Origin of the sequence: Klebsiella sp. C283 (assembly GCF_048822555.1) — a bacterium.
Taxonomy (GTDB): Bacteria; Pseudomonadota; Gammaproteobacteria; order Enterobacterales; family Enterobacteriaceae; genus Klebsiella; species Klebsiella quasipneumoniae.
Window position 1 is genome coordinate 111,083 of the sequence record NZ_JBMEZS010000004.1, and the last position, 55,950, is coordinate 167,032.

Here is a 55,950-nt window from a genome sequence, read left to right on the forward strand (position 1 = left end):
GAAAGATCTTTACAACTACTCTCGCTATAGCGACAAGGATCTGGTCAAGTATGTCGACATCGGCATGACCTACTACTTCAATAAGAATATGTCCACCTATGTGGATTACAAAATCAACCTGCTGGATGAAGACGACCGCTTCTACCGCAACAACGGTATCTCGACCGATGATATCGTGGCCCTCGGTCTCGTTTACCAGTTCTGATCCCCATCAAAGCCCGCGCTCAGCGGGCTTTTTCTTGTTCCCGCTCCGTTGAGATCACTCTTTTCAACATTGCCGCTTTCCAGGCGTACCTTCCCTCTTTATGATGCGTTTAAGCTCGTTCGGGCAAATTGCGGCGGTAAGACCACAAAAGGACAAGGCGCACTACCGCGTCTTTACGCTGAAACCAGGACGATGATGATGGCGATACCCCAGCGCAGGCGTTATACCTGAAGCTAACGGTGTTATTGAAGGGGAATGGTCAGAGAAAGAATAGTTGGCGGAGAGAGGGGGATTTGAACCCCCGGTAGAGTTGCCCCTACTCCGGTTTTCGAGACCGGTCCGTTCAGCCGCTCCGGCATCTCTCCGCTGTTGTGGTTGCTATAATGCCAGGATCTTTGGCATTTTAATAGCTCCCGTTTCGGTAATCGTGTTCAAGTGACGACTTTGCGAGCAATATGATGTTTAAATGGCCCTGGAAAGCAGATGATGAGTCCGGCAACGCAGAGATGCCCTGGGAGCAAGCGCTTGCCATTCCGGTTTTAGCCCACCTTTCGCCCGCTGAGCAACACAAGCTGACGCAGATGGCTGCCCGTTTCTTACAGCAAAAACGTCTGGTGGCGCTTCAGGGGCTGGAGCTGACTCCGTTGCACCAGGCGCGGATAGCTATGCTCTTTTGCCTGCCGGTACTTGAGCTGGGGATTGAGTGGCTGGACGGTTTTCATGAAGTGCTGATCTACCCTGCCCCCTTTGTCGTGGATGATGAATGGGAGGATGATATTGGTCTGGTCCACAACCAGCGGGTGGTGCAGTCGGGGCAAAGCTGGCAGCAGGGTCCCGTAGTGCTGAACTGGCTGGATATTCAGGACTCCTTTGATGCGTCAGGCTTTAACCTTGTGGTGCATGAGGTGGCGCATAAGCTTGATGCGCGGAATGGCGATCGGGCCAGCGGGGTGCCGCTGATCCCACTGCGCGAAGTCGCCGGCTGGGAGCACGATCTCCACGCGGCGATGAACAACATTCAGGATGAGATTGATCTGGTGGGGGAAAGCGCCGCCAGCATTGACGCCTATGCCGCCACCGATCCCGCGGAGTGCTTCGCCGTCCTTTCGGAATATTTTTTCAGCGCGCCTGAACTGTTCGCGCCCCGCTTCCCGGCCCTGTGGCAGCGTTTTTGCCATTTTTACCGCCAGGATCCGCTGGCGCGCAGACGTGAAAATGGCCTGCAGGACGAAGACGAGCGGCGCATTGTTCACTAAAACAACGTGTTGAGCTAAATTTAGCCATTTGAATCAGCAGGTTAATTTTAGTGTTGACACAAAAATGCCGGGCCAGTAGTATGCGCCTCGTTCACACGATTCCTCTGTAGTTCAGTCGGTAGAACGGCGGACTGTTAATCCGTATGTCACTGGTTCGAGTCCAGTCAGAGGAGCCAAATTTAAAAAGCCCGCTCAGGGAAGCCTGAGCGGGCTTTTTGCTTTCCGTGAGCCCCACGCCAGCGGGTATAAGCAGCATCGTACCGTTGGTACCGTCCAACGTTCCGTATGCGATCCCCGCAGGTGAAAAGCAGCGCCGCTGCTCCCAACCTTATGGCTACAGACTTTCGATCCGACGGTAACCACTGGGTCTACTGCTGGGTAGCAGACGATCCCGATTCGGCAGTTACCGCTGCAGACAGCGCGGACTGCCCAACTGGCGGAAAGACCCGTAACGCTTAGGGTAGCCTGGCAATAACCTTAATCTCGAACTTAAATCCATAAAGCCACGTCACGCCGATCCCGGTCAGCGTAGGGTAAGGCGCTTCTCCCCAATATTCTGGCAGGATACTCCAGATAGCGTCGAGATTTGACTCAGGATCGACGACAAAGAGGGTAACGTCAACCACGTCCCTAAACGTGCAGCCCGCCGCTGCGAGCACAGCATTAAGATTTTTGAACGCCAGCCTGACCTGTGCTTCCAGATCGTGCTCAGGCGAACCATCCTCGTGGCTACCCACCTGCCCCGAAACAAACAAGAAACCATTGGATTTGATGGCCGGTGAATAACGATTGCGCTCATAGAGCGCCTGCCGACCGAGGGGAAAAACGGCTACGCGTGCTGTCATGTTTGTACCTTTATGCTGGGGCGAATTCAGCCCGGTTAATGTAAAGGCACTGTACAACGGCAAGATCGGGCGGATAAACAAGCGACTTTGTCCCTCATTGTTTGTAATATCCAAACAATCGATTAAATACAGGATAAGAAATGGATCGTTTCGATGCGATGCGCGCCTTTGCTCGGGTGGTGGAGGCAGGGAGCTTCACGAAGGCTGCCCAAACGCTTCATATGAGCAAAACCACGGTGACGCAACTTATTCAGCAACTGGAAGCGCGACTGCGCGTCAAATTGCTCCATCGCACCACCCGCAAGCTTGGGGTGACTCCCGATGGCGCGGTCTACTACGAGCGCGTCATCCGCCTGCTGGCGGACATGGAGGATGCTGAAAACAGCCTGTCCAGTGCGGCGATGACGCCCAGGGGACGGCTACGGGTGGATGTGCCCAGTCCGCTAGCCCGCCTCATCCTGGTGCCGGCGCTACCGGCTTTCCACGCCCGCTACCCTGATATCCAGTTCGACATGGGCGTGAGCGACCGGAAGGTAGATCTGATCGGCGACAACGTGGATTGCGTCCTGCGCGGTGGCGAAATCACCGACCAGTCCCTAATCGCACGCCATGTCGGCGATTTGCCAATCGGCGTCTACGTCGCCCCCCGTTATGTGGAACGCCTTGGCGCTCCCGCACACCCGCGAGAGCTGCAAAATACTGACCATTGCATAGTGGGATTCTTGTCCTCACGCACCAGTAAGATTGATCCTTTGGTACTGCGCAGTGAGAATGAACGTATTGAAATCACGGGCAACTACGTCCTTGCCGTGGATGATGGCAATGCTTACCTCGAAGCTGGGTTAGCTGGCTTAGGCGTGATTGCGCTGCCCAACTATATGGCGGCAGCGCATCAGGCCGGTGGCGCTTTGATTCCATTATTTACACAATGGCGGATTAGCCCAATGCCTCTGTACCTGGCGTTTCCACCGAACCGCCATGTCAACGCCAAGCTGCGCGTTTTTATTGACTGGATCGTTGAAGTGATGCAGCAGCATGTCCCGATTGCCAACAATAAATAACGACATCCCAGCCCCCTGATTCGCTTATCAACGACGATGGGGGTCAGTAGTAGTGACTGTGGTCAGGCGTGTTTTGACAATAGGGATTCTGCAGCACTCATCAGTATTATATTCTGGATATTGGCTATCATAACGGGGACATTCGCTTTCATGGACAATGGCAGCCAAAAAAAAGATCCTCAGTAACAATATTAAGTCCATAGATATATTTGCAGACTTTATCATCTCCGCCTGAGCCTCTCCTGGCGCCCTCATTAACACGCCATCACCGCCACTGTTGATAAGTTAAGGATCGGTTTCCCGATCCTTATCCCCAACAACGTTGAATGCATCGACAGCACAAGAGTCTTCTTTCAATAGCCGTTAATCAGACTAAACGACCCGCTACAAACTCCCCTGCGCCGCTGTGGCGCTGATATTCACCGGCATGCCGGAGCGGCGCTGCAGGGTTTGCTCGGCCTGCGAAGGACTCACTCCCGGCCCCTGAGTAAATTCGCGCAGCGCCGAGGTCATCGGCAAGGGGACTTTTCTGTCGGATTCAAACTCCGCCCGGTTGCGCGACAGCGGCTCGTGCACCTCCAGCCAGTGGCTGCCATCCGGTTCCACGGTGTACTTCACCGGCTGATCGATCAGCTGGACGCGCGTCCCCACCGGTACATTATCAAACAGGAATCTAATGTCGTCATTGCGCAGGCGGATGCATCCCTGGCTGACGCGCAGCCCGATGCCAAAGTTGGCATTGGTGCCGTGGATGGCGTACAGCCTGCCGATATAGATCGCATACAGCCCCATCGGATTATCGGGGCCGGGCGGCACCATCGCCGGCAGGGTTTTGCCCTCTTTCGCATATTCACGGCGGGTATTGGCGGTCGGTACCCAGGTGGGCCCTTCCTGCTTGCGCTCTACCGCCGTCACCCAGTTACGCGGCGTTTCGCGTCCCGCCTGGCCAATGCCGATTGGCAGGACTTCCACGCTATTGCCCAGCGGCGGGTAATAATAGAGGCGCATCTCGGCGACGTTGATAACGATCCCCTCACGCACGGTGTCAGGCAAGATCAGCTGCTGCGGAATAGTCAGCGTCGAACCGGAGTGCGGCAAATAAACATCGACGCCGGGGTTCGCCTCCAGCATATTGCTCAACCCCTGGCCGTACTGGGCGGCAAAGCTTTCCAGTGGTTGAGTGTTGTTCTCCGGCACGGCAATGGTAAAAGCGCTGCCCACTAGACGGCTCCCCTCCGGCGGCAGCGGATAGCTGACGGCCAGCGCGCTGTGGCTGGCGAACAGCATCAGCGCCGAACAGAGTAATGTCACACGCCGCATCGTCATTTTCCCTTCCTCAGTCGCGACTCTCGTGTGTGAATTATAGCGGCATTTCCTCTCCCCGATCCGCTGGCCAGCATTTCCTTAAATCTGATAGTCGATAGCGGCCTCTTCCGGCTCCATCGCCTGGCGCTTGATCTCATCCAGCGACAGTCCGGCATTGCACAATTCGATAAAGCGCCAGACGTAATTACGCTGCAGCTGACCCCGCTTCAGTCCCAGCCATACGGTATTGGCATCAAACAGATGGCGGGTATCGAGCCGCGTAAAGGTGTCCGCTTCCCGGGCATCCCCGGACTGCTCGGCAACCAGCCCGACGCCCAGCCCCAGCTCGACGTAGGTCTTGATCACATCGGAATCCTGGGCGCTCAGCACAATATCCGGCATCAGCCCTTTGCGGTTGAAGGCCTCATCGATCCGCGAACGGCCGGTGATCCCCTGGCGATAGGTGATTAACGGCCAGCGGGCAATCGCCTCCAGCGTCAGAGGAGACACCTGGGTCAGGGGATGGTCTTTGGGTACCAGCAGGCTGTGATGCCAGCGGAACCAGGGGAAAGCCGCCAGCGTCGGGTCGTTGCTCAGACGCTCGCTGGCGATGCCGATATCCGCCCCGCCGTTATGCAGCAGCGCTTCGATTTCCTGCGGGGTGCCCTGCACCAGCTCGACGCGAACGTCGGAGAACAGCTCGCGGAAAGCTTTAATCACCGGGGGCAGGCTGTAGCGCGCCTGGGTATGGGTGGTGGCGATGGTTAAGACGCCGGAGGCATCGTTAGTGAAGAGATCCGCCAGCCGCCGGACGTTGCTGGCTTCATTGAGGATCCGCTCAGCAATGGATAACAGCGCTTTACCCGGCTCAGTCATGCCTAACAGGCGTTTGCCGCGACGGATAAAGATCTCAATCCCCAGCTCCTCTTCCAGTTCCCGGATATGGCGGCTGACGCCTGACTGCGAGGTATAGAGCATATTCGCGACTTCCGTCAGGTTGTAATCCTGACGGGCCGCCTCACGGATAATTTTCAGTTGCTGGAAGTTCACCCTTTCCTCCGGGCCAATGGACTTAACGTATCTGCTATTGTTAAAGTCTGTTGTCCCGGGTAACAAATAATAAAAACCAGCAACTTATTCCTTAAGAGAATATAGCCTAACTAACCAGCTGCAGTTCGCGGTTCTCCAGCGACGGACGGCTCACCAGAGACAGCAGGATCTCCTTCACCGCCTGCGCCTGCGGCGACAAACCGCCGCGCGCCGACATGTTCAGCGACAGCGACAGGCTCATTGACGGCGTGCTAATCCGCGCCATCCAGCCGTTCGCCGCGCCGCACAGGGAGCGGGCAGCGGATTCCGGCAGGACCGTCGCCCCCATGCCGCTGGCGATGGCCGCGGTCAGGGTGGTAATGGATTCGATCTCGCCGATAATTTTCGCCGACAGACGACGCAGGGTGAACGCCTCAGTGACCCGCGCCCGTACCGCGCTGTAATCCCGCGGCAGGAACAGGTTCATCTCCGCCACCGCCGTGAGGTCCACGCTCTGCCCCGGGCAGTCGCGGGTGCCGACCAGGTAGAGGTCTTCTTTCAGCAGCGGCTGGCTGACGATGCCGGCCACCGGCGAACGCTCATACAGCACTGCCATATCCAGCTGGCCCGCCAGCAGCTTGTCATTCAGCGCAGTGCCGCTGCTTTCCTGCAGATAGACCATCACCTCGGGCAGCTCATTACGCACCGTCTGCAGCAACGGCATGGTAATGGCGGAGGCCGCTGTGCCCGGCGCCAGGCCGATCGAGACCTGGCCACGCAGCGTCTGGCCGACGTTATTGACCGCCAGCTGCGCCTGCTCACACTGGCGCAGGATGGTCCGCGCATGGGTATAAAGGATTTTACCGGCTTCCGTTGGCGTGACCCCTCGCTTGGTGCGTATCAGCAGCTGCTGGTCCATTTCACCTTCCAGGGTCGCGACCTGCTGGCTGAGGGCCGGTTGGGCGATGTGCAAGACTTCAGCGGCCTGGGTCAGACTGCCGATATCGACGATTTTCACAAAATATTTCAGTCGTCTTAAGTTCATTTTGCCTCCTGTAAGGAACGCCAGCGTCAACGCTGGAAGTATGATGAAACTGGTTTTGCAATTTGCTTGCCAGCTTTTCATTTCCGCTGCCGTTGCCCGCCACAGGCGGTGTTATAAGGGATAGTGATAGCAATCCGGTTTTTATTTGCCCGGTAAGCAGATTGTGGTATGCCCCATTAGGGGTACATTCGCACTACAACGGTGCAATCTGTTGAAAAAAACAGCGCATGGGCGGGGGTTGCTGAAATTGTCAGCAGTCGAACGCAATTCTTTGAATCAGGCTTTGACAAGGCCGGGTGGCATCGTTAATATGCGCCCCGTTCACACGATTCCTCTGTAGTTCAGTCGGTAGAACGGCGGACTGTTAATCCGTATGTCACTGGTTCGAGTCCAGTCAGAGGAGCCAAATTTAAAAAGCCTGCTTTCGAGCAGGCTTTTTGCTTTTCCGCGCCAGCTGCGCTGCCGGAAGGCGAAGGATCCCCCCTCCGGCGATGGCGCCCCTAGCGCAAGCTCTCTTCCTTCAGGTCTATCTCTCGCAGCACCTCATAAAAGGTGATATCGCTAATGTTGTGGGCGCGACGCAGCCGGAACAGCTCCTGACGCTGGGCGATAATGACCTCTCTTTGCATATATTTCTCCAGCCTGGCGCGCTTAGCCAGCTCCAGCCCGACGTCCTGCCCTTCGTCATTGTCGTTATAGTGCAGTCGTCGCTGGTAGGTTTCCAGCAGCATATTGCCGGCATCAGCCCTCAGGGCCTGCTCAGTCGGATCCTCCACCGGCTCGTCGAGTAGCGCATTCAGCCGGTTGATAGCCACTTCGGTCATGACGGCGCCAATATCGTCTTTGCCGGTATCATGGGGTAAATCATCGGCAAGATAGCGGGTCATGAACGGCAGGCCGATAGCCGCCACCACCAGCGACATCAGGATCACCGCCATTGAGAGAAAGATCAGCAGTTCGCGGCCCGGGAATGGTGAACCATCCGCCAGCACCGCCGGCAGCGTCAGAATACCGGCGAGCGTCACGGAGCCTTTGACCCCCGCCAGCGCCATGACGGCGAGGATGCTGAATCGCGGACGGACGGTGATGGCTTTGCCCCGGCGTTTGCGGCGAAAAATGGTCAGCGTCATCGACAGCCATACCCAGGCGAAACGCATCAGACCGAGCGCGAGGGTGATGGCCACGGCGTACAGCAGCAGATACCAGGGCGAAGGGACGCCGGCCTGGCTGGCTACCGCCGGCAACGTCCTGAGCATGCGGGGCAACTGTTCGCCCAGCATCAGGAAGATCATCCCGTTGAGGGTAGTCTGCAGCATGGACCACACCGCGCTGCTTTTCATGCGCGTCGCGGGTAGCCGGGGCCCCGACAGCTGTTCATAGTGCATCGCAATGCCGGCGGCGACGGCGGCAAGAATGCCTGAGACATGGAACGCCTCGGCCAGCAGGTAGGCGGCGAAGGGGATAAGCAGGCTGATCAGGATCTGGATGGCCGGCTCCTCGCGGGTGCGCCGTACCAGAAAGTTATTACATTTGCCTGTGACCCACACCACCACGAGCCCACTGAGGATGCCCCCGAACGCCATCAGGAAAAACTTCATCACCGCCTCTCCCGGGGAGAAGCTGCCGGTCAGCACCGCGGCGATGGCGAAATTAAAAGCGACGAGGCCCGAAGCATCGTTTAACAGCGATTCCCCTTCGAGGATATGCGCCATCCGGGAAGGCAGCGGCGAGCTGGCGGTCATTGCCGATACCGCCACCGGATCGGTGGGTGACAGAATCGCCGCCAGGGCAAACCCCGCCGCCACGGTGATCGCCGGAATAAGCCAGTGAATAAACAGGCCAATGCCGAGGATAGTGACCATCACCAGGCCTATCGCCAGCGATAGAATCGGCTTCATATCGCGGAAAAACGCGTCTTTCGGGATCCGCCAGCCATCGAGGAAAAGCAGCGGCGGGATAAACAACAGCAAAAAGATGTGCGGATCGAAATCGACCTGAAAACCACCGGCGGCCAGCGCGGCGCCCGCGGCGATCTGGATCAGCGGCAGCGGCACTTTAACGGGCAGAAGATGGGAAATGAACACCGTCACCACGATGGCCATCATAAAGACCAGCACAATTGCGATTAGCGACATTCATCCCCTCCTTTGACGGCAATATTCATTCTGTACATCAGGCTGTTATTCCTTTTTCGCAAGTGTGGTTTCGGCGGCGGGTTATTTATCCAGACGCCGATAATAAAGGACAGGCTTTCCTGTCTTGCGGGGTTATTATTTAAACTGAGGTGGCAACCGGCGCCCCTTCAGGGGGGACAATGTGTTTTATCATGCCGGAGTTGTCAATCCGCCAGAGTCTGCAAATCATCGCCAGCCCGGCAATATAATCGCTACCATTCATCCTTATCATTCCGTGGCGGCCAGAGAGATATATGGTCAGCGGAATAGTCTCAGCGGATTGATATTCTCTGCAGCAGCCGCGCGGAGAACCACGCATTAATAATTAATGATAATCCGCGTCGCCTTCATAAGCCGACTGCCTCGAAATCCCGCCCTTCTCTGCCATACATAGCTTGCCCCCCACCGGGATTGAGGGTACCCTGACAAACAATTAAACCATACGGTCTAAATGATGAATCCCGCTACCTCCGCCAACCAGAAGCCCCGCCGCGGCCGACCGCCCAAGGCCGATCGCCAGTTTGTCGACACGCGACAGGCGCTGATTCGCTCGGGCCTGGAGGTGCTGACCGAAACGGGCTATCTCGCGGCGGGTATTGATGCGGTGATCAAGAACATCGCCGTGCCGAAGGGGTCGTTTTACCACTGTTTCAAAAGCAAGGAGGCCTTTGGCCTCGCCGTGCTTGCCGCCTATGGCGACTACTTTGCGCATAAATTAGATAAATTCCTGCTGGACGACGCCGTGCCGCCGCTGGAACGGATGGCGGCCTTCGTGCGTGATGCCGGTCAGGGAATGGAGAAATACCAGTTTCGTCGCGGCTGCCTGGTAGGCAACCTGCTACAGGAAGCTCCCCTGTTGCCCGAGGCATTTCCCCAGCGGTTGCAGACCATCCTGGCGGCATGGGAGGCGCGCGTGGCCCGCTGCCTGCACGAGGCGCGGGCTGCCGGGACGATCGCCAGCGACACCTCGCCAGAGGCGCTGGCCCAGGTGTTCTGGATCGGCTGGGAAGGCGCGGTGATGCGCGCCAGGCTGGTCCAGTCCGCCGCTCCCCTTAACCAGTACTGGGATTTCTTTGCGCACACTATGATGACAATAACACCTGCACAGGACGGCGATAGCGCCGATAACTCCCTTCAGACGAGGAATACTCAGTCATGAAAGCATTAGTTCTGGACCAGATTGACAACCGCACCGTGGCCGACGTCAAAGCGATTGACCTGCCCGCCCTTACCGAAGGCGACGTGCGGGTCGCCATCGACTGGTCGAGTCTCAACTATAAAGATGCCCTGGCGATCACCGGCAAAGGCAAAATCATCCGCCAGTTCCCGATGGTGCCGGGGATTGATTTTGCCGGCCGGGTAAGTGAAAGCCGCGACCCGCGCTTTGTTCCCGGCCAGGACGTGATCCTCACTGGCTGGGGCGTGGGCGAAAACCACTGGGGCGGTCTGGCCACCGAGGCCTGTGTCAAAGGCGACTGGCTGGTTGCCCTGCCGGAGACGCTCAGCGCGCGCCAGGCGATGATCATCGGCACCGCCGGCTTCACCGCGATGCTGTGCGTCGATGCCCTCGTCAGCGCGGGCATCACCCCGGAAAGCGGTGATATCCTGGTCACCGGCGCCAGCGGCGGGGTCGGCAGCACCGCGGTGGTACTGCTGAAAGCGCTCGGCTACCGGGTGACGGCCGTATCGGGCCGCGAGTCGACGCACGACTACCTTCGCCAGCTCGGGGCCGACGCCATCCTGCCGCGCAGCGACTTTGCAGAGACCCGCCCGCTGGAGAAACAGCTGTGGGCGGGCGCGGTGGATACCGTTGGCGGCACGATGCTGGCCAAAGTGCTGGCGCAAACGCACTATCGCGGCTGCGTCGCCGCCTGCGGTCTGGCCGGGGGCTTCGATCTGCCAACCACCGTGATGCCGTTTATTCTGCGCAATGTGCGTCTGCAGGGGGTGGATTCGGTGATGGTGCCCACCGCAGAACGCGACGCGGTGTGGCAGCGTCTGGCCCAGCTGCTGCCGGAAAGCTACTACCAACAGGCAGCCACCGAAATCACGCTGGAGCAGGCGCCAGCGTATGCCGCAGATTTCCTCAGCAACAATATTCATGGCCGCACGCTGGTCAACATCGGCCAGTAATCCTCTCCTCCCGGCGCCCCACGGCGCCGGTCCCCGGGGCGATCCTGACATATCATTTCCTTCCCCACGGGATTATGATGACGCGAACGAATGGCTTTGCGAGTGGTAAAGAACGTAAATGGATGTCATAAGCATCATTATGGCGGCGGGCAAATCGTCCGTTGACGTCGCGCTGTATACGCTGTTGCCGATCATGGTGATCATGCTGATTATCATGAAATATCTGGAGGTCCGCGGCATCCTCGATGTGATTGTGCGCTGGGTTGCGCCATTGCTGAAGCCCTTCGGCTTAACCGGGATGAGCGCCTTCGCCCTGATCCAGATTAACTTTGTCAGCTTCGCCGCCCCGCTGGCCACGCTGTCGATTATGGACAAACGCGGTGTTTCTGACCGGCAAATGGCCGCCACCCTGGCCATGGTCTTCGCCATGGGGCAAGGCAATGTCTTTTATCCCCTCACCCCTTTCGGCCTGCACTGGCTGGCCTCGATCGTTATCTCCGTGGTCGGCGGCCTGTGCGCGGCGGCGGTCGCCTGGCACGTCACCGGACGGCGCTTATCGGTCGCCGAGAACCCTCGCGCGGAAGCGCTGCCCAACGCCGAGCAGAACAGTCAGGGCATTCTGGCGGTGATCAACAGCGCCGGCTCCGACGCCATCCGCCTGGCGCTCGGCGCGGTGCCGATGCTGATCCTGTCGTTAACCATCGTCGGACTGCTGCAGGGCGCTGGCGTCATCGACCTGCTGCAGCAGCTGCTGAAACCGGTGCTCGGCTGGCTGCATATTCCGCAGAACTTTGTGCTGCCGGCGCTGGTGAAGTGCGTCGCCGGGGGTACTGCTTATTTTGGCGTCATTTCCGAGCTGATCCAGCAGGGCAAAGTCACCGTCAGCCAGGTCAACGCCTCGGCAGGCCTGCTGATCCAAACCTTCGATCTGCCCGGAATCGGTATTTTCCTCGGCATCAGCTCACGGTTTGTCCGCCTGTTTCGCTTCGTGGCTCCCGCGGCGATCGTCGGCATTCTGCTGCGCACCGTCCTGCACCTGATCCTCTTTTAACGCCTCCGCGCTGGCCTGCGCCTTCAGGCAGGCCACCACTGCCGCCTGCTCGCCGCAGGCGATATGCTCATCGACGCGCGCCAGCATCCACGGAAAGAAAGGATTGGAGGTGACGCGCATTAACGTCTCCAGCCCCACGCTCAGCGTCCCGGTCTCTCCGCGCAGTGAAATGGTGCCCAGGCTAATGCCGTAGCGGTTCTTCTCGTCCGGCTCGCGACCATACAGCGAGTCGCTCAGGGGAAACGGCACTGCCACATGCGACAGGGAGTACATATCCGCCGGCCAGGCAAGGTGTAAGGGATAACGATGCTCTTCGCGTTCCTGCGCCAGCGTGGTACGGGCGATGGTCTGCAGCGTGTGCGCCGTCGCGTTGGTCACCACCGTCGTGGTATAGGCCCGCGGCGCCGGCGGCAACAGCGTATTCACCGCCGCATAGAGCGCGGGACGGAACAGGACCCGGAGATCCGCCGCCTGATTTATGTCGAACACCACCAGCTCGCTGCCGTTGTCCGGCAGGTAGCGATACAGGGACTCTACCACCGCCCGGGTGCTGACGGTGGAATCCATTACCGACTGAAAGGTGAGGACCGGCGGCAGCGCTTTCAGCGCCCCCTGACGGGACGCGCGAATGATCTGCTGCTGCAGCGCCTGGCTCAACAGCCAGGACTGTCTCGCCGCTTTTACCGGAAACGAGTTGTACTTGAACGGATTAAACTCAGGCGCCACGTTCAGCCAGGCCGCGCGGGCAAACGCCGGGAAGATGGACGGCAGCCCGGCGAGACCGGCAAAACGGGCAAACGCCGTCACGCCGATCATCGGCGACAGCAGGATAATCTGCTGCGGCTGGCGCAAGTGGCTGTCCTCCAGGCTATCGAGGGCATACTTCAGCGCCAGCGCGCCGCCGTTAGAGTAGCCGACCAGATGCAGCGGCACGTCCGCCCCGGCCAGGCGCGTCGCTTCCCGCACCGCCAGACGCGTTGCCGCCAGCCAGGTCTCCCAGTCAACGGCGGTTAACGCCCCCGGCGCGGTGCCGTGGCCCGGCAAACGCGGCGCCACCGCCACATAGCCCCGCTGCCGCCAGAGTTGCGCCAGATAGCGCACGCTGTAGGGCGAATCGGTCAGGCCATGGAGCAGCACCACGCTGCCGCGCGGCTTGCCCTGCGGCAACAGTATAAAAGAACGGTTCCAGTCCTGCGTAAACTGTCCCGGCCAGACGCGGCTGTGGCGATAAAAACGGTTGACGGGGGTTTTATCTTCCTCCGGTAAAGCATCCGTCACCTCGCGCTGGAGATCGGCGAAAATGGTCTTCTCCCGCGCCAGATATTGGGCAAAGGTCGCCTGGTCGATCTCTTTGGCCGCCATCTCATTGCCGCGCCAGGTATGCCAGCGATGCAGCGCCGGGCCGCGCTGCGACTCATAGATCCGTCCGGCGAGAAACACCACCAGCAGCGCCAGCACCGCAATGCTCCCTTTTTTCAGCAGTGAGCCGATAACGGCGCCCGACGTTCGCCAGTGTCGTAATAGATGCTTCATAACGCTCTCTCTGATATTTATCGCGTAGCCGAACGCGTTCTGCCCTATTCCTGACAGGCGCTTCTCACGGTCTGCTTTTCAGCATAGACATCGCTTCCGGCAAATTAAACCCGGCAGATCATTCCCTGCTGGCGAAAAAAAACCTACCGCTGAGATCAACGTTTGGTCGCCTGTTATTAAACACTGCATAAACCAGCGGGATAATCTTATTGTCAGATTTTTAAGAAACATGAATTATCGGCGGATGTGTCACCAGGAGAGGAAAAAAACAGATGGAGTGGTGGGTAAAAAAAGTCCAGGATAATTCTCCGTCCAGCCCCTGCCGCGTCGTGCTCCAGAGCGGCGCACTGGAGATGATCGCTGAGATTGAAGCCAGTCGCCTCCGCCTGCGGGAAGGGGATAAACTCACACCGCTGGCCGATGCGCGCTATTGTCTGAATAATAATCCGGCGCAGACATTGAAGATCCGCAACGCCAGCCATTATAGCAGCGCGCTCTGGGCAAACGCCGGCAAATAAATCGAGTCCGGCCCCTGTGCCGGTATTGAGCTGAGTATCTTCGCAACTGACAGACAATTTCCCCTTCGCCCTTTTCCCGCTGTGACATACTATCGGGAATGTCAGCAGACCTGAAACAAGGAGCGAATCATGAATAACAAGGCCGCCAGTCTGACCCCGGAACAAGCGCTTGCCGAGCTGGAAGCGCGTTATGAAGCCTCGGTCACGGCGTTGCGCAAAGCCATCGGCGACTATATTGACCATCATACGCTCCCTGATACCGAAGCCCGCGCGGAAGGCCTTTTTGTCTATCCGCAGCTGTCGGTCTCCTGGGACGGCGCCGATCATAAAGCCCTTAAAACGCGCGCCTGGGGACGTTTCACCCATGCCGGGTGCTATACCACTACCATCACCAACCCGAAACTGTTCCGCCACTATTTGCTCGAACAGCTGACCCTGCTGTATCATGACTATGGCGCCCATATTAGCGTCGAGCTGTCGCAGCATGAAATCCCCTACCCTTACGTGATAGACGGTTCCACCCTGACCCTTGACCGTTCGATGAGCGCCGGTCTGACGCGCTATTTCCCCACCACCGAGCTGTCGCAGATTGGCGATGAGACCGCGGACGGCCTGTTCCATCCTACCGAGTTCTATCCGCTGTCGCACTTTGACGCCCGCCGCGTCGATTTTTCGCTGGCGCGTCTGCGGCACTATACCGGCACCCCGGCGGAACACTTCCAGCCCTATGTGCTGTTCACCAACTATACCCGCTACGTGGATGAGTTTGTCAGCTGGGGCTGCAGCCAGATCCTCGATCCTGACAGCCCCTATATCGCCCTCTCCTGCGCCGGCGGGATCTGGATCACCGCCGAAACCGAAGCGCCGGAGCAGGCCATTTCCGATCTGGCGTGGAAGAAGCACCAGATGCCAGCCTGGCATCTGATCACCCACGATGGCAAAGGGATCACCCTGATTAACATTGGCGTCGGCCCGGCCAACGCCAAAACCATCTGCGACCACCTGGCGGTGCTGCGCCCGGATGTCTGGCTGATGATCGGCCACTGCGGCGGCCTGCGTGAAAGCCAGGCCATCGGCGACTATGTGCTGGCCCACGCCTATCTGCGCGACGACCATGTACTGGATGCGGTGCTACCGCCGGATATTCCCATCCCCAGCATTGCCGAAGTGCAGCGCGCCCTGTACGACGCCACCAAGCAGGTGAGCGGGATGCCGGGCGAGGAAGTGAAGCAGCGGCTGCGTACCGGGACGGTGGTCACCACCGACGACCGTAACTGGGAGCTGCGCTATTCCGCTTCCGCGCTGCGCTTTAATCTCAGCCGCGCGGTGGCTATCGATATGGAGAGCGCGACCATCGCCGCCCAGGGCTATCGCTTCCGCGTCCCCTACGGCACGCTGCTCTGCGTCTCGGACAAGCCGCTGCACGGTGAGATCAAGCTCCCCGGTCAGGCCAACCGCTTTTATGAGGGGGCCATCTCTGAGCATCTGCAGATCGGCATTCGGGCCATCGACCTGCTGCGCGCCGAGGGGGATCACATGCACTCGCGTAAGCTACGCACCTTCAACGAACCGCCGTTCCGCTAACCGGCAACGGGGAAAGAGAGAGGAAAACGCTGGCGTTACCCGCAGGGGAGCGTCAGTGGCCGGGTGAGCGACACAAACGTCCCGGCGGTGGCTGCGGATGTTGAGTCCGCAAGGAAACGGACAGACAGAAAAGCAAAAAGCCTGCTCGAAAGCAGGCTTTTTTAAATTTGGCTCCTCTGACTGGACTCGAACCAGTGACATACGGATTAACAGTCCGCCGTTCTACCGACTGAACTACAGAGGAATCGTGTGAACGGGGCGCATATTAACGATGACGCCGGACGCTGTAAAGCCTGTTTTTAATAAAATGAATCGTTTGCCGAATTATTCCTCACTTTGCGCAAAAAATGGCGTTTATCCGGCAAACGGATCAGGTATCCGGCGTTGAGGCCTTCACCCGCGGGTACTTCCACAGCCAGCGGCCGCTCACCATTCGGAAGTAAAACAGCGCGCCGCGCACTGCCCAGTCGAGCACCATCCCTAACCAGACGCCGATCACGCCCATCCCCAGCACGATACCCAGCGTATAGCCCGCCACCACCCGGCAGCCCCACATGCCGAGCATCGACACCCACATGGTATAGCGTACGTCACGGGCGCCTTTGAAGGCGCAGGGTAAAGTCCACGACAGCGACCAGATCGGCATAAACAGGGCGTTGAGCCACAGCAGCTGCTTCACCACCTCTTTTACGTCTTCTTCATGGGTATAGAACGAGGCGATAAAGCCCGCGAACGGGGCGCTGCCCCAGGCAATCAGCGTCAGAATAATGGTCGACAGCCAGAACACATGCCAGGCCTGGAATTCCGCCTGGCCAATCTGCCCTTTCCCCAGCCGCTTGCCGGTAATGATCGTCGAGGCGGAGCCGAGGGCGTTGCCCGGCAGGTTAATCAGCGAGGCCACCGAAAAAGCAATGAAATTGCCGGCGATAACGTTGGTGCCCATCCCGGCGACAAACATCTGGGTCAGCAGCTTACCGCCATTGAACAGAACCGATTCGATACTGGCCGGGATGCCGATCCCCATCACCTCCCAGATAATGGCGAAGTTAAAGGGTTTGAAGTAGCCCTTCAGCGACAGCCGCAGCGCGGGATTGAGGCCCACCATCAGCACCCAGATAGTGGCGATGGCGCCAATATAGCGGGCAATGGTCAGCCCGAGACCGGCGCCGACAAAGCCCAGCCCCGGCCAGGAGAAGAGGCCATAGATGAGCACGCTGCTGATTAGGATATTGAGGATGTTCATCCCGCCGTTGATCAACAGCGGGATTTTGGTGGTCCCGGCGCCGCGCAGCGCCCCGCTGCCGATCAGCGCAATCGCCGCCGCCGGATAGCTCAGCACCGTCAGCTCGAGATAGGTCAGCGCCAGGTCCTTCACCTGCGGGGTGGCATCGCCGGCGACAAAATTAATAACCTCCTGACCAAAAGTGTGGATCACTCCCGCCAGCACAATGGAAAACAGAGTCATAATGGCCAGCGACTGGCGCGCGGCCGCTCTCGCCCGCCGCCGATCTCGCTTGCCGAGGCTAAAAGCCACCACCACCGTGGTACCCAGATCGATAGCGGCAAAAAACGACATGATCACCATGTTAAAGCTATCGGCCAGGCCCACCCCGGCCATGGCCTCTTTGCCCAGCCAGCTGACAAGGAAGGTGCTCAACACCCCCATCAACAGCACACAGGCATTTTCCAGCAGAATGGGCACAGCGAGAGGGCTGATTTCGCGCCAGTACAGCACACGATAACGCTGACGTTTTTTAAACCAGGATGTCCGTTCGACGGCCTGGCGTACGGCGGAGGTGACGTTCAAGAGAGACCTTAGTGAGAGATGTTGAAACAACATTTCAAATGATGATCGAGAAATGGATATCCTGCAAAGTATTTTTCCGTAATCATTGTCGGAAATGACAACAAATTGTTGATGGAAGCGGCAGTTGCACCTGAACGGGCGAATTGATGTTTGACAAAAGATTTTTCGCCGCTAAGATACGACTCCACACGATTCCTCTGTAGTTCAGTCGGTAGAACGGCGGACTGTTAATCCGTATGTCACTGGTTCGAGTCCAGTCAGAGGAGCCAAATTTAAAAAGCCTGCTTTCGAGCAGGCTTTTTGCTTTCTTGCGTCTCTGGCGTTAACTCAGAATCGCACCCAGTCTGGCAAGCACCTCATTGACAACGGCGTCAGGAATGCGTTCCGGGCCGCCATAGCGCTAGTGCTGGGCTGGCCGCAACGAATAACGTCTGTTGTTCTGGTCCCCGCCTCTTCCAGTGAAACCGTGAAACCTGCTGTACAGGCAAAATTTCCGCCGCTGATGACTTGAACCACGACCGGTAGCCGGGTCAGCTTGTTAAACGATGCCTCCAGCAACCAGAACCCGCCGAGACTCACTGCGCCTTTCCCTGCCGCCGCCCTACGCCCCAGGTATCCTCCGTGAACGCGCCTCCGCTCAGCCTGAAAAAGCGCCTGGCGGTAGGATGATTTTGCTGACGCTTGCGGGTGAGATAGCGTGGATAAATCACTCTGTCCCATGTCTTTTAAGGAGGCGCCATGAACCTCAGACAACAGCAGCAGCAGGCGTTCGATCGCAGCGGAGAACCTCTTATCGTCGGCGACGTCAATCACTGTCCGCTGCCGCCGGAGACCCTCGCCGCGCTGGCTGCGGATTCACCCTATGTGGTGCAGGTATACGGTTCGGGGCTGACCGGCGAGGTTTACCGGCTGCGCATCGCCGGCAAGGAGTACAATTTAAAGAAACGACGCGCCGTCGCCGGCGTTGCCAACCTTAACGGACAGTTGTCGTTTTTAAACGAGGTACAGCGCCGGCAGGCGCTGCAACGGCTGAAGGATGACCCAAATACCGCGCCGCGCTTCACCCACATCGTCCCGACGCTGTATGCCGATTATCGCCTCGGCATCCTCCTCTCCCCCTGGATCGATGGCGAGCCGATTCACCAGCTGACCCCGCCGCTGATCGCTCAGCTGTTCACCACGCTGGAAGCCTGTGAGGAGCAGGGGCTGATGGAGTGGGATCTCTGTAGCGGGAACCTGCTGGTGGACCGTGAGGAGCAGCTGTGGCTGTTCGATTTTGGCTATATGTATCCCTTCGACCCGCTGAGAGAATTCAACAGCAACGGTCTGGCCGATCCCCTGTTTCACTTTGTCGAGCGCTTTGAGACCCGCTTCTTTTTTAGCTGGCTGATGACCCGGGTGCCCGATGCCGAACAGCAGCTGGCGCAGTATCGCGAGATGAAGCGGCTGGCGGTCGAAAGCTACCGGCGCAAGCTGGTGTGGCTTCGCGCCCGGCGGGCATCTCCGCAGGTGCAGGCTCATTTTCAGCAGATAACGGCGCGCTGGGAGACGGCGCTGGCGGACCCTGCCGCGCTGAGCCGGTTGTTTGCCCTGGAGGCCTTCCGCTCCCATGTGCTGGATATTGAAGACGACCTGCATGGCCAGTCCTGCACCTTGCTCACCCTGCAACGTATCGACTGGGTGATAGGCCAGCTGGAACAGCATTATCACTTTATCGCCGATCAGGGCGGCCTGTTTTATGACAACGCGGGGAAATCGCAGCAGGCGCTGCTCGGTGACTATGCGCAGAAGCGGCAGCAGGCGCAGGAGTACCTGCTGAATGCCGCCGCCGCAAAGGATTAACGACGCTCGCGCCCCTGTTTCTGCTTCGCCTGATACATCAGGCGGTCGGCAGTGGCCACCAGCGCGTTGAGACTGGGGTGGCTGGCGGGATCGTACTCCACGCAGCCCCAGGAGAAGGCCAGCTGCCAGGGGTGAGCCGCCTGCTGGTTGAAACGCGCTACGTTGTGGCTGAGCGTCTCCATCGCCGCCGCGGCATCGTGGCGGCTGGTATTGGCGAACAGAATAATAAACTCATCGCCCCCCTGCCTGGCGAGGATATCGGATTCACGGAAGGCGGCTTTCATCAAATCGGCGATGGAGATCAGCGCGCGATCGCCCTCTTCATGCCCCCAGGTATCGTTGATGTGCTTAAAGCGATCGAGGTCGACAAATGCCAGGCTGACCGGCTCATGACGGCGCTGGGCCGTCAGCAGGGCATACTCGGCCAGGGTGAGGAATCCCCGGCGGTTAAACAGTCCCGTCAGCTCATCAGAGGTTGCTGCATCCAGCACCTTGAACTCATCCTCCACGATCGCCGCCAGATCGCTTAAGATCTGCATTTCATGCGCGGAAAACGAACGCGGCTGATGATCCATCAGACAAAATGACCCCACCGTCGCGCCATCCGGCAGCTGCACCGGGTACCCGGCGTAAAAGCGGATAAACGGCGCCTGGATCACCAGCGGGTTGTCGTGAAAACGCTCGTCCTGCTGCATGTCGTTAACGATAAGCGGGTCGGTTTGCAAAATGGTATGGGCGCAAAATGAAATGTCTCTCGGCACCGTGTCCACATCCAGACCGGCACAGGATTTGATATGCAGCAGATCTTCCCCTACCAGGCTGATGGACGCCACCGGCAGGTTATACAGCGAACGGGCAAGCCTGGTCAGGCGATCAAAGCGTTCTTCTTTTCCGCTATTCAACAGCCCGGAAGAGCGAAGCGATTGCAGGCGACGCTGCTCGTCGGGATGAAGTCCGGCTAATTTCATTGTCTCTCTCTTGTCTCTTGCGCAGAATTCCACCGGGCTTCCCGCGGGAAACCCGGCGTTTTATCCTGCCAGGGGGAAAATAGTCGTCAGGTATCCCATGAGTTAAGCAGATTTCCCCTGCTCGTCAACCGGCGCGCCCCGGCGACGGGCGGCCGGGGCGCTGGCGGAAGGCCATTGCGGCATTCCGCCCGGCGAAAGGGAAGATCAGGCGCGGATAAACGCCAGCAGATCGGCGTTGATGGTATCGGCGTGGGAAGTGTGCATCCCGTGCGGGAAGCCAGGGTAAACGATCAGCTGGCTGTTGGGCAGCAGCTGGTCCTGCAGGATAGCGGCATTTTTATAGGGAACCACCTGATCGTCATCGCCCTGCATGACCAGCACCGGCAGCGTAATCGACTTAAGATCTTCGGTCTGGTCTGTTTCTGAAAACGCCTTAATGCCCTCATAATGGGCTTTGGCGCTGCCGATCATCCCCTGTCGCCACCAGTTCTGGATCGTCCCCTGCGACACCTCCGCTCCTTCACGATTAAAGCCATAGAACGGGCCAGAGGCGACGTCGAGATAGAACTGGGCGCGGTTAGCCGCCAGCGCTTTGCGGAAACCGTCAAACACCTCGATCGGCGTGCCGCCAGGATTCTGTTCGGTTTTGACCATCAGCGGCGGAACGGCGCTGATGAGCACCGCCTTCGCCACCCGCCCCTGCGGCTGGCCGTAGCGGGCCACGTAGCGGGCGACCTGGCCGCCGCCGGTGGAGTGCCCGACGTGGACCGCATTGTGCAGATCCAGATGCTCCACTACCGCCGAGACGTCTGCCGCATAATGGTCCATATCATGCCCCTCGCTGACCTGATCGGAGCGGCCATGGCCCCGGCGGTCGATGGCGATGACCCGAAAGCCTTCGGCAAGGAAAAACAACATCTGGTTATCCCAGTCGTCGGCGCTTAACGGCCAGCCGTGATGAAAAACAATCGGCTGAGCTTCCTTTGGACCCCAGTCTTTGAAGTAAATATTGACGCCGTCTTGGGTGGTGACAAATGCCATGTTACAGACTCCTCTTTCAGGATAACCAGCCTGCAGGCCCGTGCCTAGACTGAATGCCGACGGCGGCCGGCGGAGATGCCAGCCGCGCAGGAATGTGATGCCAGTAACAGTGTAGAAGAAATTTATCACCCCGCCGGACGACTTATCCCGTTTCGCTTGAACGGCTCGCCTGAACCCGGCAAGCGGCGGCTACTACGCCGCACTCTCCTGCTGGCGGATCCGCACAATCAGCGCGCCGAGCAGCGCCCAGTCCAGCAGCACGGCTAAGGCAAAGTTCACGCCGCCGCGTCCTGCCCCGGCGGTGTGCCAGGTCAGCAGCGCCGGCCAGGCCTGGCCGCCATACCAGGCCACCAGCGCCAGCAGCCAGCCGGCCGCCGACACCAGGAAGGCCCAGCGCGTCGCCGTCAGGGGCGCCCGATAGAGCCAGGGCTGCGCGCGCGCGAATCCCCATCCGGCGCCGAAGGCCGCGATCAGGAGCGCCAGCAGACCCAGCGTGCCGCTCGCCCCGATAACGGGGGCCATGATAAACAGCAAGGCCCCGGCGGCGAAGACCACGCTGAGGGCGATGGCGCGACCGCGCGGGTCGATGGTTCCCGCCGCGTCCGCGGCGGCATGATGGTGTAAAACGTGCATATTCAGCTCCTGACACATTAAACGGCATGAAAATAACTCATGTCATCGTCTTTACATGCCCGTAGCCTATCGCCACTATACAGGGACACACAAACGCATAGTTTTCAGCCATAGATGAGAAAAACTCAGCCATGAGCCCCCCCCGCCTGCCGCCGCTGGGCGCCCTGCGCGCCTTTCACGCCGTCGCCCGCCAGCGTAGTTTTAAACTGGCCGCCGGGGCGCTCGGCGTCAGCGCGACGGCGGTCAGCCATCAGATTAAACTGCTGGAATCGGTCCTGGAGTGCCGGGTCTGCGAACGCAGCGCGCAGGGCGTCAGCCTGACCGCCGATGGCGAGATCCTCTACGCCGCCACCCAGCGCGCCTTCAGCGCCCTGGAGCAGGCCGTCGTCCAGATAGCCCAGGCCCGCCAGCCGCCATCCTTAACCGTCACCACCACCTCCAATTTTCTCACCCACTGGCTGGTGCCACGGCTGGCGGACTTCACCGCCCGCTTTCCGGCTATCGACCTGCGTCTGCATACCAGCGTCGAACGGGTGGATCTGCATCTGGGCACGGTGGACGCCGCGATTCGCTATCGCGAAACGCCCGAACCGGATCTGTGCTGTACCCTGCTGCATGAGGATCGCTTTATCGTGGTCGCCAGCCCGACGCTGGCCCTCAGCCGGCCTGACGATCTGGCGCAGGTGACGCTGTTTCACGTCGCCAACCGGCACGTACCGGCCGATTCGCCGAGCTGGGAGAACTGGCGTCGCCGCTATGGACCGCCGACGCTGAATATTGACGCGGGGTTAACCTTTAGCGATGAAACCCATGCCCTGCAGGCGGCGGTGGCCGGCCAGGGGGCGGTGATCGCCAGCGAACTGCTGGCGCGGGATCTGCTGCAGCGCGGGGTGTTATCCGCGCCATTCAGCGGCGCATTGCCGGGCGCCAGCTACTATCTGGTCACCACCGAAGCGGCAGCGCAGCGGGCGGATATTATCGCGCTGCGGGAGTGGCTGGTGGGTCAGATGGCCCAGGGCGACAGCGGCCAGCCGGCAGCGGGATAGCGGCCTTACCAGCCGCAAACGTTGGTCTCTTCGTCGGACTCATAGCCGCGGACGATATTGATCAGCTCCTTCACCGCATCGGCCGCGGTAAGCGGGTCGCGCAGCGCCGCCAGCGAGGAAAAGCTTTTATCGACCGAGACGCCGTTATTGTTGTTGGTGACCGTCAGCACAAACTCCCCCTCTAAATTGTCGTCCGGCAGAGCGCTCAGCAGCCCATTAACGGCCTCTACCGCCTGCTGAGGAATATACAAGACCATCGGTTTGAGGAATATTTTTTCTTGTTTCCGCTGAAGCCGGCCATTCTCTACCGCTAAGGTATAACCTTTATTTTCACTGTTCATAATTTTATCCCTCGATGAGAATTTTCGGATCAACATAGAAGTCGACATTAAATACCGTGTCCTCCGCGAGGGCCTCAATGCAGTGCCATTTTTCCGGCGGAAAAACGCCAAACTGGCCGGCTTCAATGGTCAGCGTTTCAACCGGTTCGGGGCTGGTTTCATCGGCATAGCCGAGATAGCGGATCGCCCCCTGCATCACCGACAGCCGGGGATAGACCCCCTGGCGGGTGCCAGCGTCCAGATGGCGGCGCCAGATAGAGGCCGGAGCGGTCTCCTTAGTCCACAGCGGCGTGCTGCGGGTATGAACGTAATGGGTGGGAATAATAATTCGCTGCATGATTGCGCCTCACTTTACCGTCGCAAAGGATACGGTCAGAAATAGCCTATATGATGCATATCATATACCTCTTTCAAAGGTGAAGGATATTATTTTCCTGGCGAATTTTATCTCTACTCCTTTTTATACCCCTCTGGGATTAGCGCTAAGGGAAAATAAAAAAGGCGATTTCAGCTTGCTGAAATCGCCCGGAATAATATCTTTAAGGGCCTTCATATTTCATTTAGCGCAGCGGACTCGGTTTGCCGATTAAATAGCCCTGCACCAGGTCGCAGCCCAGCGCCTGCAGCGAGGCCAACTGCTCTTCGGTCTCCACACCTTCAGCCACAATGCGCATATGCAGGCTCTTTCCCATGCTGATAATCAGGCGCACGATATCCAGATCGTCTTTTTGCTCCGGAATATTGATAACAAACGAGCGGTCGATTTTGATTTTATCGAACGGGAAGTAGCTTAAACGCGACAACGAAGAATAGCCGGTACCAAAGTCATCGATGGAGATTTGAATGCCCTGCTCGCGCAGCTGGCTGAGAATTTCCAGCGAACGGGTGTTCTCATTGAACACATCCGACTCGGTGATCTCCAGATCCAGCCGTCGCGGGTCGAGGCCAGTCTGCTGCAATACGCTGATAATGGTGTCAGTCAGCGAGGTGTTCATCAGCTGAATCGGTGAAACGTTGACCGAGACCTTGAGCGGCGTCGCCCAGCTGGCCGCTTCGGCACAGGCGGTTTTCAGCACCCACTCGCCGAGGGCATTGATAAGGCCGATTTTCTCTGCCACCGGGATAAACACCGTCGGCGGCACGGCGCCGCGCACCGGATGGAACCAGCGAACCAGCGCTTCATAACCGTAGATTTCGCGCGTAACGGTATCGGCGATCGGCTGGTAGTAGACTTTGAATTCGTCATGGGCCAGGGCCTGCAGCAGATCGTCTTCAAACGATTTATTCTCCTGCAGACGCTGCAGCATTCCCGGCCGGAAGATTTGCACATGGCCGCTGCCCTCTTTTTTCGCCTCATACAGGGCGAGGTCGGCGCACTTGTACAGATAATCGGTCCGGCTTTCGCCATCAGAGATCACGATCCCGATGCAGGCGTCGATATTAATCTGCGCATCGTAGATCTGATAGGGCTGGCTGATCTTCTCCCGGATAACATTGGCCCGCTCGAGCGCCATCTCTTCGGTCAGATCGTAAGAGAGCATCGCGAACTCATCGCCGCCGAGACGATACAGCGTCTCAGAGGTTTTACGGAAAAAAGAGAGGCGGCTGGCCAGATCCTGCAGCAGCTTATCGCCGGCGTCATGCCCGAGGGTATCGTTTACATCCTTAAAGCTGTCGAGGTCGAAAAGCATCACCACGGCGCAGCCATTATAGGGGCGCACCTGATTGACGATCTCCTGCAGACGCTGCCAGAAAGAGAGACGGTTGGGCATACCGGTCAGCGAATCATGGTAGGCATCGTACTGCAGTCGACGGTTCTGCACCTGCAGCTTCTCTTTCGAGGCCTGCAGATCGTTGGCCAGGGTTTTCATACGAACGTGGGCGCGCCGCAGGTTATTATTCTGCCGCAGCATCAGCAGGCCGAGGGAAATACACATGGCGATCAGCAGAATGGAGATCACCGAGTAGATATAATAGAGATGCTGAATTTTATCATGGGTGATATTAACGATATTAATATCTTGCGTCAGCGTGGCGGCCGCCATTGAGGTCAGGGGACCATCCAGTTCGCTTAACACCGGCAGGATCGCTTTAACCTGCGCCGGTGTCATGGTATCAACTTGTTTATCAAGCAAATGGAGATTGCGGATCAGCGTGGCGACCACCGCCTTCCGCTGTTCGCTTTTATTAATAAAGCGACCCAGATCGCCCTCCTGCAGGAGTTCGATCTGGCTCATCATGATCTCGAGGCGCAGGCGCACCTCATCGTGGTCCGCCCCTTCGGCCCCAATCGCCATTCCCGCCAGACGAGACTCCAGTCGCATATATTCCGATACCATCTGCGACATTGACCACGAGTCCGTATAGCGGGTAAATTTTTGCAACTCACTTTGTCGCTCATGCACCAGATAAGTAATATATCCAGTCACAATAAACAACGACAAAATAATAGCCGTGAGTATTCGATTCAAGATCCGACCCTTACTCTATTATAATCTTAGAAACTTGCCAGGCCGATCGGGAATAATAGATCTGGTTCTGTAATTCAGCGCTGCTGTCGTAAGGGTAGACGATAAATAACGGGCCTTTATCCCGAACGCGCATATATTGGCCGTTCATTTTTAACGCCATAATGACCGGGAATTTATAAAAATCGTCCATCGGGATAATGGTGGTGTAGTCGTTGAGCGCCAGCACGCGGACGGATTGACCTTTAGCGCCGACTAAATCCATGAGTTTATTAAGGGGAATGCCGTCAAAACGGACCTTGCCGGTGTACCAGGGGGTGGTGGTTTCCACCGTCTTCATGCCCAGCTTTTCCAGCATCGCGAGATCAAAAACCGCCTTGTCACCGACGTTCGTATTTCCGATTTTGCCGGAAATGGTCAGTACAGGTTTTCCTGTCGGCGCAGGCAGTTTTTCAGCATAAGCAGAAGGCAACATGACAGAACAAAATAAAACTGCAAGAAGTAGACGCATTTAACTCACCATTCCAGAGAAGGAGACATGTTAAGTGTAAACCATTTACGTCAATTCTTAAAAGGTGCTCCTCTTTGTTATCCGTTGATTTAATTAAAAGTATAAGCTTGCTGGCAAATTGCCAGAATGTTTAGTAAAGGGTGTGATTTCGCCCGCCTTTCCGGTCGCTTATTTTTGCAACAGCTCGCCGCTTAGCAGGCAAACTACTTTCCTCCACGGCCGCTGCGCGGTAGTCTCAGTGCAGACGCTACGCGAAAAGCGTCTCATTCCAATAACAACGAATTACGTGACTGACAGGACAGGGTATGGATTCAACAATAAGCGTGCAGCCCGGTGAGGCGCCGGATTCGCTGCATCGGGCCCGGCGGGCGGCATGGGGCAGCTTTGCCGGCGCCGTGGTCGACTGGTACGATTTTCTTCTCTATGGCATTACCGCCGCGCTGGTGTTCAACCGCGAATTTTTCCCGCAAATCAGCCCGGCGATGGGCACCCTTGCCGCGTTTGCTACCTTCGGCGTCGGGTTTCTTTTCCGCCCGCTGGGCGGGATTATCTTTGGCCACTTCGGCGACCGTCTCGGGCGCAAGCGGATGCTGATGATGACCGTCTGGATGATGGGTATCGCCACCGCCTGCATCGGCCTGCTCCCCTCATTCAGCCAGATCGGCTGGTGGGCGCCGGTGCTGCTGGTGTTCCTGCGGGCGGTTCAGGGCTTTGCCGTCGGCGGCGAATGGGGCGGCGCGGCGCTGCTCTCGGTGGAGAACGCGCCGAAGGGAAAAAAAGCCTTTTACAGCAGCGGGGTGCAGGTGGGCTACGGCGTCGGCCTGCTGCTCTCCACCGGGCTGGTATCGCTGATCAGCAGCCTGACCACCGACGAGCAGTTCCTCAGCTGGGGCTGGCGCTTACCCTTCCTGTTCAGCGTGGCGCTGGTTCTGATTGCGCTGTGGATCCGTAACGGTATGGCCGAATCGCAGGAGTTTGAAGCCCAGCAGAGCCAGGCCAACGCGCCGCAGGTGAAAAAGCGACTGCCGGTGGTGGAAGCCCTGCTTCGCCATCCCGGGGCGTTTTTACTGATTATTGCCCTGCGGTTGTGCGAACTGCTGACCATGTACATCGTCACCGCCTTCGCCCTCAACTACTCGACGCAAAACCTCGGCCTGCCGCGCGAGCTGTTCCTCAACATCGGCCTGCTGGTGGGCGGCCTCAGCTGTCTGACTATCCCCTGCTTCGCCTGGCTGGCAGACCGCTTTGGCCGTCGGCGGATCTATATTACCGGGGCGCTGATCGGCACGCTGAGCGGTTTTCCGTTCTTTATGGCGCTGGAGAGTCAATCCGTTTTCTGGATCCTGTTCTTCGCCCTGATGCTGGCCAATATCGCCCATGATATGGTGGTCTGCGTCCAGCAGCCGATGTTTACCGAGCTGTTCGGCGCCAGCTATCGCTATAGCGGCGCCGGCGTCGGCTACCAGGTGGCGAGCGTGGTCGGCGGCGGCTTTACGCCCTTTATCGCCGCGGCGCTGGTCACCTTCTCCGGGGGCTCCTGGCACAGCGTGGCCCTCTATCTGACCGCGGGTTGCCTGCTGTCAGCGCTCACCGCGCTGCTGATGAAAAAGCATACTGTCGACTGACCAGCCTTCGGAGGGCGCGACCCGCGCCCTCCGGTAAGGAGAACGCATGTCTCTGTTGCCCCTGGCCGACTGCTGGCCACGCCGCTTTACCCCCGCCTCGCTGGCGCTGCAGTTTTGCGAGGACCCCACCCAGGCGGAACAACCGCTGTTTGCCAAAGCCGGCGCCGGCGAGGCCGTCGCCCAGCTCTGGCAGGCGCCGCAGGGATTCGTGGTGCCGGGGAGCTATCGTCAGTTTGCGGACCTGCCGGCGGTCAGCGCGCGTTTTGCCGCGCGGGGCTGGCCGGTATGGCTCCGCCGCTCCGGGGGCGGTCTGGTGCCCCAGGGGCCGGGGATTATCAACCTCAGCCTCGCCTGGCCGGTGCAGCAGCCGCTCGGCGAGGCCGCCGAACCCATCTATCACTCCCTGTGCGCTGTGCTGCAGCGCACCTTCGCGCGCTTCGGCGTTGCCAGCCACGCCCGGGCGGTGAGCGGTTCCTTTTGCGATGGCCGGTATAACCTCGCCTGCGGGGAGGGAGAGGAGGCGCGCAAGATTGTCGGTACCGCCCAGTACTGGCGGCCGCAGACGGCGAGCGGCGGCCATGTGGTGCTGGCCCATGCGGTGATCCTTATTGACGCCGACCTTAGCGCTGCGCATCAGGCGGCGAACGCCTTCGAAGCGCAGCTCGGTAGCGGGCGGGTCTACCGCGCCGACAAAACCGTCACCCTGGCGCAGTTGCTTCCCGGCGAGCGCCATCTGCTCCCCCGCTTCAGCGAGGCGCTGGCCCGGGAGCTGGACGCGGCTCGCTGAAGGTCGCTTTCAGGTAGCGGCTAAAGGTCTCCACCGCGCGCGACACCCGCGGAGTATAGGGCCGGATGACGTACAGCCGATCGGCGAACACCTCCACCGGCTGCCACGCCGGCAGCAGCTCCTGCACCAGCCCGCGGCCGATAGCCTCCCGGGCGCTAAAATCCGGCAGCAGCGCCACCCCCAACCCCGCCAGCACCGCATCGCGCAGCGACTCGCTGTTGTTGGTGGCGAACGGCCCCTGCACGTTGATGGTCACCCGCTCATCGGGCGTCTGGCGGGAGGCGAACGTCCACTGCGGGCGCTGGGGCCCACGGGGATAGGTCAGGCACTGGTGTTGACGCAGATCGTCAGGCGTCTCCGGGCGGCCATGGCGGCGAATATAGTCGGCGGATGCGACGATCAGCGTGGCCGTGTGGCACAGCGGCCAGGCGACGTGGGTGTCCGGGAGCGCCTCGCGCCGACAGTGGCGGATGGCGAGGTCGAACCCTTCGCTGCCGAGAGAGACCAGCCGGTCGGTCACCTCCAGCTGCAGATGCAGCTGGGGATGCTGGTGCAAAAACGGTGCGATCGCCGGCACCAGCTGCTGACGGGAAAAGGCCACCGGCGCGGTCAGGCGCAACGTCCCCCGCAGCGGTCCGCCCTCATCGCAGGCGCCGGTGAAAATATCCCGCAGCTGGCCAAACGGCTCACTGAGCTCCGCCACCAGCCGTAGCCCGTCGTCGCTGAGGCTGACGCTGCGGGTGGTGCGATGGACCAGCGTTTTACCGGTCACCCGCTCCAGCTCGCTGATTTTCTGGCTGATGGCCGACTTGCTGATCCCCAGCTTTTCCGCGGCCCGGGTATAGCTTTTCTGCTCTTCCAGCACCGTCAGCCAGTAAAGATGGGCCCAGTAACTCTCCGGACGACTCTCGCTCATATTGATTGTTCACCAGTAAAAACAATGTATTCAACTATAGCGGTTTTTGCCCGCGACGGCATCGGCTAGCATCCATATCAGACAGCGATTATTCCCTAACGATAAGGACCACCTGCATGCCATTACTGACATTTGACCTGATTGAAGGCCGTACGGAACAGGAGATCAGAACCTTGCTGGATGCCGCTCATCGCGCCGTGCTGCGCGCCTTCGAGGTACCGGAACGCGACCGCTACCAGATTGTTCACGAAAACAAAGCCCACCATATGGTGATTGAAGACACCGGCCTCGGACTGACCCGCACGCGGGATCAGGTGGTGGTGCGGGTCTATACCAGCCCGCGCAGCGACGCGCAGAAGCAGCGTTTCTTCGCCATTCTGCAGGAGGAGTTGGCGGAGCACTGCGGCCTGAGCGGCGATGATGTGATGGTGTCGATTATCAGCAACCAGAAAGGCGACTGGAGTTTTGGCCGCGGGGTCGCGCAGTATCTTACCGGCGATCTCTAAGCCGCGGCCGGGAGGGCGCTGTCAGCGGCGGCCTGCCGCCGCGATGCGCTGGCGCGCCTGCTGTTCGATATTTTCCAGCAGTTCCTGGACATCGTCTTCGTCAATGTCGAGGAACTGGCCTTCCAGCAGGGCGGCGTGAATATCTTCCCGGGTAACCGAAATGCCCAGCGGCACCGCACGGGATTTGACCTCCTCCGCCGCCAGCGGATGGGGGTAGCGGCGGCCAACCAGATTGTTAAACACGATGGCCAGCAGCGCCAGCATCAGCGAGTTGAGCAGCACCGGCGTCAGCACAAAGTGATAGCCTTCGCTGTGTACCCCGGCGCCGCCGAGGATCGCCGTCAGGGCCACCGCGCCGCCGGGAGGATGCAGGCAGCGCAGAAAATACATCCCGGCGATGGCCAGCGCCGCCGCCAGCCCGCAGGCCAGCGCCGGGTCGGGCACCAGAATCCCCACCGTGACGCCGATCAGCGCCGACAGCACATTACCGCCGACAATCGACCACGGCTGCGCCAGCGGACTGCTCGGCACGCCAAACAGGAGTACCGCCGATGCGCCCATGGGGGCAATAAACCACAGGTTGACTTCGCCGAGCAGCCAGTGGCTGAACATGCTGGTCACCGCCAGCCCGGTGCCGGCGCCGATGGAGCCCAGCACAATATGCCGACGAGCCACCGGCAGCGCGTGCGGCTTCAGCCGCCCAAGGAAAATCCGCAGCCGTGAAAACAGGCCTGCGGGAATGACACTCAACATCGCTTTATCGCTCAGATCATAGGAGTTACTTATATTTTATTTTCTTTTTTTAACCTTACATTAACAACCCTGTATTTAGCAGGGGATCGCGCGGGCGGCGATTTCCGGGCGGCGCAGGGCTGTGAATTCTCGCCCGGGCTGATAGAATCCCTTTTCTGTCAGGGGGATACCCCTTTTGCGAACTGAAGGTCATAACCCAGTGAATAATAAAATCTCTTTAGCGAAAGAAGTGGCATGGGCCAGCCAGAATATGCCGCGTACCCTGCGTCAGGTCGCCGCCCTGCCCGACCTCAGCGGCGTCCGCCTTGCCTGCTGTATGCACCTCGACATGAAAATGATCCCGCTGGTGCAGGGGATCCTCGACAAGGGTGCTCAGGTCTTTTTAACCACCTGTAACCCCACCACCGTACAGGACGACGTGGTGGCCTGGCTGGTGGAGCGCGGCGCCGAGGCCTGCGCCTGGCGCAATATGAGCGATGCCGACTGGCAACAGTCATGGGAAAAAGCGATCGCCTGGCAGCCCACTCACCTGTGCGAAATGGGGGCCGATATCACCACCCTCCTCCATCAGCGCGGCGAGTTCGGCAACATCGTGGCGGGTCTGGAAGCCACCGGCTCCGGCGTCAATCGGCTGGGGGATATTCAGCCCGGCTATCCGATCTTTAACTGGGACGATCTGCCGGTCAAAGAGGGGCTACATAACCGCCATATGGTCGGACTCACCGCCTGGCACACCTTCTTCCAGACCACTCATCTCACCCTGCATGAGAAAAAAGTGCTGGTGATCGGCTACGGCCTGGTTGGCCAGGGCGTCGCGGCGGCGGCAAAAGCCTTTGGCGGCCAGGTGATGGTGGCGGAGATCGATCCTGCCCGTCGGCTGCAGGCGGCCTATGACGGCTGGCACGTGGTCGATCTCCAGGAGGCTATCGCCTCGGCGGACGTGGTAGCCACCGCGACAGGCGGTAAAAACGTGGTTAATCGCCAGGCGCTGGACCGGGCGAAAGCGGGCGTGTTTATCCTTAACGTCGGCCACGTGGCGGAAGAGATCGACGGCGAGTACCTGCGCCAGTACCCTCAGGAAGAGGTGATGCCGTATATCAACGCCTACCGCATGGCTGACAAAACCGTCTACCTGATGGCCAATGGCTCGATGCTCAACCTGACCGCCGGCTTCGGCGACAGCCTTAACGCCTTTGACGTCACCCTGGCGGTGATGGCCAGCGGTATCGGCCATATTGTCAGCGACGGTATGCGCGCCCCGGCGCAGGTTTACCTACTGCCGCAGGCGGTCTGGCAGCAGGCGCTGTAAACGCAGCGCATCGTCCCCCTATAGTGGAGACGATGCGCTTTTTCATCAGGACGCTGGCGCGCTGTCGGGCAGCACAATGTTGCTCTGCGCCAGGGTCCCCATCTGGTGGTACATCGCGCTGGCGGCATCCAGCAGGTGCATGGCCAGCGCCGCGCCGCTGCCCTCCCCCAGGCGCATGTCCATATCGAGATACGGGCGCAGACCCAGCGCGTCGAGGGCGATCCGCGCCCCTTTCTCCGCCGACAGGTGCGAAGGGATAAGATACGGGTGCGCCGCCGGGGCCATGCGGCAGGCCGCCAGAGCCGAAGCGTAGGAGAGGAAGCCATCCAGCACCACCGGCAGGCCGCAGGAGGCCGCCCCGAGGATCACCCCGGTCATACCCACCAGATCAAAACCGCCCACCTTAGCCAGCACGTCCAGCCCGTCCGCCGGGTTCGGCTGGTTATGAGCGATCGCCTGGCGCACCACCGCCACCTTATGGCCCCGCTGCGCCAGCGGCAGATTGGCCCCGCAGCCCACCACCGCGTCGGGGTCGCTGCCGGTCAGGACGCTGATCGTCGCAGCGGCCGGGGTGGTATTGGCCATCCCCAGCTCCCCCACGCCAAAGACTTTCACCCCGTCGGCGGCGAGCTGGCGGGCGAAACGCATGCTGGCCAGCAGCACCGTCTCCGCCTGCTGACGGCTCATCGCCGCCGTCCGGGCGATATTCCCGCTACCGCGGGCCACCTTGAGGTTGATCAGGCCCGGCAGCGGCTCGGCGTCGATGCCGACATCCACCACCTCCACTCTCACGCCGGCCTGCGCCGCCAGCACGCAGACGCCGGTGTTGCCCCGCACCATATTGCCGGCATGAATGGCCGTCACCGCCTGCGGGGAAGGGGTCACGCCTTCATGCCAGACGCCGTGGTCGGCGCACATGACCACGATGGCTTTTTCAGTCAGCGCCAGCTGCCCCTGCAGCCCCGGCAGACCGGCCAGCTGTACCGCCAGGCTCTCCAGACGGCCAAGGCTGCCGGGCGGCTTTAACAGGCCATCAATATGCTGCTGCGCGCGCGCCATGCCCGTCACATCGGGCTGCGGAATGGCAGCCAGTAACGCCGAAAGTGTTTCCATTCTGTTCCTCACCGTTGATGCCAGGCCTTACAGTAGCGCCAGTAAAAAGAGTAATTCACCCAGCTCGATCGCCGCTCCGAGGGTATCCCCGGTCTGCCCGCCGAGGGTTCGCTTCAGCGCCCACCCCAGACCCCAGATCAGCACCAGGGCGATCAGCGCGGCGCGCAGCCCATGCAGCCCCAGCAGGGCGGTGGCCAGCGCGATCGCCAGCGCCATCGTCACCAGCGTCTGCTGCAGGCTAATTTTGCCAATAAACAGATTGCCCAGCCCTTTTTCCCGCGCATAGCGATGGCGATACATCAGCAGCACCGCCATTCCGCGACCGACGGCGCAGGCCGCCGCCAGCGCCGCGATGGGGTTGACATCGCGCAGCAGCAGTTCGCCGACCACCAGCACCTTCGCCACCAGCACAAAAATCAGCGCCAGCCCGCCGTGGGTACCCAGCCGGCTGTCGCGCATGATCTCCAGCATTCGATCGCGGGTGCGGGCGGAGAAGATGCCGTCGCAGGTATCGGCCAGCCCGTCAAGGTGAAATCCGCCGGTGAGCAGCGCCAGCGCCAGCGCGCCGAACAGCGCCGCCAGCGGGACGCCGCACCACGGCTGCAGGAGGTACACCACCGCGCCGGCGATGGCGCCGAGCAATAAACCGACCAGCGGGAAGGTGACGATACTGCGCTGGTACTGTTCGATCTCCAGGCCCTGAGATAACCGCGCCGGGACCGGCAGACGGCTGATAAACGAGAGTGCGGCAAAGAATGACTTAATCACGTGGGGTTGACTCCTGTCGGCGAAAGCAGCGGAAGAGATTCTGTCGCGCCCGGTCAGCACCTGAGTATGTCTTCTGGCGAATCGATCGTCGGAGAGGTGAGAGGTGTTGAGATATCGCCCTGACGCCGCTGCGTCAGATGCCCGGCCAGGATGAGAGAAACCTTTCCGATATCAATACGTTTTCGCGGGGCAGTATAGCAAAGAGTCGGTGGAAAGAGGCAGTTGCCGGCACAAAGTTTTCGCAGAAAAAGAGACGGGAGGTGGTAGTGCAGAACAGCCCGGCGACGCTGACCGCCGCCGGACAGCTGGGATTAGCCTTCGACTTTGGCTTCACCCATCACTTTCAGTTTTTTAGAGATGTCGCGGCGCTCTTTGGACAGCTCGGCATTCTTGATGATGTAGTCATCAACGCGGTCTTCGTAATCGCTCTTCATGCTGGCGATGATGCCCTGGATGGCTTCCACGCTCATGCCCGGTTTGATGTAGTCGCTGAGGTTGTCCAGCAGCAGAACGCGCTTCTGGTTATCACGGATCTTTTTCTCAACGTCCTGAATTTCACGCTGCAGTTTGTTCTTACGACGGTACAGACGAACAAACTCCAGTACGTCCTGGAAAGAAGGCTTAGTTGTTTCCATTTTTACACCCCTAATAATTGAGATTCGGATTCGTAAAGCGACTGCGTTATAGGGCTAACATAACTGCTAGCAGTCGCTGATGACAATGTTTTTTCCTTTGCGTTTATCATAACCCTAAACGCTGCTGAATCGAAACAACCCATGCAGTTACCCGGTGCATCTGGTGCTTATTTGCGCAACGCGCGGCAGATCAGATGCGACAGCAGCTCCAGCTGGCGCGCCAGTTCAATAGAGAGCCAAACATAGCCATGGATCGGGGTTTCCGCCAGGCTATCGTCACCCTGCTCTTTCATCAGCTGGCGCAGTTCGAGGACGATCTCATTCAGCTTTTCATTATTGGCGCGCACAGGCTGAGGGTTCCCTTCGTACAGCGCGTGGGCGATGGCCAACAGCGTCTGCTGGGTCATCTGCTGCGTCTCCCGCAGGGTGTGCGCATTGAGCATGACGAAGTGGCCCGGACGGGTTGCCCACCAGGCGTTGATCTGCAGCTCCAGCATGCACACGAGGTTGCGGCTGACGGTCTGGATAGCCTCGAAGATCGCCTTCTGGATGTGCGTCTCTTTGCTGGCGGGGGTGATCAGCCCGCGCATTTTGACGACGTCGTTGAGCGCCTGTTGGAGATGCTTTTCCAGCCGCGGCCGATCCACCAGATTTGGCGAGAAGCCGGCCTGGTAGAGGCGGTTGAAGTTGGTGACATAGCTGGCCATCTGGATGCGCCAGTGGATAAACGCCCGCTGTGGCCAGATACCGGTAAACAGCATCGCCAGCAGCGAGCCGAAGATCACGTCGCCGCTTCGCCACAGCGCGGTATGCATATCGCCCGGCGGCGCCCCGACCACCACCGACAGGGTGATGCCGATCAGCAGCGCCTGATAGGGTTTCTTGCCCAGCGCCAGCCAGCCGCAGAGGAACATCGCCGCCGCGCACCAGAGGACCATCAGCGGCAGGGAGATAAGCTCAAGCTTCAGCGCCACCAGCCCCAGCGCCGAGCCGAGGATCGTGCCGCCGATGCGCTGAAACGCCCGCGGCACGACGTTGCCCCAGAAGGAGATCGGCCCCATTACCACCACCAGGGTGATGAGAGGCCAGGTCCCTTCAGGCACGTTCAGCAGCCGCACCAGCAAAAAGGTGAGCACAAAGGCCAGCGCAATCCGCACACCATGCACCACCCGATAATGGCGATACAAGCGGATCTCAAATGGCTTGAGTGATTTATCAGCGCGCACAACCCTCTCCGGCAAAACGAAAAGGCCAATTGTAACTGCTTTTTCGCCCGGAGCGTGCCGGGAATGTAAAAATCCTTGTCCGGAACAGGGGTAAATCGCTACGACGCGACGCGGGCGACGGGAACATACATGTCGATTTCCCAGTAGCCGTCGTGGTTGCCGTCGTTAAGATAGACCTCAAAGCAGGGCTGAGGGGCGATGCGATACGCCGTGCTCTGCAGCAGGCTGTCGAAAAACTGCCTCCACGGGGTGGCGAAGTCGTGATCCACCACCCGCGCGCGGGCGCAGGCGTAATCCCCGCCGGCAATCGCCGTTATGATCACCCCTTCGCTGTTGGCGGGAATGACGTAATCCTCGTCAACCGCGACCACGGTGGCGCAGCGCAGTTTTTCCGCCGGCACGTCCTCCGGGTTATCGTAGTAGACGGCAAGCCACTCGCGGGCGGGCACCTGCTGGCCTTCAACCCACATCATCAGTTGCTCAAACCCCTGCCTGACGGTTTGATCCCAGGGCCCGACCAGATGGAAACCGGCAATGGTTTTCTTGCCGAGGGGGGTGACGCTGTAGTTCATCTTGCCTCCTTTGGAGATAAATGACTGTATGAATATACAGTTAATTTAACAGGAGATCCCTCCTCAGTATGTGCGCGAATTCACAGAGTCGCCATTGCGGCTGATGAAAAAAACGGCGATGTTGTCCCCGCGTCTGCCGGGCGGCAGGCGAAAAAAAACCGCCTGCAAAGAGGCGGTTGGCGTGGTTACAGCTCGTGGTGCAGGTAATCGCTCATTCGCGAGAACACCCCGCCTTTATTAATGCTTTCGAGGGTGACCAACGGATAGTGGCCCACGACCTTGTCGCCGTCATACAGCGAAATCTCGCCGACCCGCTGGTTGGCGGCGATCGGCGCCTCAAGGTCCTTCTTATCCAGCACATATTTCGCTTTAATGCGCGACACTTCCGCCTTCGGCAGCGCTAACCAGAAATCCTGATCGGTGCCGAGCTTAATCTGCTCTTTATCGCCGTACCAGATGCGCTCGCTGCCGACCTTCTGCCCCTTCTGCAGCACCTGCACGGTGTCGAAGTTTTGCTGCCCCCAGTGCAGCAGTTTCGCGGCCTGCTGCTCGCGGCCTTTCGGGCTGTCGGCCCCCATCACCACGGCGATCAACCGACGCTGGCCATCCACCGCCGAGGCGATCAGGTTAAACCCGGCGCCCGACGTGTGGCCGGTTTTCAGGCCATCGACGTTCAGGGTTTTATCCCACAGCAGACCGTTACGGTTTTGCTGGGTAATGCCGTTCCACGTCAGGCTTTTCTGGCTGTACATGTGGTAGACGTCAGGCTCGCCATGGATAATCGCCCGCGACAGCACCGCCAGGTCATAGGCCGAACTGTGCTGGCCCGGGGCATCGAGGCCGTGGACGGTTTCGAAATGGGTATCCTGCAGATGCAGTTTTTCGACATACTGATTCATCAGGGCGACAAACTGCGGCTGACCGCCGGCGACATAGTCGGCCAGCGCGACGCAGGCGTCGTTGCCGGAGTCGACAATCAGCCCGCGGCTGAGGTCGCGGACGCTGACGCGATCCCCTGGCTTTAAGAACATCAGGGATGACCCGTCGAACACCGGGTTGCCCTTCGCCCAGGCGTCTTTCCCCACGGTGACGATATCGTCAAAGGTGATACGATGGCTGTCGATGGCGCGATCGACCACGTAGCCGGTCATTAATTTGGTCAGGCTGGCAGGATTGCGCTGCTGATGTTCGTTACCCGCGGTCAGTACCTGACCGGTGGTGTAATCCATCAGCACCCAGGAGCCAGCCTGAATGGAAGGCGGCGCGACCGTAGCAGGTAAGTCGACGGCAAATGCGCAGGAAACGCTCGAAGCGAGCAAAGATACAGCAATAAACAAACGGCCTTTCAACGGCATATCCTCTAGATTTACAGATCCGCCGTCCTTTTTACGGAACTTCGCGTTTCATATCAGGGTTTAATTGCAAGAAAATATGACACGGCGGAGGATGTTGCTTGCCGTTACCCTTCTGATGACCGGGCAAATCGTTTACCATACCGGTCGCACGCCACCACGGATAATGAACAGACTATGCAAGACAGCGTCAACCAGCCCGGATTTTTATTCCACGATTATGAAACCTTCGGCACCAGCCCTTCCCTTGACCGGCCGGCGCAGTTCGCCGCCATCCGCACCGACGCGGAGCTGAACGTGCTGGGCGAGCCCGAGGTGTTTTACTGCAAGCCCGCTGACGATTACCTGCCGCAGCCGCAGGCGGTAATGATCACCGGGATCACCCCGCAGGAAGCGCTGGCCAAAGGGGATAACGAGGCCGCGTTTGCCCGCCGCATCCACGATCTGTTCACGGTGCCGCAAACCTGCATCGTCGGCTATAACAACGTGCGCTTTGATGACGAAGTGACGCGGAATATCTTCTATCGCAACTTCTATGACCCTTATGCCTGGAGCTGGCAGCACGATAACTCGCGCTGGGATCTGCTCGACGTGATGCGCGCCTGCTATGCCCTGCGTCCGGAAGGGATCGCCTGGCCGGAAAATGACGAGGGTCTGCCGAGCTTCCGCCTTGAACATCTGACCGTCGCCAACGGTATTGAACACCAGAACGCCCATGACGCGATGGCCGACGTGTACGCCACCATCGCCATGGCGAAGCTGGTGAAAACCCGGCAGCCGCGGCTGTTTGACTATCTCTACAGCCACCGCAATAAGCGCAAGCTGGCGACGCTCGTCGACGTACCGCAGATGAAGCCGCTGGTGCATGTCTCCGGCATGTTCGGCGCCGCGCGCGGCAACACCAGCCTGGTGGCGCCCCTGGCCTGGCATCCGGAAAACCGCAATGCGGTGATTATGGTCGATCTGGCGGGGGATATGGCGCCGCTGCTGGAGCTGGATGCGGACGCCCTACGCGAGCGGCTTTACACCCCGCGCGCCGAGCTTGGCGATCTGCCGGCGGCGCCGATCAAGCTGGTGCATTTGAACAAATGTCCGGTGCTGGCCCAGGCCAATACCCTGCGCCCACAGGATGCCGACCGGCTGGGGATCTCCATTCAGCGCTGTCTGGAGAATGCCCAGCTGCTGCGGGCGAATCCGCAGGTGCGGGAGAAAGTGGTGGCGGTGTATGCCGAAGCCGAGCCGTTCGTGCCGTCCGAAAACGTCGACGCCCAGCTTTACAATGGGTTCTTTAGCGATGCCGACCGCGCGGCGATGAAAATCGTGCTGGAAACGGAACCGCGCAATCTGCCGGCGCTGGATATCACCTTCGCCGACAAGCGTATCGAACGCCTGCTGTTTAACTATCGGGCGCGCAACTTCCCCGGCACGCTCGATGAAGCCGAGCAGCAGCGCTGGTTAGAGCACCGTCGTCAGGTATTTACGCCTGAGTTTTTGCAGGCCTATGCCGATGAACTGCAGATGCTGTATCAGCAGTATGCGGATGATAAAGAGAAGCTGGCGCAGCTGAAGGCGCTGTGGCAGTACGCACAGGATATTGTCTGATTGGCTGAAATTCCCGGGTTGCGGCTAACGCCTTACCCGGGCTACAAACTGTATCAGCAGTATGCGGATGATAAAGAGAAGCTGGCGCAGCTGAAGGCGCTGTGGCAGTACGCGCAGGATATTGTCTGATTGGCTGAAATTCCCGGGTTGCGGCTAACGCCTTACCCGGGCTACAAACGATGACCGGGGAGGACACCTGACCGTAGGCCCGCGCAAGCGCAGCGCCGCCGGGCATTGCATCCCCGGTTCGTGCTTACCTTTTTGCCCGGGGCGGCTTCGCCTTACCGGGCCTGGGCGCTGGTACCAGAGTAGCCCGGGTAAGGCGAAGCCGCTACCCGGGATGACTGGCTTAACTTTTCGCGCGGCTGGCGATGATTTCATCCGCTACGTTGCGCGGCGCTTCCGCGTAATGGTGGAACTCCATGCTGTAGGTTGCCCGTCCCTGAGACATCGAGCGCAGCGTGGTGGAATAACCAAACATCTCCGCCAGCGGCACATCGGCGCGGATGATCTGGCTGCCGAAGCGCTCTTCCATCCCCTGCACCATCCCGCGACGGGAAGAGAGATCGCCCATGATATTCCCGGCGTACTCTTCCGGCGTTTCCACCTCCACGTGCATCACCGGCTCAAGGATCACCGGGTCCGCTTTGCGCGCCCCTTCCCGGAAGCCGAAGATCGCCGCCATGCGGAACGCCATCTCCGAGGAGTCCACATCGTGGTACGATCCGAAGGTCAGGGTCGCTTTCACGTCAACCACCGGATAGCCCGCCAGCACGCCGGTGCCCATCGCTTCGCGCAGCCCTTTCTCCACGGAAGGGATGTACTCGCGCGGCACGACCCCGCCTTTGGTGGCGTCCTCGAAGACGAAACCGCTGCCCGGCTCCAGCGGCTCAAGGGTCAGCACGACGTGCCCGTACTGTCCTTTACCGCCGGACTGGCGCACAAATTTGCCCTCCACGTCCGTCACTTTCTTGCGCAGGGTTTCGCGGTAGGTGACCTGCGGACGACCAATGTTGGCCTCGACGTTAAACTCGCGCTTCATCCGGTCGACAATGATCTCCAGATGCAGCTCGCCCATGCCGGAGATAATCGTCTGGCCGGACTCTTCATCGGTATGCAGACGGAACGACGGATCTTCCGCCGCCAGCCGCTGCAGCGCGATGCCCATTTTCTCCTGGTCCGCTTTGGTCTTCGGCTCAATCGCCAGCGAAATCACCGGCTCCGGAAACTCCATCCGCTCAAGGGTAATCACCGCATCCGGGTCGCATAACGTATCGCCGGTAGTGACATCCTTCAGCCCAACGCAGGCCGCGATATCCCCGGCGTGCAGTTCGTCCACTTCGTGGCGATCGTTGGCCTGCATCAGGACGATACGCCCGATGCGCTCTTTCTTGCCCTTCACCGGGTTCCATACCGCATCGCCTTTCTTCAGCGTCCCGGAGTAGACGCGGATAAAGGTCAACTGGCCGACGTAGGGGTCGGTCATCAGTTTGAACGCCAGCGCCGACAGCGGCTCATCGTCGCTCGGATGGCGTTCCGCCGGCTGGCCTTTCTCATCCACGCCCTGTATCGCCGGAATATCCAGCGGCGACGGCATCAGCTCCACCACCGCGTCGAGCATGCGCTGCACACCTTTGTTTTTAAAGGCGCTACCGCAGAGCACCGCCTGGATTTCACCCTTCACCGTGCGCTGGCGCAGACCGGCGACAATCTCCGCCTCGTCCAGCTCGCCGGTTTCGAGGTATTTATCCATCAGCGCATCGCTGGCCTCCGCCGCTGCCGAGACCATTTTCTCCCGCCACTCGCGGGCTGTCGCCAGCAGATCGTCAGGGACCGGCCCGTAGCTGAAGGTCATGCCCTGGGTGGCGTCATCCCACAGGATGGCGCGCATTTTCACCAGGTCGACGACGCCGGTGAAATGCTCTTCGGCGCCAATGGGGATGACAATCGGCACCGGGTTGGCCTTCAGGCGGTCGATCATCATCTGCACCACGCGGAAGAAGTCCGCGCCGGGGCGGTCCATCTTGTTGACGAAGGCCAGCCGCGGGACATGGTATTTATTCGCCTGGCGCCAGACGGTCTCCGACTGGGGCTGCACCCCGCCGACGGAGTCATACACCATCACCGCGCCGTCGAGCACGCGCATGGAACGTTCCACCTCAATGGTGAAATCCACGTGCCCCGGGGTGTCGATGATATTGATCCGGTGCGGCTCGAAGCTGCGGTCCATACCCGGCCAGAAGCAGCTCACCGCCGCCGAGGTAATGGTGATCCCGCGCTCTTGCTCCTGGGCCATCCAGTCGGTGGTTGCCGCGCCATCGTGTACTTCACCCAGCTTATGGCTCATCCCGGTGTAAAACAGGATGCGCTCGGTGGTGGTGGTTTTACCGGCATCGATATGCGCGGAGATACCGATGTTGCGATAACGTTCGAGGGGGATGGGTCGGGGCATGATGCGTCCTTAGTCGTTTTGACTGTCAGTCTGCGGTCGGAATGATCCGCAGTTCATTTCACTGCCGCTTATGATAGTACAATTGTACGAGTATATTCGAACTATTTTTACTATTATTATGATTGGTCAGGTTGCGGCGGCGCGCGTGGCATGCGAACAGGAGTTTGGGTATAGTAGCCGCCAGCCGCCGATACGGGCTGCGACCGCCATGCGCCGCGCCACCGCCGACACAGGATTATTATGATCGCCAATCACCCTGAACGAGAACAAATTCGCCTGGAAAATGTCCTTTCCGCGCTCGGCAACCCGCTGCGACTGGAGATCATCCGCACGCTGGCCGACGGCAGCGAGCAGAGCTGTAACGCTCTGCGTCAGGAAGAGGTGGCCAAGTCCACCATGACCCACCACTGGCGCGTCCTGCGCGACAGCGGTGTGATCTGGCAGCGGCCTCAGGGACGGGAGAATATGATTTCGCTGCGCCGGGAAGATCTGGACGCCCGTTTTCCCGGCCTGCTGGATACGCTGCTGAACGTGATGCAGCAGTCGTGAATCGCTAACCTGCTGCCTGCTACTCCCCCGCCAGCCGCTGGTACTGCCTGAAACGGGCCCGGGCATCCTCCTCCGTTTGCCGGAACAGCGCGTCCGCCAGATCCGGGGTGGTTTTGTGCAGCGCGGCATAGCGCACCTCGCCAAGCAGAAAGTCGCGGAAGCTCTCTTCCGGCTCTTCGGAGTCCAGTATAAACGGCGTTTTGCCCTCGGCTTCGCGCTGTGGATGGTAGCGCCACAGGTGCCAGTATCCCGCCTCCACCGCCCGCTTCGCCTCGCGCTGACTGCAGCGCATCCCGGCTTTCAGGCCGTGGTTGATACAGGCGGCGTAGGCGATCACCAGCGACGGTCCCGGCCAGGCTTCAGCCTCGGCGATGGCCCGCAGGGTCTGATCTTTATCAGCGCCCATGGCGATCTGCGCAACGTAAACATTACCGTAGCTCATCGCCATCATGCCGAGATCTTTTTTCCGCGTGCGTTTCCCCTGGGCGGCAAACTTGGCGATCGCCGCCACCGGGGTCGATTTGGACGACTGGCCGCCGGTGTTGGAGTAGACCTCGGTATCGAACACCAGAATATTGACGTCTTCCCCGCTGGCCAGCACATGATCGAGACCGCCGAAGCCGATATCGTAGGCCCAGCCGTCGCCGCCGAAGATCCACTGCGAACGCCGGACGAAATAGTCACGGTTCTGCCAGAGCTGCTCCAGCAGCGGAACCCCCTCTTTTTCCGCCGCCAGCAACGCACTGAGGCGGTCCGCACGCTCGCGGGTCCCCTCCCCCTCGTCCTGCTGCGCCAGCCATTGCCGCATCGCGGCGTGAAGCGCGTCGCTGACCGGCAGCGTCAGGGCGCGGGTCATCTCCCCGGCGATCTGTTGGCGGATCGCCTGGCCGCCGAGCATCATGCCCAGCCCGAACTCGGCGTTGTCCTCAAACAGCGAGTTTGCCCAGGCCGGCCCGTGGCCGCGGTGGTTGGTGGTATAGGGCATTGAAGGCGCGCTGGCGCCCCAGATCGAAGAGCAGCCGGTGGCGTTGGCGATCAGCATCCGGTCGCCAAACAGCTGGGTGATCAGCCGGGCATAGGGCGTTTCGCCACAGCCCGCGCAGGCGCCGGAAAACTCCAGCAGCGGCGTTTCGAACTGGCTGCCTTTGACCGTCGTTTTGCGAAACGGGTTATCTTTTGGCGCCAGCCCCAGCGCGTAGTCCCAGACCGGGGCCATCGCGCGCTGGCTGTCGAGGGAGGCCATCTGCAGCGCCTTGCCGCGCGACGGGCAGCTCTCCACGCAGTTGCCGCAGCCGGAGCAGTCCAGCGGCGAGATAGCCAGATGATAGTGGTAGTCTTTGGCCCCCTGGGCCGGTTTGCTCAGCAGCCCGGCGGGCGCCGTATCCTGTTCTTCAGCGTTCAGCAACGCCGGGCGGATCGCCGCATGCGGGCAGACGAAGGCGCACTGGTTACACTGGGTGCAGCCGTCGGGCTGCCAGACCGGCACCTCCAGGGCAATGCCGCGCTTCTCCCAGGCGGTGGTGCCGGAGGGAAAGGTGCCGTCTTCCATCCCGGCGAAGGCGCTCACCGGCAGCAGGTCGCCACGCTGGCGGTTCATGGGCTGCAGAATATCGCGGATGAAGTCCGGCATCAGGGTTGTCGCCTGCGGTGCCGGCGCCTCGAGGGTCGCCCAGTGGGCGGGAACCGTCACCCGACGCAGCGCCGCCATCCCCAGCTCGATCGCCCGCTGGTTCATCTCAATGACGCTCGCCCCTTTGCTGCCATAGCTTTTCTCCACCGCCTGTTTGAGATAGTCCGCCGCGGTTTGCGGATCGATAATCGCCGTCAGCTTAAAGAACGCCGCCTGCATCAGCATGTTAAAGCGCCCGCCGAGGCCCAGCTCGCGGGCGATGTCCACGGCGTTGAGGGTATAAAAGTCGATCTTTTCCTGCGCCAGATAGCGCCGGACGCTGACCGGCAGGTGCTGCTCCAGCTCCGCCTCGGACCAGCTGCAGTTGAGCAAAAAGGTGCCTCCCGGCTTCAGCCCCTCCAGCAGGTCGTAGCGGTCGACATAGGATTGCTGAGAGCAGGCGATAAAATCGGCCCGGTGGATCAGGTAGGGCGAGGTGATTGGCCGGTCGCCAAAGCGCAGGTGCGAGACGGTGATCCCCCCGGACTTTTTCGAGTCGTAGGAAAAGTAGGCCTGAGCATAGAGCGGCGTGTTATCGCCGATGATCTTAATGGCGCTTTTGTTCGCCCCGACGGTGCCATCCGAGCCCATGCCCCAGAATTTGCAGGCGGTGATCCCGGCGTGGGAGACCGCCAGCGGCACCTGCCGGGCGGGCAGCGAGGTAAAGGTGACGTCATCGACAATACCCAGGGTAAAGCCGTCCTTCGGCAGCGGCTGCCGAAGATTGTCAAACACCGCGGCGATATCGTTGGGCAGCACATCCTTACCGCCGAGGGCGTAGCGGCCGCCGACAATCAGCGGCGCATCGTCGCGTTGATAGAAAGCGTTTTTGACGTCGAGGCACAGCGGTTCCGCCTGCGCCCCCGGCTCTTTGGTGCGGTCAAGGACGGCAATGCGCTGCACGCTGGCGGGCAATTGCGCGAAGAAGTGCGCCAGCGAGAACGGCCGATAGAGATGAACGCTGAGCAGCCCCACCTTCTCCCCCGCCGCATTCAGCGCATCCACCACCTCCTGGACGGTGTCGCACACTGAGCCCATGGCGATAATCACCCGCTCGGCGTCCGGCGCGCCGTGGTAATTAAACAGGTGATATTCCCGCCCGGTGAGCGCGGTGATCTTCGCCATATAGCTTTCCACCAGATCGGGCAGCGCGAGGTAGAAGCGGTTACCGGCCTCCCGCTCCTGGAAGTAGATATCCGGGTTTTGCGCGGTGCCGCGGATCACCGGGTGATCCGGATGCAGCGCCTGACGACGAAAGCGCTCCAGCGCCGGGCGGTCCAGCAGCGCCGCCAGTTGCTCATACTCCAGCACCTCGATCTTCTGTATTTCGTGCGAAGTGCGAAAGCCGTCGAAGAAGTTGATAAAGGGTATCCGCCCGGCGATCGCCGCCAGATGCGCCACCGCCGACAGGTCCATCACCTGCTGAACGTTATTCTCCACCAGCATGGCGCAGCCGGTCTGGCGCACCGCCATCACATCCTGATGGTCGCCAAAAATATTCAGCGAATTGGTCGCCAGCGCCCGGGCGCTAACGTGAAAGACGCCCGGCAGCAGCTCCCCGGCAATTTTGTACAAATTGGGGATCATCAGCAGCAGCCCCTGCGACGCGGTGTAGGTGGTGGTGAGCGCCCCCGCCTGCAGCGCGCCATGCACCGCCCCGGCGGCGCCGGCTTCAGACTGCATCTCCATCAGGCGCACCGGCCGACCAAAGAGGTTCTTTTTCCCCTTAGCGGCCCATTCATCGACATTCTCCGCCATCGGGGTGGAGGGGGTAATGGGATAGATGGCCGCCACGTCGGTAAAGGCGTAGGAGATCCAGGCCGCCGCCGCGTTGCCATCCATTGTTTTCATGTTTCCGGACATCGTTCAATCCTCGAAGGTGAGCGTTCTCTTTACCGCGACAGCCCGCGGCAAACCCTGTTTCCTCTTCAAGCACAGCCTGTGCCAGCTCGCGGATTGCCGCCTGTCGCTTATTAATTCAACAGGTTAAGGGAAGAAAGGCGCAGGTCCGTCCGGCGGAATTGCAGGGAATAAGACACAGGGCGCGACAAGCTGTTGAACAGGCGACAAAGCGCCGCGCCGGGCCGGTGGCGGGAAATTGTTCTGTTTCGCACATTTGGTGGCGTTATTGTGCCGTTTGCGCAGGCCCCCGGCGTGGCCGGTTTACAGAAAATACTTATTTATCAAAATACTGCATAAAAAATCACAGCTGGTATGTTCCCTGCACTTCTCTGCTGGCAAACACTCAACAACAGGAGAAGTCACCATGACCATGCGTCAATGCGCTATCTACGGTAAAGGCGGTATCGGTAAATCCACCACCACCCAGAATCTCGTCGCGGCCCTCGCCGAGATGGGTAAGAAAGTGATGATCGTCGGCTGCGATCCGAAGGCGGACTCCACCCGTCTGATCCTCCACGCGAAAGCCCAGAACACCATTATGGAGATGGCGGCGGAAGTGGGCTCGGTCGAGGATCTGGAGCTCGAAGACGTACTGCAAATCGGCTATGGCGATGTACGTTGCGCCGAATCCGGCGGCCCGGAGCCAGGCGTTGGCTGCGCCGGACGCGGGGTGATCACCGCCATCAACTTCCTCGAAGAAGAAGGCGCCTATGAAGAAGATCTGGATTTCGTCTTCTATGACGTCCTCGGCGACGTGGTCTGCGGCGGCTTCGCCATGCCGATCCGCGAAAACAAAGCCCAGGAGATCTACATCGTCTGCTCCGGGGAGATGATGGCGATGTATGCCGCCAACAATATCTCCAAAGGGATCGTGAAGTATGCCAAATCCGGCAAGGTACGCCTCGGCGGCCTGATCTGTAACTCGCGCAAAACCGACCGCGAAGACGAGCTGATCATCGCCCTGGCGGAGAAGCTCGGCACCCAGATGATCCACTTTGTTCCCCGCGACAATATTGTGCAGCGCGCAGAGATCCGCCGGATGACGGTGATCGAGTACGACCCGACCTGTCAGCAGGCCAACGAATATCGTCAGCTGGCGCAGAAGATCGTCAATAACACCAAAAAAGTGGTGCCGACCCCCTGCACCATGGACGAGCTGGAGTCGCTGCTGATGGAGTTCGGCATCATGGAAGAAGAAGACACCAGCATCATTGGTAAAACCGCCGCTGAAGAAAACGCGGCCTGAGCACAGGATCCTCAACATGACCAACGCAACAGGCGAACGTAACCTTGCGCTCATCCAGGAAGTCCTGGAGGTGTTTCCCGAAACCGCGCGCAAAGAGCGCAGAAAGCACATGATGATCAGCGATCCGCAGATGGAGAGCGTCGGCAAGTGCATTATCTCGAACCGTAAATCGCAGCCCGGGGTGATGACCGTGCGCGGCTGCGCCTACGCCGGCTCGAAAGGGGTGGTGTTTGGGCCGATTAAAGACATGGCCCATATCTCGCACGGCCCCATCGGCTGCGGCCAGTACTCGCGCGCCGGACGGCGCAACTACTATACCGGCGTCAGCGGCGTCGACAGCTTCGGCACCCTGAACTTCACCTCAGATTTTCAGGAGCGCGATATTGTCTTCGGCGGCGATAAAAAGCTGAGCAAACTGATTGAAGAGATGGAGCTGCTGTTCCCGCTGACCAAAGGGATCACTATCCAGTCGGAGTGTCCGGTGGGCCTGATCGGCGATGACATCAGCGCCGTGGCCAACGCCAGCAGCAAGGCGCTGGATAAACCGGTGATCCCGGTGCGCTGCGAAGGCTTTCGCGGCGTCTCGCAGTCGCTGGGCCACCATATCGCCAACGACGTGGTGCGCGACTGGGTGCTGAACAACCGCGAAGGGCAGCCGTTTGCCAGCACCCCGTATGATGTCGCCATCATTGGCGATTACAACATCGGCGGCGACGCCTGGGCCTCGCGCATTCTGCTGGAAGAGATGGGGCTGCGCGTAGTGGCGCAGTGGTCCGGCGACGGCACCCTGGTGGAGATGGAGAACACCCCGTTCGTTAAGCTAAACCTCGTCCACTGCTACCGTTCGATGAACTATATCGCCCGCCATATGGAGGAGAAACATCAGATCCCGTGGATGGAATATAACTTCTTCGGCCCGACCAAAATCGCCGAATCGCTGCGCAAGATCGCCGATCAATTTGATGACACCATTCGCGCCAATGCGGAAGCGGTGATCGCCAAATATGAGGGGCAGATGGCGGCCATCATCGCCAAATATCGCCCGCGGCTGGAGGGGCGCAAAGTGCTGCTGTACATGGGGGGGCTGCGGCCGCGCCACGTCATCGGCGCCTATGAGGATCTCGGGATGGAGATCATCGCCGCCGGCTACGAGTTTGCCCATAACGATGATTACGACCGCACCCTGCCGGACCTGAAAGAGGGCACTCTGCTGTTTGACGATGCCAGCAGCTATGAGCTGGAGGCCTTCGTCAAAGCGCTGAAGCCCGACCTCATCGGCTCCGGGATCAAAGAGAAATATATCTTCCAGAAAATGGGGGTGCCGTTCCGCCAGATGCACTCCTGGGACTATTCCGGCCCCTATCACGGCTATGACGGCTTCGCCATCTTTGCTCGCGATATGGATATGACCCTGAACAATCCGGCGTGGAACGAACTGACTGCCCCGTGGCTGAAGTCTGCGTGATTGCCCCTTCACTGTCCCGTCAGTCCACCGATTTGTGGCGCGGGAGGAGAACACCATGAGCCAAACGATCGATAAAATTCACAGCTGTTATCCGCTGTTTGAACAGGATGAATACCAGACCCTGTTCCAGAACAAAAAGAGCCTTGAAGAGGCGCACGACGCGCAGCGTGTGCAGGAGGTTTTTGCCTGGACCACCACCGCCGAGTATGAAGCGCTGAACTTCCAGCGCGAGGCGCTGACCGTCGACCCGGCCAAAGCCTGCCAGCCGCTCGGCGCCGTACTCTGCGCGCTGGGGTTCGCCGGCACCCTGCCCTACGTGCACGGCTCCCAGGGCTGCGTCGCCTATTTTCGCACCTACTTTAACCGCCATTTTAAAGAGCCGGTCGCCTGCGTCTCCGACTCCATGACCGAGGACGCGGCGGTGTTCGGCGGCAACAACAACATGAATCTGGGCCTGCAGAATGCCAGCGCGCTGTATAAACCCGAGATTATCGCCGTCTCCACCACCTGCATGGCCGAGGTGATCGGCGACGATCTGCAGGCGTTTATCGCCAACGCCAAAAAAGAGGGATTTGTTGACGACAGCATCGCCATTCCTTACGCCCATACCCCCAGCTTTATCGGCAGCCATGTCACCGGCTGGGACAATATGTTCGAAGGGTTCGCGAAGACCTTTACCGCTGACTACGCCGGGCAGCCGGGCAAACAGCAAAAGCTCAATCTGGTGACCGGATTTGAGACCTATCTCGGCAACTTCCGCGTGCTGAAGCGGATGATGGCGCAGATGGATGTCCCCTGCAGCCTGCTCTCCGACCCATCAGAGGTGCTCGACACCCCCGCCGACGGCCATTACCGGATGTACGCCGGCGGCACCAGCCAGCAGGAGATCAAAACCGCGCCGGACGCCATTGACACCCTGCTGCTGCAGCCGTGGCAGCTGGTGAAAAGCAAAAAGGTGGTTCAGGAGCTGTGGAATCAGCCCGCCACGGAGGTGGCCGTTCCGTTGGGTCTGGCCGCTACCGACGCGCTGCTGATGACCGTCAGTCAGCTGACCGGCAAACCGATCGCCGACGCCCTGACCCTTGAGCGCGGCCGGCTGGTGGACATGATGCTGGACTCCCACACCTGGCTGCACGGCAAAAAATTCGGCCTCTACGGCGATCCGGATTTCGTGATGGGCCTGACGCGCTTCCTGCTGGAGCTGGGCTGCGAGCCGACGGTGATCCTCAGCCATAACGCCAATAAACGCTGGCAAAAGGCGATGAAGAAAATGCTCGACGCCTCGCCCTACGGCCAGGACAGCGAAGTGTTCATCAACTGTGACCTGTGGCACTTCCGGTCGCTGATGTTCACCCGTCAGCCGGACTTTATGATCGGTAACTCCTACGGCAAGTTTATCCAGCGCGATACCCTGGCGAAGGGCAAAGCCTTCGAAGTGCCGCTGATCCGTCTCGGCTTTCCGCTGTTCGACCGCCATCATCTGCACCGCCAGACCACCTGGGGCTATGAAGGCGCGATGAACATCGTCACGACGCTGGTGAACGCCGTGCTGGAAAAACTGGACCACGACACCAGCCAGCTGGGCAAAACCGATTACAGCTTCGACCTCGTTCGTTAACCATCAGGCGCCCCGCCGCAGGCGGGGCCAGGAGGGAGTATGCCCATCGTGATTTTCCGTGAGCGCGGCGAGGCGCTATATGCCTATATCGCCAAACAGGATCTGGAGGCCCGGGTGCTTCAGGTCGAACATGACGAGACGGACCGCTGGGGAGGCGCGATCGCCCTTGAAGGGGGACGTCGCTACTACGTCAATCCGCAGCCGGGGCGGCCGGTCTTTCCGATAAGCCTGCGCGCCACCCGCAGCACGCTGCTATAAGGAGCTGGAAATGTCCGATAACGATACCCTTTTCTGGCGTCTGCTGGCGCTGTTCCAGACGCTGCCGGAGCTGCAGCCGGTGCAAGTCGTCGACTGGCTGGCGCAGGAGTGCGGCGAAACCTTGACCCCGGAACGGTTAACCACCCTGACGCAGCCTCAGCTGGCCGCCAGCTTTCCTTCGGCGACGGCGGTGATGTCCCCGGCCCGCTGGGCGCGTGTCATCGCCTGCCTGCAGGGGGCGCTGCCCGGCCATTTGCGCATCGCCCGGTCACCCCAGCGGACGCCGCAGCTGCGGGTCGCCTTCTGTTCGCAGGATGGCCTGGTCATCAATGGTCATTTTGGCCAGAACCGGCTGTTTTTTATCTATGCCTTCGATGACCAGGGCGGCTGGCTGGCGGATCTGCGCCGCTATGCCTCCCCTTCGGCGACGTCTGACGCCAGCGAGATGCGCGCCAGGCTGCTGGAGGATTGCCATTTGCTGTTTTGCCAGGAGATCGGCGGGCCTGCCGCCGCGAGGTTGATCCGCCATCAGATCCATCCGATGAAAGCGCCGCCGGGCACGACGATCCAGGCCCAGTGCGAGGCGATCAATACGCTGCTGGCCGGCCGTTTGCCGCCGTGGCTGGCGAAGCGCCTCAACCGGGATAACCCTCTGGAGGAACGTGTTTTTTAATCGTTGTGTTGTGCTTGTTGCCCGCCGACCCCGCGGGCCTTTTTTTCTGGCCAGATTATCGCAAACCACTGCCGCACGAAGGCAAAAAAATTCTGTTTAACAGAAGGTTCCGTTCACATTCACTCCTTAGTCATAAATAAACTTCTCAACAGGTGAACGGCATGGGGGGCGTTTCGCTCGCCCCCCATGACCCCCGGCATTGCGCTGAAAATTGCCGCTGCGCGGTACGCTCCACTCCGGCTTCATCTGGCGGGACGGGCGGACTCGACATCCCTGTCTCGACCGCCCTCTGGCCGCCGTCCTGGCGGCCAGCCCTTGATGTGCGCCTGCGTTCTCGCCAATTTTCTTTACGCGCCCCAACCCCCTCGCGGCGAGTCATTCGCCAATATGCGGCAATACTGTCGCGGTAAATCCAGTCATCAGGGGATAATCCACGCCTCCCCCCTGTCTGATTGTTGCCTTTGTCGCAAAGCCCACAACCCTTTTTCCTTAAAAATCAACCCCCCTCTCCCTGGAGCGCGAATTGCATCACCTCCCCGGTCTCCCACCGTCAACGAGGTCACTATGAAGGGAAAGGAAATTCTGGCGCTGCTGGACGAACCCGCCTGCGAGCACAACCAGAAGCAAAAATCCGGCTGCAGCGCCCCTAAGCCCGGCGCCACCGCCGGCGGCTGCGCCTTCGACGGCGCGCAGATAACGCTCCTGCCCATCGCCGACGTCGCGCACCTGGTGCACGGCCCTATCGGCTGCGCGGGAAGCTCGTGGGATAACCGCGGCAGCGTCAGCGCCGGCCCGGCCCTCAACCGGCTCGGCTTTACCACCGATCTCAACGAACAGGATGTGATTATGGGCCGCGGCGAACGCCGCCTGTTCCATGCCGTGCGTCACATCGTCGACCGCTATCGCCCGGCGGCGGTCTTTATCTACAACACCTGCGTACCGGCGATGGAAGGCGATGACATTGAGGCGGTGTGCCAGGCCGCGCAGACCGCCACCGGCGTCCCGGTCATCGCCATTGACGCCGCCGGCTTCTACGGCAGCAAAAATCTTGGCAACCGGATGGCGGGCGACGTAATGCTCAGGCAGGTGATTGGCCAGCGCGAACCCGCCCCTTGGCCGGACAACACGCCCTTTGCCCCGGCCCAGCGCCACGATATCGGCCTGATTGGCGAATTCAATATCGCCGGCGAGTTCTGGCAGGTCCAGCCGCTGCTCGACGAACTGGGGATCCGCGTCCTCGGCAGCCTCTCCGGCGACGGCCGCTTTGCCGAGATCCAGACCCTGCACCGGGCGCAGGCCAATATGCTGGTGTGCTCGCGAGCGCTGATCAACGTCGCCCGGGGGCTGGAGCTACGCTACGGCACGCCGTGGTTTGAAGGCAGCTTCTACGGGATCCGCGCCACCTCCGACGCCTTGCGCCAGCTGGCGGCGCTGCTGGGGGATGACGACCTGTGCCGCCGCACCGAGGCGCTGATCGCCCGTGAAGAGCAGGCAGCGGAGCAGGCGCTAGCGCCGTGGCGCGAGCAGCTCCGCGGGCGCAAAGTGCTGCTCTACACCGGCGGCGTGAAATCCTGGTCGGTGGTCTCGGCCCTGCAGGATCTCGGCATGACCGTGGTGGCCACCGGCACGCGGAAATCCACCGAGGAGGACAAACAGCGGATCCGGGAGCTGATGGGCGACGAGGCGGTGATGCTTGAGGAGGGCAACGCCCGCACCCTGCTCGACGTGGTGTACCGCTATCAGGCGGATCTGATGATCGCCGGCGGACGCAATATGTACACCGCCTGGAAAGCCCGGCTGCCGTTCCTCGATATCAATCAGGAGCGGGAGCACGCCTACGCTGGCTACCAGGGCATCATCACCCTCGCCCGCCAGCTCTGTCTGACCCTCGCCAGCCCCGTCTGGCCGCAAACGCATGCCCGCGCCCCGTGGCGCTAGGAGAACACCATGGCAGACCTTATCCGTAGCGAAAAACCGCTGGCGGTGAGCCCGATTAAAACCGGGCAACCGCTCGGGGCGATCCTCGCCAGCCTTGGGCTGGCCCAGGCCATCCCGCTGGTCCACGGCGCCCAGGGCTGCAGCGCCTTCGCCAAAGTTTTCTTTATTCAGCATTTTCATGACCCGGTGCCCCTGCAGTCGACGGCCATGGATCCGACCGCCACGATCATGGGCGCCGACGGCAATATATTCACCGCGCTCGACACCCTCTGCCAGCGCCACAGTCCGCAGGCCATTGTGCTGCTCAGCACCGGTCTGGCGGAGGCGCAGGGCAGCGATATCGCCCGGGTGGTACGCCAGTTTCGCGAGGCGCATCCCCGCCATAACGGCGTGGCGATCCTCACCGTCAACACCCCGGATTTTTTTGGCTCCATGGAAAACGGCTACAGCGCGGTGATCGAGAGCATCATCGAGCAGTGGGTGGCGCCGACGCCGCGTCCGGGGCAGCGGCCCCGGCGGGTCAACCTGCTGGTCAGCCACCTCTGTTCGCCAGGGGATATCGAATGGCTGAGCCGCTGCGTGGAGGCCTTTGGCCTGCAGCCGGTGGTCCTGCCGGACCTCTCGCTGTCGATGGATGGCCACCTGGGTCAGGGGGATTTTACGCCCCTGACCCAGGGCGGCGCCTCGCTGCGCCAGATTGCGCAGATGGGCCAGAGCCTGGGCAGCTTCGCCATCGGCGTGTCACTGCAGCGGGCGGCATCGCTCCTGAGCCAGCGCAGCCGCGGAGAGGTGATCGCCCTGCCGCACCTGATGACCCTCGACCACTGCGATACCTTTATTCATCAACTGGCGAAGCTGTCCGGGCGCCGCGTACCGGCCTGGATTGAGCGCCAGCGCGGCCAGCTGCAGGATGCGATGATCGACTGCCATATGTGGCTGCAGGGCCAGCGCATGGCGATGGCCGCGGAGGGCGACCTGCTGGCGGCCTGGTGTGATTTCGCCCGCAGCCAGGGGATACAGCCCGGCCCGCTGGTCGCCCCCACCAGCCACCCCAGCCTGCGCCAGCTGCCGGTCGAGCGGGTGGTGCCGGGGGATCTGGAGGATCTCCAGCAGCTGCTGAGCCAGCAACCCGCCGATCTGCTGGTGGCTAACTCTCACGCCCGCGATCTGGCGGAGCAGTTTGCCCTGCCGCTGATCCGCGTCGGCTTTCCCCTTTTCGATCGGCTCGGCGAATTTCGCCGGGTCCGCCAGGGGTACGCCGGCATGCGCGACACGCTGTTTGAGCTGGCCAATCTGCTGCGCGACCGCCATCACCACACCGCACTCTACCGATCGCCGCTTCGCCAGGGCGCCGACCCCCAGCAAGCTTCAGGAGACGATTATGCAGCCCATTAACCGTCAGTTTGAGATGGTCCACGCCGACGAGTGGTCGATGAAAGTCGCCTTCGCCAGCTCCGATTACCGCCATGTCGATCAGCATTTTGGCGCCACGCCGCGGCTGGTGGTCTACGGCGTCAAGGCGGATCGGGTCACCCTGCTGCGGGTGGTGGAGTTCCCGGTCGTCAGCGGCCATCAGACCGAGAAAATTGCCGAGCGCATCCACGCCCTGGAGGATTGCGTCACCCTGTTCTGCGTGGCGATTGGCGAGGCGGTTTTTCGCCAGCTGCTGCAGGTGGGCGTCCGCGCCGAACGGGTTCCCGATCACACCACCATCCTCGGCTTACTGCAGGAGATCCAGCTCTCCTGGTATGAAAAAGCGCAGCGCCGCAGCGCGCGGCAACGCGATCCGCAGCGCTTTAACCGCCTGCTGGAAGAGCAGACGTGGCGGGAGGAGCCCGACCCGCAGCCCTGAGCCTGTCGTTTATGTGACAAAGCCCACAAAACGCCACAACAGTGTCGGCTCTGTCGGGGGCGGTTAACCCGCCAGGTCATTAACAAATAAGGTTTTTATGCGTTGGTACCGCAATTGCTTGGGGAACAGTACCACCGCCAGTCTGCGGTGCACCGCGCCCCGGCGTTTTCGTCATCATCCCTGGAGCTGACAGCATGTGGAACTACTCCGAGAAAGTGAAAGACCATTTTTTTCATCCCCGCAACGCGCGCGTGGTCGACAACGCCAACGCGGTGGGCGATGTGGGTTCATTAAGCTGCGGCGATGCGCTGCGCCTGATGCTGCGGGTTGATCCGCACACCGAGATCATCGAGGAGGCCGGCTTCCAGACCTTCGGCTGCGGCAGCGCCATCGCCTCCTCTTCCGCGCTGACGGAGCTGATTATCGGCCACACCCTGACCGAAGCCGGGCAGATCACCAACCAGCAGATCGCCGACTACCTCGACGGCCTGCCGCCGGAGAAAATGCACTGCTCGGTGATGGGCCAGGAGGCGCTGCGTGCGGCTATCGCCCATTTTCGCGGCGAAAGCCTTGAGGAGGAGCATGAGGAGGGCAAGCTGATCTGTAAATGCTTCGGCGTCGACGAAGGACATATTCGCCGGGCCGTGGTGAACAACGGCCTGACCACCCTCGAGGAGGTGATCAACTACACCAAGGCCGGCGGGGGCTGTACCACCTGCCATGAAAAAATTGAGCTGGCGCTGGCGGCGATCCTCGCCCAACAGCCGC

The 55,950-nt window shown here is 60.3% G+C and carries 50 protein-coding genes, 5 tRNA genes and 3 pseudogenes (2 of these 58 only partly in view); 30 read left to right on the forward strand and 28 right to left on the reverse strand.

The features are described 5' to 3' along the window. Positions 1 to 205: the 3' portion of a porin OmpC gene (gene ompC, locus ACOI7Z_RS08810; RefSeq protein ID WP_087848907.1), read on the forward strand. It extends 932 nt beyond the left edge of the window; the window shows 205 of its 1,137 coding nt (coding positions 933-1,137); its start codon lies off the left edge, out of view; it ends in the stop codon at positions 203 to 205. A 275-nt stretch (positions 206 to 480) separates the two neighbouring features. Here ompC and ACOI7Z_RS08815 read toward each other — a convergent pair. Continuing rightward, positions 481 to 570, reverse strand: a tRNA-Ser gene (locus ACOI7Z_RS08815). Between the two features lie 90 nt (positions 571 to 660). On the opposite strand from ACOI7Z_RS08815, the gene mtfA reads away from it, so the two are divergent. Both mtfA and ACOI7Z_RS08825 read left to right on the forward strand, forming a co-directional pair. Continuing rightward, positions 661 to 1,461: a DgsA anti-repressor MtfA gene (mtfA, locus tag ACOI7Z_RS08820; protein WP_072096628.1), complete on the forward strand. Its 801-nt coding sequence runs from the start codon at positions 661 to 663 to the stop codon at positions 1,459 to 1,461. A 100-nt stretch (positions 1,462 to 1,561) separates the two neighbouring features. After that, positions 1,562 to 1,637, forward strand: a tRNA-Asn gene (locus ACOI7Z_RS08825). 279 nt (positions 1,638 to 1,916) lie between these two features. Here ACOI7Z_RS08825 and ACOI7Z_RS08830 read toward each other — a convergent pair. Beyond that, positions 1,917 to 2,306 (reverse strand): RidA family protein, encoded by a 390-nt coding sequence (locus ACOI7Z_RS08830; RefSeq protein ID WP_065881041.1) that lies wholly within the window; start codon positions 2,304 to 2,306, stop codon positions 1,917 to 1,919. Between the two features lie 140 nt (positions 2,307 to 2,446). On the opposite strand from ACOI7Z_RS08830, the gene ACOI7Z_RS08835 reads away from it, so the two are divergent. After that, positions 2,447 to 3,367, forward strand: a complete 921-nt coding sequence (locus ACOI7Z_RS08835) for a LysR family transcriptional regulator (RefSeq protein ID WP_087848908.1) — start codon at positions 2,447 to 2,449, stop codon at positions 3,365 to 3,367. Between the two features lie 384 nt (positions 3,368 to 3,751). On the opposite strand, the gene ldtA is transcribed toward ACOI7Z_RS08835, so the two are convergent. The 3 genes from ldtA to nac all read right to left on the reverse strand — a co-directional run bounded on the left by ldtA (position 3,752) and on the right by nac (position 6,746). Beyond that, the gene (gene ldtA / locus ACOI7Z_RS08840) at positions 3,752 to 4,693 is read right to left on the reverse strand and encodes a L,D-transpeptidase (protein ID WP_087848909.1); all 942 of its coding nucleotides are present in this window, start codon (positions 4,691 to 4,693) and stop codon (positions 3,752 to 3,754) included. A gap of 78 nt (positions 4,694 to 4,771) precedes the next feature. Beyond that, the gene (gene cbl / locus ACOI7Z_RS08845; RefSeq protein WP_004180456.1) at positions 4,772 to 5,722 is read right to left on the reverse strand and encodes an HTH-type transcriptional regulator Cbl; all 951 of its coding nucleotides are present in this window, start codon (positions 5,720 to 5,722) and stop codon (positions 4,772 to 4,774) included. A gap of 106 nt (positions 5,723 to 5,828) precedes the next feature. Continuing rightward, complete coding sequence (nac, locus tag ACOI7Z_RS08850) at positions 5,829 to 6,746, reverse strand: nitrogen assimilation transcriptional regulator NAC (protein WP_004203498.1); 918 nt, start codon at positions 6,744 to 6,746, stop codon at positions 5,829 to 5,831. Positions 6,747 to 7,076: 330 nt separating this feature from the next. Between nac and ACOI7Z_RS08855 the strand changes: the two genes are divergently transcribed. Continuing rightward, a tRNA-Asn gene (locus ACOI7Z_RS08855) sits at positions 7,077 to 7,152 on the forward strand. A 94-nt stretch (positions 7,153 to 7,246) separates the two neighbouring features. Here the strand turns inward: ACOI7Z_RS08855 and ACOI7Z_RS08860 are convergent. Then, entirely contained in the window at positions 7,247 to 8,881 is a 1,635-nt protein-coding gene (locus tag ACOI7Z_RS08860; protein WP_023290300.1) for a Na+/H+ antiporter, read from the reverse strand. A gap of 493 nt (positions 8,882 to 9,374) precedes the next feature. On the opposite strand from ACOI7Z_RS08860, the pseudogene ACOI7Z_RS08865 reads away from it, so the two are divergent. The 3 genes and pseudogenes from ACOI7Z_RS08865 (at position 9,375) to ACOI7Z_RS08875 (ending at position 12,104) form a co-directional block, all read left to right on the forward strand. Further along, a pseudogene (locus ACOI7Z_RS08865) lies at positions 9,375 to 10,200 on the forward strand (TetR/AcrR family transcriptional regulator). After that, positions 10,139 to 11,053, forward strand: coding sequence for an MDR family oxidoreductase (locus tag ACOI7Z_RS08870; RefSeq protein WP_240513439.1), 915 nt, complete (start codon positions 10,139 to 10,141; stop codon positions 11,051 to 11,053). Before ACOI7Z_RS08865 ends, ACOI7Z_RS08870 begins: the two are co-directional and overlap by 62 nt. 118 nt (positions 11,054 to 11,171) lie before the next feature. Next, positions 11,172 to 12,104: a nucleoside recognition domain-containing protein gene (locus ACOI7Z_RS08875; protein ID WP_048336040.1), complete on the forward strand. Its 933-nt coding sequence runs from the start codon at positions 11,172 to 11,174 to the stop codon at positions 12,102 to 12,104. Here the strand turns inward: ACOI7Z_RS08875 and ACOI7Z_RS08880 are convergent. Continuing rightward, positions 12,015 to 13,637 (reverse strand): alpha/beta hydrolase, encoded by a 1,623-nt coding sequence (locus tag ACOI7Z_RS08880; RefSeq protein ID WP_060590218.1) that lies wholly within the window; start codon positions 13,635 to 13,637, stop codon positions 12,015 to 12,017. The genes ACOI7Z_RS08875 and ACOI7Z_RS08880 overlap by 90 nt on opposite strands. Positions 13,638 to 13,909: 272 nt before the next feature. Between ACOI7Z_RS08880 and pmrD the strand changes: the two genes are divergently transcribed. Then, positions 13,910 to 14,155 (forward strand): signal transduction protein PmrD, encoded by a 246-nt coding sequence (pmrD, locus tag ACOI7Z_RS08885; RefSeq protein ID WP_087848911.1) that lies wholly within the window; start codon positions 13,910 to 13,912, stop codon positions 14,153 to 14,155. Positions 14,156 to 14,284: 129 nt separating this feature from the next. Further along, positions 14,285 to 15,739 carry an AMP nucleosidase gene (locus ACOI7Z_RS08890; RefSeq protein WP_087848912.1) on the forward strand — a complete coding sequence of 485 codons (1,455 nt, stop codon included), beginning with the start codon at positions 14,285 to 14,287 and terminating at the stop codon, positions 15,737 to 15,739. 168 nt (positions 15,740 to 15,907) lie between these two features. Here the strand turns inward: ACOI7Z_RS08890 and ACOI7Z_RS08895 are convergent. The 3 genes and pseudogenes from ACOI7Z_RS08895 to ACOI7Z_RS08905 form a co-directional block, all read right to left on the reverse strand. Continuing rightward, positions 15,908 to 15,983: transfer RNA gene (locus tag ACOI7Z_RS08895), tRNA-Asn, on the reverse strand. Positions 15,984 to 16,109: 126 nt separating this feature from the next. After that, the gene (locus ACOI7Z_RS08900; RefSeq protein ID WP_170927822.1) at positions 16,110 to 17,546 is read right to left on the reverse strand and encodes an EmmdR/YeeO family multidrug/toxin efflux MATE transporter; all 1,437 of its coding nucleotides are present in this window, start codon (positions 17,544 to 17,546) and stop codon (positions 16,110 to 16,112) included. Between the two features lie 83 nt (positions 17,547 to 17,629). After that, positions 17,630 to 17,734 (reverse strand): annotated as a pseudogene (locus ACOI7Z_RS08905) (DUF5951 family protein); the annotation flags it as partial. A 5-nt stretch (positions 17,735 to 17,739) separates the two neighbouring features. On the opposite strand from ACOI7Z_RS08905, the gene ACOI7Z_RS08910 reads away from it, so the two are divergent. After that, positions 17,740 to 17,815, forward strand: a tRNA-Asn gene (locus tag ACOI7Z_RS08910). A gap of 53 nt (positions 17,816 to 17,868) precedes the next feature. On the opposite strand, the pseudogene ACOI7Z_RS08915 reads toward ACOI7Z_RS08910, so the two are convergent. After that, positions 17,869 to 18,098, reverse strand: a pseudogene (locus ACOI7Z_RS08915) (type II toxin-antitoxin system PemK/MazF family toxin); the annotation flags it as partial. 186 nt (positions 18,099 to 18,284) lie between these two features. On the opposite strand from ACOI7Z_RS08915, the gene ACOI7Z_RS08920 reads away from it, so the two are divergent. Further along, positions 18,285 to 19,388 (forward strand): AarF/UbiB family protein, encoded by a 1,104-nt coding sequence (locus ACOI7Z_RS08920; protein WP_065881029.1) that lies wholly within the window; start codon positions 18,285 to 18,287, stop codon positions 19,386 to 19,388. On the opposite strand, the gene ACOI7Z_RS08925 is transcribed toward ACOI7Z_RS08920, so the two are convergent. From ACOI7Z_RS08925 to ACOI7Z_RS08935, 3 genes are all read right to left on the reverse strand, one after another. Then, positions 19,385 to 20,356 (reverse strand): sensor domain-containing diguanylate cyclase, encoded by a 972-nt coding sequence (locus ACOI7Z_RS08925; RefSeq protein WP_087848914.1) that lies wholly within the window; start codon positions 20,354 to 20,356, stop codon positions 19,385 to 19,387. The genes ACOI7Z_RS08920 and ACOI7Z_RS08925 overlap by 4 nt on opposite strands. 204 nt (positions 20,357 to 20,560) lie before the next feature. Continuing rightward, the gene (locus ACOI7Z_RS08930) at positions 20,561 to 21,397 is read right to left on the reverse strand and encodes an alpha/beta fold hydrolase (RefSeq protein WP_044524034.1); all 837 of its coding nucleotides are present in this window, start codon (positions 21,395 to 21,397) and stop codon (positions 20,561 to 20,563) included. Positions 21,398 to 21,589: 192 nt separating this feature from the next. After that, complete coding sequence (locus ACOI7Z_RS08935; protein WP_087848915.1) at positions 21,590 to 22,030, reverse strand: hypothetical protein; 441 nt, start codon at positions 22,028 to 22,030, stop codon at positions 21,590 to 21,592. A 131-nt stretch (positions 22,031 to 22,161) separates the two neighbouring features. Here ACOI7Z_RS08935 and ACOI7Z_RS08940 point away from each other — a divergent pair, with 131 nt between their 5' ends. After that, positions 22,162 to 23,076: a LysR substrate-binding domain-containing protein gene (locus tag ACOI7Z_RS08940; RefSeq protein WP_087848916.1), complete on the forward strand. Its 915-nt coding sequence runs from the start codon at positions 22,162 to 22,164 to the stop codon at positions 23,074 to 23,076. A 5-nt stretch (positions 23,077 to 23,081) separates the two neighbouring features. Here ACOI7Z_RS08940 and ACOI7Z_RS08945 read toward each other — a convergent pair whose 3' ends face one another. Together ACOI7Z_RS08945 and ACOI7Z_RS08950 are read right to left on the reverse strand one after the other, a co-directional pair. After that, positions 23,082 to 23,417 (reverse strand): DUF1869 domain-containing protein, encoded by a 336-nt coding sequence (locus tag ACOI7Z_RS08945; protein ID WP_023290321.1) that lies wholly within the window; start codon positions 23,415 to 23,417, stop codon positions 23,082 to 23,084. A gap of 4 nt (positions 23,418 to 23,421) precedes the next feature. Beyond that, a complete protein-coding gene (locus ACOI7Z_RS08950) occupies positions 23,422 to 23,754 on the reverse strand; it encodes a DUF1971 domain-containing protein (protein ID WP_080901769.1) in 333 nt (110 codons plus the stop codon). Here ACOI7Z_RS08950 and ACOI7Z_RS08955 point away from each other — a divergent pair. Further along, positions 23,753 to 24,007, forward strand: coding sequence for a hypothetical protein (locus tag ACOI7Z_RS08955; RefSeq protein WP_087824153.1), 255 nt, complete (start codon positions 23,753 to 23,755; stop codon positions 24,005 to 24,007). The genes ACOI7Z_RS08950 and ACOI7Z_RS08955 overlap by 2 nt on opposite strands. Here ACOI7Z_RS08955 and ACOI7Z_RS08960 read toward each other — a convergent pair. Then, complete coding sequence (locus ACOI7Z_RS08960; protein WP_032428929.1) at positions 23,978 to 25,888, reverse strand: putative bifunctional diguanylate cyclase/phosphodiesterase; 1,911 nt, start codon at positions 25,886 to 25,888, stop codon at positions 23,978 to 23,980. The two genes, ACOI7Z_RS08955 and ACOI7Z_RS08960, sit on opposite strands and share 30 nt — an antisense overlap. Before the next feature lie 10 nt (positions 25,889 to 25,898). Beyond that, positions 25,899 to 26,396 (reverse strand): molybdopterin-dependent oxidoreductase, encoded by a 498-nt coding sequence (locus ACOI7Z_RS08965; RefSeq protein ID WP_032428930.1) that lies wholly within the window; start codon positions 26,394 to 26,396, stop codon positions 25,899 to 25,901. A 305-nt stretch (positions 26,397 to 26,701) separates the two neighbouring features. Between ACOI7Z_RS08965 and shiA the strand changes: the two genes are divergently transcribed. Beyond that, a complete protein-coding gene (shiA, locus tag ACOI7Z_RS08970; protein ID WP_023290324.1) occupies positions 26,702 to 28,021 on the forward strand; it encodes a shikimate transporter in 1,320 nt (439 codons plus the stop codon). A 46-nt stretch (positions 28,022 to 28,067) separates the two neighbouring features. Then, complete coding sequence (locus ACOI7Z_RS08975) at positions 28,068 to 28,808, forward strand: lipoyl protein ligase domain-containing protein (protein ID WP_087848917.1); 741 nt, start codon at positions 28,068 to 28,070, stop codon at positions 28,806 to 28,808. On the opposite strand, the gene ACOI7Z_RS08980 is transcribed toward ACOI7Z_RS08975, so the two are convergent. Further along, positions 28,768 to 29,724: a LysR family transcriptional regulator gene (locus ACOI7Z_RS08980; protein WP_048297844.1), complete on the reverse strand. Its 957-nt coding sequence runs from the start codon at positions 29,722 to 29,724 to the stop codon at positions 28,768 to 28,770. The genes ACOI7Z_RS08975 and ACOI7Z_RS08980 overlap by 41 nt on opposite strands. Positions 29,725 to 29,840: 116 nt before the next feature. On the opposite strand from ACOI7Z_RS08980, the gene ACOI7Z_RS08985 reads away from it, so the two are divergent. Beyond that, complete coding sequence (locus tag ACOI7Z_RS08985; RefSeq protein ID WP_023290327.1) at positions 29,841 to 30,230, forward strand: tautomerase family protein; 390 nt, start codon at positions 29,841 to 29,843, stop codon at positions 30,228 to 30,230. 21 nt (positions 30,231 to 30,251) lie between these two features. Here the strand turns inward: ACOI7Z_RS08985 and ACOI7Z_RS08990 are convergent, their stop codons facing one another. Continuing rightward, on the reverse strand, positions 30,252 to 30,983 hold the full coding sequence (locus ACOI7Z_RS08990) for an HPP family protein (protein WP_065881018.1): 732 nt from the start codon (positions 30,981 to 30,983) through the stop codon (positions 30,252 to 30,254). Between the two features lie 199 nt (positions 30,984 to 31,182). On the opposite strand from ACOI7Z_RS08990, the gene ACOI7Z_RS08995 reads away from it, so the two are divergent. After that, entirely contained in the window at positions 31,183 to 32,292 is a 1,110-nt protein-coding gene (locus ACOI7Z_RS08995) for an adenosylhomocysteinase (protein ID WP_004203536.1), read from the forward strand. 45 nt (positions 32,293 to 32,337) lie between these two features. On the opposite strand, the gene cobT is transcribed toward ACOI7Z_RS08995, so the two are convergent. The 6 genes from cobT to dacD all read right to left on the reverse strand — a co-directional run bounded on the left by cobT (position 32,338) and on the right by dacD (position 37,955). After that, positions 32,338 to 33,405, reverse strand: a complete 1,068-nt coding sequence (cobT, locus tag ACOI7Z_RS09000) for a nicotinate-nucleotide--dimethylbenzimidazole phosphoribosyltransferase (RefSeq protein ID WP_087848918.1) — start codon at positions 33,403 to 33,405, stop codon at positions 32,338 to 32,340. Between the two features lie 27 nt (positions 33,406 to 33,432). Continuing rightward, on the reverse strand, positions 33,433 to 34,173 hold the full coding sequence (cobS, locus tag ACOI7Z_RS09005; protein WP_050533842.1) for an adenosylcobinamide-GDP ribazoletransferase: 741 nt from the start codon (positions 34,171 to 34,173) through the stop codon (positions 33,433 to 33,435). Between the two features lie 311 nt (positions 34,174 to 34,484). Next, complete coding sequence (locus ACOI7Z_RS09010; protein ID WP_002911883.1) at positions 34,485 to 34,808, reverse strand: DUF496 family protein; 324 nt, start codon at positions 34,806 to 34,808, stop codon at positions 34,485 to 34,487. A gap of 167 nt (positions 34,809 to 34,975) precedes the next feature. Further along, positions 34,976 to 36,034 carry an FUSC family protein gene (locus ACOI7Z_RS09015; protein WP_004203544.1) on the reverse strand — a complete coding sequence of 353 codons (1,059 nt, stop codon included), beginning with the start codon at positions 36,032 to 36,034 and terminating at the stop codon, positions 34,976 to 34,978. 98 nt (positions 36,035 to 36,132) lie between these two features. After that, a complete protein-coding gene (gene sbmC, locus ACOI7Z_RS09020; protein WP_086076222.1) occupies positions 36,133 to 36,606 on the reverse strand; it encodes a DNA gyrase inhibitor SbmC in 474 nt (157 codons plus the stop codon). Positions 36,607 to 36,791: 185 nt separating this feature from the next. Beyond that, entirely contained in the window at positions 36,792 to 37,955 is a 1,164-nt protein-coding gene (gene dacD / locus ACOI7Z_RS09025) for a serine-type D-Ala-D-Ala carboxypeptidase DacD (RefSeq protein ID WP_023290332.1), read from the reverse strand. A 180-nt stretch (positions 37,956 to 38,135) separates the two neighbouring features. Here dacD and sbcB point away from each other — a divergent pair, with 180 nt between their 5' ends. Both sbcB and ACOI7Z_RS09035 read left to right on the forward strand, forming a co-directional pair. Beyond that, a complete protein-coding gene (gene sbcB / locus ACOI7Z_RS09030; protein ID WP_087848919.1) occupies positions 38,136 to 39,560 on the forward strand; it encodes an exodeoxyribonuclease I in 1,425 nt (474 codons plus the stop codon). Then, on the forward strand, positions 39,561 to 39,689 hold the full coding sequence (locus ACOI7Z_RS09035; protein WP_021313317.1) for a hypothetical protein: 129 nt from the start codon (positions 39,561 to 39,563) through the stop codon (positions 39,687 to 39,689). Positions 39,690 to 39,909: 220 nt separating this feature from the next. Here the strand turns inward: ACOI7Z_RS09035 and fusA are convergent, their stop codons facing one another. Then, positions 39,910 to 42,012 (reverse strand): elongation factor G, encoded by a 2,103-nt coding sequence (fusA, locus tag ACOI7Z_RS09040; protein WP_032453436.1) that lies wholly within the window; start codon positions 42,010 to 42,012, stop codon positions 39,910 to 39,912. A gap of 240 nt (positions 42,013 to 42,252) precedes the next feature. Here fusA and ACOI7Z_RS09045 point away from each other — a divergent pair, with 240 nt between their 5' ends. Further along, positions 42,253 to 42,561: an ArsR/SmtB family transcription factor gene (locus ACOI7Z_RS09045; protein WP_023290335.1), complete on the forward strand. Its 309-nt coding sequence runs from the start codon at positions 42,253 to 42,255 to the stop codon at positions 42,559 to 42,561. 19 nt (positions 42,562 to 42,580) lie between these two features. Here ACOI7Z_RS09045 and nifJ read toward each other — a convergent pair whose 3' ends face one another. Next, positions 42,581 to 46,093: a pyruvate:ferredoxin (flavodoxin) oxidoreductase gene (nifJ, locus tag ACOI7Z_RS09050; protein ID WP_087848920.1), complete on the reverse strand. Its 3,513-nt coding sequence runs from the start codon at positions 46,091 to 46,093 to the stop codon at positions 42,581 to 42,583. A gap of 403 nt (positions 46,094 to 46,496) precedes the next feature. Between nifJ and nifH the strand changes: the two genes are divergently transcribed. The 9 genes from nifH to nifU form a co-directional block, all read left to right on the forward strand. Then, positions 46,497 to 47,378 (forward strand): nitrogenase iron protein, encoded by an 882-nt coding sequence (nifH, locus tag ACOI7Z_RS09055; protein WP_004203553.1) that lies wholly within the window; start codon positions 46,497 to 46,499, stop codon positions 47,376 to 47,378. Between the two features lie 16 nt (positions 47,379 to 47,394). Then, positions 47,395 to 48,843, forward strand: a complete 1,449-nt coding sequence (nifD, locus tag ACOI7Z_RS09060) for a nitrogenase molybdenum-iron protein alpha chain (protein ID WP_032456353.1) — start codon at positions 47,395 to 47,397, stop codon at positions 48,841 to 48,843. A 55-nt stretch (positions 48,844 to 48,898) separates the two neighbouring features. Next, a complete protein-coding gene (nifK, locus tag ACOI7Z_RS09065) occupies positions 48,899 to 50,461 on the forward strand; it encodes a nitrogenase molybdenum-iron protein subunit beta (protein ID WP_087848921.1) in 1,563 nt (520 codons plus the stop codon). A 39-nt stretch (positions 50,462 to 50,500) separates the two neighbouring features. Beyond that, on the forward strand, positions 50,501 to 50,719 hold the full coding sequence (gene nifT / locus ACOI7Z_RS09070; protein ID WP_004203557.1) for a putative nitrogen fixation protein NifT: 219 nt from the start codon (positions 50,501 to 50,503) through the stop codon (positions 50,717 to 50,719). Between the two features lie 10 nt (positions 50,720 to 50,729). Then, a complete protein-coding gene (locus tag ACOI7Z_RS09075) occupies positions 50,730 to 51,392 on the forward strand; it encodes a NifB/NifX family molybdenum-iron cluster-binding protein (RefSeq protein ID WP_087848922.1) in 663 nt (220 codons plus the stop codon). A gap of 564 nt (positions 51,393 to 51,956) precedes the next feature. After that, positions 51,957 to 53,330: a nitrogenase iron-molybdenum cofactor biosynthesis protein NifE gene (nifE, locus tag ACOI7Z_RS09080; RefSeq protein ID WP_087848923.1), complete on the forward strand. Its 1,374-nt coding sequence runs from the start codon at positions 51,957 to 51,959 to the stop codon at positions 53,328 to 53,330. A gap of 9 nt (positions 53,331 to 53,339) precedes the next feature. Then, positions 53,340 to 54,725, forward strand: coding sequence for a nitrogenase iron-molybdenum cofactor biosynthesis protein NifN (nifN, locus tag ACOI7Z_RS09085; RefSeq protein WP_087848924.1), 1,386 nt, complete (start codon positions 53,340 to 53,342; stop codon positions 54,723 to 54,725). Further along, complete coding sequence (locus tag ACOI7Z_RS09090; protein WP_087848925.1) at positions 54,712 to 55,182, forward strand: NifB/NifX family molybdenum-iron cluster-binding protein; 471 nt, start codon at positions 54,712 to 54,714, stop codon at positions 55,180 to 55,182. The genes nifN and ACOI7Z_RS09090 overlap by 14 nt, the downstream gene beginning before the upstream one ends. A 194-nt stretch (positions 55,183 to 55,376) precedes the next feature. After that, positions 55,377 to 55,950, forward strand: the 5' portion of a protein-coding gene (gene nifU, locus ACOI7Z_RS09095; protein ID WP_087848926.1) for a Fe-S cluster assembly protein NifU. Its footprint extends 266 nt past the window's final position; 574 of the gene's 840 nt are visible here — the first part of the coding sequence; it begins with the start codon at positions 55,377 to 55,379; the stop codon falls past the right edge of the window.

What these genes read in the sequence shown, in the direction of transcription:
- cobT (WP_087848918.1), bottom strand. Translation starts at nt 33,405, where the DNA reads ATGGAAACACTTTCGGCGTTACTGGCTGCCATTCCGCAGCCCGATGTG.
- ACOI7Z_RS08945 (WP_023290321.1), bottom strand. Translation starts at nt 23,417, where the DNA reads ATGAACAGTGAAAATAAAGGTTATACCTTAGCGGTAGAGAATGGCCGG.
- nifE (WP_087848923.1), top strand. Translation starts at nt 51,957, where the DNA reads ATGAAGGGAAAGGAAATTCTGGCGCTGCTGGACGAACCCGCCTGCGAG.
- ACOI7Z_RS08985 (WP_023290327.1), top strand. Translation starts at nt 29,841, where the DNA reads ATGCCATTACTGACATTTGACCTGATTGAAGGCCGTACGGAACAGGAG.
- ACOI7Z_RS08890 (WP_087848912.1), top strand. Translation starts at nt 14,285, where the DNA reads ATGAATAACAAGGCCGCCAGTCTGACCCCGGAACAAGCGCTTGCCGAG.
- ACOI7Z_RS08990 (WP_065881018.1), bottom strand. Translation starts at nt 30,983, where the DNA reads ATGTTGAGTGTCATTCCCGCAGGCCTGTTTTCACGGCTGCGGATTTTC.
- ACOI7Z_RS09075 (WP_087848922.1), top strand. Translation starts at nt 50,730, where the DNA reads ATGTCCGATAACGATACCCTTTTCTGGCGTCTGCTGGCGCTGTTCCAG.
- ACOI7Z_RS08875 (WP_048336040.1), top strand. Translation starts at nt 11,172, where the DNA reads ATGGATGTCATAAGCATCATTATGGCGGCGGGCAAATCGTCCGTTGAC.
- ACOI7Z_RS09045 (WP_023290335.1), top strand. Translation starts at nt 42,253, where the DNA reads ATGATCGCCAATCACCCTGAACGAGAACAAATTCGCCTGGAAAATGTC.
- nifN (WP_087848924.1), top strand. Translation starts at nt 53,340, where the DNA reads ATGGCAGACCTTATCCGTAGCGAAAAACCGCTGGCGGTGAGCCCGATT.
- shiA (WP_023290324.1), top strand. Translation starts at nt 26,702, where the DNA reads ATGGATTCAACAATAAGCGTGCAGCCCGGTGAGGCGCCGGATTCGCTG.
- ACOI7Z_RS08835 (WP_087848908.1), top strand. Translation starts at nt 2,447, where the DNA reads ATGGATCGTTTCGATGCGATGCGCGCCTTTGCTCGGGTGGTGGAGGCA.
- nifD (WP_032456353.1), top strand. Translation starts at nt 47,395, where the DNA reads ATGACCAACGCAACAGGCGAACGTAACCTTGCGCTCATCCAGGAAGTC.
- ldtA (WP_087848909.1), bottom strand. Translation starts at nt 4,693, where the DNA reads ATGACGATGCGGCGTGTGACATTACTCTGTTCGGCGCTGATGCTGTTC.
- ACOI7Z_RS08930 (WP_044524034.1), bottom strand. Translation starts at nt 21,397, where the DNA reads ATGGCATTTGTCACCACCCAAGACGGCGTCAATATTTACTTCAAAGAC.
- ACOI7Z_RS08860 (WP_023290300.1), bottom strand. Translation starts at nt 8,881, where the DNA reads ATGTCGCTAATCGCAATTGTGCTGGTCTTTATGATGGCCATCGTGGTG.
- nifH (WP_004203553.1), top strand. Translation starts at nt 46,497, where the DNA reads ATGACCATGCGTCAATGCGCTATCTACGGTAAAGGCGGTATCGGTAAA.
- ACOI7Z_RS08965 (WP_032428930.1), bottom strand. Translation starts at nt 26,396, where the DNA reads ATGCGTCTACTTCTTGCAGTTTTATTTTGTTCTGTCATGTTGCCTTCT.
- nifJ (WP_087848920.1), bottom strand. Translation starts at nt 46,093, where the DNA reads ATGTCCGGAAACATGAAAACAATGGATGGCAACGCGGCGGCGGCCTGG.
- ACOI7Z_RS08980 (WP_048297844.1), bottom strand. Translation starts at nt 29,724, where the DNA reads ATGAGCGAGAGTCGTCCGGAGAGTTACTGGGCCCATCTTTACTGGCTG.
- ACOI7Z_RS08950 (WP_080901769.1), bottom strand. Translation starts at nt 23,754, where the DNA reads ATGCAGCGAATTATTATTCCCACCCATTACGTTCATACCCGCAGCACG.
- ACOI7Z_RS08830 (WP_065881041.1), bottom strand. Translation starts at nt 2,306, where the DNA reads ATGACAGCACGCGTAGCCGTTTTTCCCCTCGGTCGGCAGGCGCTCTAT.
- ACOI7Z_RS09090 (WP_087848925.1), top strand. Translation starts at nt 54,712, where the DNA reads ATGCAGCCCATTAACCGTCAGTTTGAGATGGTCCACGCCGACGAGTGG.
- pmrD (WP_087848911.1), top strand. Translation starts at nt 13,910, where the DNA reads ATGGAGTGGTGGGTAAAAAAAGTCCAGGATAATTCTCCGTCCAGCCCC.
- ACOI7Z_RS08955 (WP_087824153.1), top strand. Translation starts at nt 23,753, where the DNA reads ATGATTGCGCCTCACTTTACCGTCGCAAAGGATACGGTCAGAAATAGC.
- ACOI7Z_RS08920 (WP_065881029.1), top strand. Translation starts at nt 18,285, where the DNA reads ATGAACCTCAGACAACAGCAGCAGCAGGCGTTCGATCGCAGCGGAGAA.
- ACOI7Z_RS08975 (WP_087848917.1), top strand. Translation starts at nt 28,068, where the DNA reads ATGTCTCTGTTGCCCCTGGCCGACTGCTGGCCACGCCGCTTTACCCCC.
- nac (WP_004203498.1), bottom strand. Translation starts at nt 6,746, where the DNA reads ATGAACTTAAGACGACTGAAATATTTTGTGAAAATCGTCGATATCGGC.
- ACOI7Z_RS08925 (WP_087848914.1), bottom strand. Translation starts at nt 20,356, where the DNA reads ATGAAATTAGCCGGACTTCATCCCGACGAGCAGCGTCGCCTGCAATCG.
- ACOI7Z_RS08935 (WP_087848915.1), bottom strand. Translation starts at nt 22,030, where the DNA reads ATGCACGTTTTACACCATCATGCCGCCGCGGACGCGGCGGGAACCATC.
- sbcB (WP_087848919.1), top strand. Translation starts at nt 38,136, where the DNA reads ATGCAAGACAGCGTCAACCAGCCCGGATTTTTATTCCACGATTATGAA.
- nifK (WP_087848921.1), top strand. Translation starts at nt 48,899, where the DNA reads ATGAGCCAAACGATCGATAAAATTCACAGCTGTTATCCGCTGTTTGAA.
- sbmC (WP_086076222.1), bottom strand. Translation starts at nt 36,606, where the DNA reads ATGAACTACAGCGTCACCCCCCTCGGCAAGAAAACCATTGCCGGTTTC.
- ACOI7Z_RS09010 (WP_002911883.1), bottom strand. Translation starts at nt 34,808, where the DNA reads ATGGAAACAACTAAGCCTTCTTTCCAGGACGTACTGGAGTTTGTTCGT.
- fusA (WP_032453436.1), bottom strand. Translation starts at nt 42,012, where the DNA reads ATGCCCCGACCCATCCCCCTCGAACGTTATCGCAACATCGGTATCTCC.
- ACOI7Z_RS08880 (WP_060590218.1), bottom strand. Translation starts at nt 13,637, where the DNA reads ATGAAGCATCTATTACGACACTGGCGAACGTCGGGCGCCGTTATCGGC.
- nifT (WP_004203557.1), top strand. Translation starts at nt 50,501, where the DNA reads ATGCCCATCGTGATTTTCCGTGAGCGCGGCGAGGCGCTATATGCCTAT.
- mtfA (WP_072096628.1), top strand. Translation starts at nt 661, where the DNA reads ATGATGTTTAAATGGCCCTGGAAAGCAGATGATGAGTCCGGCAACGCA.
- ACOI7Z_RS08940 (WP_087848916.1), top strand. Translation starts at nt 22,162, where the DNA reads ATGAGCCCCCCCCGCCTGCCGCCGCTGGGCGCCCTGCGCGCCTTTCAC.